The organism is Bacillus chungangensis, assembly GCF_030812995.1.
GTDB classification, from domain to species: Bacteria; Bacillota; Bacilli; order Bacillales; family Bacillaceae_C; genus Bacillus_CF; species Bacillus_CF chungangensis.
This window is the reverse complement of sequence record NZ_JAUSTT010000031.1, coordinates 1-51,047: the sequence shown is the minus strand read 5'-3', so window position 1 is coordinate 51,047 and position 51,047 is coordinate 1. Positions and strand designations below refer to the sequence as shown.

At 38.2% G+C, this 51,047-nt stretch carries 41 protein-coding genes and 3 pseudogenes; 20 read left to right on the top strand and 24 right to left on the bottom strand.

Features of this window, described 5'->3' with window-relative positions; translation table 11 throughout:
* Positions 1–180: hypothetical protein (locus tag J2S08_RS19415; protein ID WP_307232523.1), on the top strand; the 180-nt coding region annotated here is incomplete at its 5' end.
* 55 nt (positions 181–235) lie between these two features.
* Here the strand turns inward: J2S08_RS19415 and J2S08_RS19410 are convergent.
* The 6 genes from J2S08_RS19410 to rhaB all read right to left on the bottom strand — a co-directional run bounded on the left by J2S08_RS19410 (position 236) and on the right by rhaB (position 6,993).
* A complete protein-coding gene (locus J2S08_RS19410; RefSeq protein ID WP_307232521.1) occupies positions 236–1,378 on the bottom strand; it encodes an iron-containing alcohol dehydrogenase in 1,143 nt (380 codons plus the stop codon).
* A 68-nt stretch (positions 1,379–1,446) separates the two neighbouring features.
* Positions 1,447–2,727 (bottom strand): MFS transporter, encoded by a 1,281-nt coding sequence (locus tag J2S08_RS19405; RefSeq protein ID WP_307232519.1) that lies wholly within the window; start codon positions 2,725–2,727, stop codon positions 1,447–1,449.
* A gap of 401 nt (positions 2,728–3,128) precedes the next feature.
* The gene (rhaM, locus tag J2S08_RS19400) at positions 3,129–3,443 is read right to left on the bottom strand and encodes an L-rhamnose mutarotase (RefSeq protein ID WP_307232517.1); all 315 of its coding nucleotides are present in this window, start codon (positions 3,441–3,443) and stop codon (positions 3,129–3,131) included.
* 17 nt (positions 3,444–3,460) lie between these two features.
* Positions 3,461–4,282, bottom strand: a complete 822-nt coding sequence (rhaD, locus tag J2S08_RS19395; RefSeq protein ID WP_307232515.1) for a rhamnulose-1-phosphate aldolase — start codon at positions 4,280–4,282, stop codon at positions 3,461–3,463.
* A gap of 9 nt (positions 4,283–4,291) precedes the next feature.
* On the bottom strand, positions 4,292–5,551 hold the full coding sequence (gene rhaA, locus J2S08_RS19390) for an L-rhamnose isomerase (protein ID WP_307232513.1): 1,260 nt from the start codon (positions 5,549–5,551) through the stop codon (positions 4,292–4,294).
* A complete protein-coding gene (gene rhaB, locus J2S08_RS19385) occupies positions 5,551–6,993 on the bottom strand; it encodes a rhamnulokinase (protein ID WP_307232511.1) in 1,443 nt (480 codons plus the stop codon). The genes rhaA and rhaB overlap by 1 nt, the downstream gene beginning before the upstream one ends.
* A 250-nt stretch (positions 6,994–7,243) precedes the next feature.
* Between rhaB and J2S08_RS19380 the strand changes: the two genes are divergently transcribed.
* From J2S08_RS19380 to J2S08_RS19370, 3 genes are all read left to right on the top strand, one after another.
* The gene (locus J2S08_RS19380; RefSeq protein ID WP_307232509.1) at positions 7,244–8,002 is read left to right on the top strand and encodes a DeoR/GlpR family DNA-binding transcription regulator; all 759 of its coding nucleotides are present in this window, start codon (positions 7,244–7,246) and stop codon (positions 8,000–8,002) included.
* Between the two features lie 496 nt (positions 8,003–8,498).
* Positions 8,499–9,884, top strand: coding sequence for a S8 family serine peptidase (locus tag J2S08_RS19375; RefSeq protein ID WP_307232507.1), 1,386 nt, complete (start codon positions 8,499–8,501; stop codon positions 9,882–9,884).
* A 166-nt stretch (positions 9,885–10,050) separates the two neighbouring features.
* Positions 10,051–10,530: an NUDIX domain-containing protein gene (locus J2S08_RS19370; RefSeq protein ID WP_307232504.1), complete on the top strand. Its 480-nt coding sequence runs from the start codon at positions 10,051–10,053 to the stop codon at positions 10,528–10,530.
* 208 nt (positions 10,531–10,738) lie between these two features.
* Here J2S08_RS19370 and J2S08_RS19365 read toward each other — a convergent pair whose 3' ends face one another.
* The gene (locus J2S08_RS19365; protein ID WP_307232502.1) at positions 10,739–11,524 is read right to left on the bottom strand and encodes a carbon-nitrogen family hydrolase; all 786 of its coding nucleotides are present in this window, start codon (positions 11,522–11,524) and stop codon (positions 10,739–10,741) included.
* 701 nt (positions 11,525–12,225) lie between these two features.
* On the opposite strand from J2S08_RS19365, the pseudogene J2S08_RS19360 reads away from it, so the two are divergent.
* The 3 genes and pseudogenes from J2S08_RS19360 to J2S08_RS19350 all read left to right on the top strand — a co-directional run bounded on the left by J2S08_RS19360 (position 12,226) and on the right by J2S08_RS19350 (position 16,334).
* Positions 12,226–12,612, top strand: a pseudogene (locus tag J2S08_RS19360) (VOC family protein).
* 134 nt (positions 12,613–12,746) lie between these two features.
* Positions 12,747–14,027 carry an MFS transporter gene (locus J2S08_RS19355; RefSeq protein WP_307232500.1) on the top strand — a complete coding sequence of 427 codons (1,281 nt, stop codon included), beginning with the start codon at positions 12,747–12,749 and terminating at the stop codon, positions 14,025–14,027.
* 897 nt (positions 14,028–14,924) lie between these two features.
* Positions 14,925–16,334 carry a sigma-54 interaction domain-containing protein gene (locus J2S08_RS19350; protein ID WP_307232498.1) on the top strand — a complete coding sequence of 470 codons (1,410 nt, stop codon included), beginning with the start codon at positions 14,925–14,927 and terminating at the stop codon, positions 16,332–16,334.
* Between the two features lie 102 nt (positions 16,335–16,436).
* On the opposite strand, the gene J2S08_RS22650 is transcribed toward J2S08_RS19350, so the two are convergent.
* Together J2S08_RS22650 and J2S08_RS22645 are read right to left on the bottom strand one after the other, a co-directional pair.
* Positions 16,437–17,384, bottom strand: coding sequence for a methyl-accepting chemotaxis protein (locus J2S08_RS22650; protein ID WP_370875720.1), 948 nt, complete (start codon positions 17,382–17,384; stop codon positions 16,437–16,439).
* Positions 17,379–18,353, bottom strand: a pseudogene (locus J2S08_RS22645) (HAMP domain-containing protein); the annotation flags it as partial. The gene J2S08_RS22650 and the pseudogene J2S08_RS22645, both read right to left, overlap by 6 nt.
* Positions 18,354–18,813: 460 nt before the next feature.
* Here J2S08_RS22645 and J2S08_RS19340 point away from each other — a divergent pair.
* The 3 genes from J2S08_RS19340 to J2S08_RS19330 all read left to right on the top strand — a co-directional run bounded on the left by J2S08_RS19340 (position 18,814) and on the right by J2S08_RS19330 (position 21,875).
* Complete coding sequence (locus J2S08_RS19340; RefSeq protein ID WP_307232524.1) at positions 18,814–20,106, top strand: CitMHS family transporter; 1,293 nt, start codon at positions 18,814–18,816, stop codon at positions 20,104–20,106.
* A gap of 103 nt (positions 20,107–20,209) precedes the next feature.
* The gene (locus J2S08_RS19335; RefSeq protein WP_307232493.1) at positions 20,210–21,565 is read left to right on the top strand and encodes an acyclic terpene utilization AtuA family protein; all 1,356 of its coding nucleotides are present in this window, start codon (positions 20,210–20,212) and stop codon (positions 21,563–21,565) included.
* Positions 21,566–21,569: 4 nt separating this feature from the next.
* Positions 21,570–21,875: an AtuA-related protein gene (locus J2S08_RS19330; protein ID WP_307232491.1), complete on the top strand. Its 306-nt coding sequence runs from the start codon at positions 21,570–21,572 to the stop codon at positions 21,873–21,875.
* Positions 21,876–22,004: 129 nt separating this feature from the next.
* Here J2S08_RS19330 and J2S08_RS19325 read toward each other — a convergent pair whose 3' ends face one another.
* Positions 22,005–23,213, bottom strand: a complete 1,209-nt coding sequence (locus J2S08_RS19325; RefSeq protein ID WP_307232489.1) for an RtcB family protein — start codon at positions 23,211–23,213, stop codon at positions 22,005–22,007.
* 342 nt (positions 23,214–23,555) lie between these two features.
* Between J2S08_RS19325 and J2S08_RS19320 the strand changes: the two genes are divergently transcribed.
* On the top strand, positions 23,556–24,635 hold the full coding sequence (locus tag J2S08_RS19320; RefSeq protein ID WP_307232487.1) for an MFS transporter: 1,080 nt from the start codon (positions 23,556–23,558) through the stop codon (positions 24,633–24,635).
* 264 nt (positions 24,636–24,899) lie between these two features.
* Here J2S08_RS19320 and csaA read toward each other — a convergent pair whose 3' ends face one another.
* The gene (csaA, locus tag J2S08_RS19315) at positions 24,900–25,232 is read right to left on the bottom strand and encodes a chaperone CsaA (protein WP_307232485.1); all 333 of its coding nucleotides are present in this window, start codon (positions 25,230–25,232) and stop codon (positions 24,900–24,902) included.
* 140 nt (positions 25,233–25,372) lie between these two features.
* Positions 25,373–26,077 carry an AraC family transcriptional regulator gene (locus J2S08_RS19310; RefSeq protein ID WP_307232483.1) on the bottom strand — a complete coding sequence of 235 codons (705 nt, stop codon included), beginning with the start codon at positions 26,075–26,077 and terminating at the stop codon, positions 25,373–25,375.
* Between the two features lie 224 nt (positions 26,078–26,301).
* On the opposite strand from J2S08_RS19310, the gene J2S08_RS19305 reads away from it, so the two are divergent.
* Positions 26,302–27,204, top strand: coding sequence for a hypothetical protein (locus J2S08_RS19305; RefSeq protein WP_307232481.1), 903 nt, complete (start codon positions 26,302–26,304; stop codon positions 27,202–27,204).
* A 100-nt stretch (positions 27,205–27,304) separates the two neighbouring features.
* Here the strand turns inward: J2S08_RS19305 and J2S08_RS19300 are convergent, their stop codons facing one another.
* The gene (locus J2S08_RS19300) at positions 27,305–28,027 is read right to left on the bottom strand and encodes an amino acid ABC transporter ATP-binding protein (RefSeq protein WP_307232479.1); all 723 of its coding nucleotides are present in this window, start codon (positions 28,025–28,027) and stop codon (positions 27,305–27,307) included.
* Positions 28,028–28,505: 478 nt separating this feature from the next.
* On the opposite strand from J2S08_RS19300, the gene J2S08_RS19295 reads away from it, so the two are divergent.
* Together J2S08_RS19295 and J2S08_RS19290 are read left to right on the top strand one after the other, a co-directional pair.
* Complete coding sequence (locus tag J2S08_RS19295) at positions 28,506–29,180, top strand: kanamycin nucleotidyltransferase C-terminal domain-containing protein (RefSeq protein WP_307232477.1); 675 nt, start codon at positions 28,506–28,508, stop codon at positions 29,178–29,180.
* 260 nt (positions 29,181–29,440) lie between these two features.
* Positions 29,441–30,415: an Rpn family recombination-promoting nuclease/putative transposase gene (locus J2S08_RS19290; protein WP_307232475.1), complete on the top strand. Its 975-nt coding sequence runs from the start codon at positions 29,441–29,443 to the stop codon at positions 30,413–30,415.
* A gap of 166 nt (positions 30,416–30,581) precedes the next feature.
* Here the strand turns inward: J2S08_RS19290 and J2S08_RS19285 are convergent, their stop codons facing one another.
* From J2S08_RS19285 to J2S08_RS19270, 4 genes and pseudogenes are all read right to left on the bottom strand, one after another.
* Positions 30,582–31,928 carry an aspartate kinase gene (locus tag J2S08_RS19285; RefSeq protein ID WP_307232473.1) on the bottom strand — a complete coding sequence of 449 codons (1,347 nt, stop codon included), beginning with the start codon at positions 31,926–31,928 and terminating at the stop codon, positions 30,582–30,584.
* Positions 31,929–32,084: 156 nt separating this feature from the next.
* Positions 32,085–32,315 carry a helix-turn-helix domain-containing protein gene (locus J2S08_RS19280; RefSeq protein WP_307232471.1) on the bottom strand — a complete coding sequence of 77 codons (231 nt, stop codon included), beginning with the start codon at positions 32,313–32,315 and terminating at the stop codon, positions 32,085–32,087.
* Between the two features lie 211 nt (positions 32,316–32,526).
* On the bottom strand, positions 32,527–33,222 hold the full coding sequence (locus J2S08_RS19275; protein ID WP_307232469.1) for an HAD family hydrolase: 696 nt from the start codon (positions 33,220–33,222) through the stop codon (positions 32,527–32,529).
* A gap of 98 nt (positions 33,223–33,320) precedes the next feature.
* Positions 33,321–33,524, bottom strand: a pseudogene (locus J2S08_RS19270) (oligopeptide/dipeptide ABC transporter ATP-binding protein); the annotation flags it as partial.
* Positions 33,525–33,898: 374 nt separating this feature from the next.
* Between J2S08_RS19270 and J2S08_RS19260 the strand changes: the two are divergent.
* Positions 33,899–36,133: an alpha/beta hydrolase gene (locus tag J2S08_RS19260; protein WP_307232467.1), complete on the top strand. Its 2,235-nt coding sequence runs from the start codon at positions 33,899–33,901 to the stop codon at positions 36,131–36,133.
* Between the two features lie 525 nt (positions 36,134–36,658).
* On the opposite strand, the gene J2S08_RS19255 is transcribed toward J2S08_RS19260, so the two are convergent.
* On the bottom strand, positions 36,659–38,101 hold the full coding sequence (locus J2S08_RS19255; RefSeq protein WP_307232464.1) for a serine hydrolase: 1,443 nt from the start codon (positions 38,099–38,101) through the stop codon (positions 36,659–36,661).
* Between the two features lie 38 nt (positions 38,102–38,139).
* Positions 38,140–38,760, bottom strand: a complete 621-nt coding sequence (locus J2S08_RS19250) for a TetR/AcrR family transcriptional regulator (RefSeq protein WP_307232462.1) — start codon at positions 38,758–38,760, stop codon at positions 38,140–38,142.
* A 485-nt stretch (positions 38,761–39,245) separates the two neighbouring features.
* On the opposite strand from J2S08_RS19250, the gene J2S08_RS19245 reads away from it, so the two are divergent.
* The gene (locus tag J2S08_RS19245; protein ID WP_307232460.1) at positions 39,246–39,656 is read left to right on the top strand and encodes a VOC family protein; all 411 of its coding nucleotides are present in this window, start codon (positions 39,246–39,248) and stop codon (positions 39,654–39,656) included.
* Positions 39,657–40,136: 480 nt separating this feature from the next.
* On the top strand, positions 40,137–40,280 hold the full coding sequence (locus J2S08_RS19240) for a hypothetical protein (protein WP_307232458.1): 144 nt from the start codon (positions 40,137–40,139) through the stop codon (positions 40,278–40,280).
* Between the two features lie 66 nt (positions 40,281–40,346).
* Here the strand turns inward: J2S08_RS19240 and J2S08_RS19235 are convergent, their stop codons facing one another.
* The 5 genes from J2S08_RS19235 to J2S08_RS19215 form a co-directional block, all read right to left on the bottom strand.
* Positions 40,347–41,423, bottom strand: coding sequence for an alpha/beta fold hydrolase (locus tag J2S08_RS19235; protein WP_307232456.1), 1,077 nt, complete (start codon positions 41,421–41,423; stop codon positions 40,347–40,349).
* Positions 41,424–41,496: 73 nt separating this feature from the next.
* Positions 41,497–42,102, bottom strand: a complete 606-nt coding sequence (locus J2S08_RS19230) for a TetR/AcrR family transcriptional regulator (protein ID WP_307232454.1) — start codon at positions 42,100–42,102, stop codon at positions 41,497–41,499.
* 171 nt (positions 42,103–42,273) lie between these two features.
* Complete coding sequence (locus J2S08_RS19225) at positions 42,274–43,203, bottom strand: M23 family metallopeptidase (RefSeq protein ID WP_307232452.1); 930 nt, start codon at positions 43,201–43,203, stop codon at positions 42,274–42,276.
* 98 nt (positions 43,204–43,301) lie between these two features.
* On the bottom strand, positions 43,302–44,375 hold the full coding sequence (locus tag J2S08_RS19220; protein WP_307232450.1) for a sensor histidine kinase: 1,074 nt from the start codon (positions 44,373–44,375) through the stop codon (positions 43,302–43,304).
* Positions 44,365–45,063 (bottom strand): response regulator transcription factor, encoded by a 699-nt coding sequence (locus J2S08_RS19215; protein ID WP_307232447.1) that lies wholly within the window; start codon positions 45,061–45,063, stop codon positions 44,365–44,367. Before J2S08_RS19215 ends, J2S08_RS19220 begins: the two co-directional genes overlap by 11 nt.
* A 296-nt stretch (positions 45,064–45,359) precedes the next feature.
* Between J2S08_RS19215 and pepT the strand changes: the two genes are divergently transcribed.
* The 3 genes from pepT to J2S08_RS19200 all read left to right on the top strand — a co-directional run bounded on the left by pepT (position 45,360) and on the right by J2S08_RS19200 (position 50,952).
* Positions 45,360–46,598 (top strand): peptidase T, encoded by a 1,239-nt coding sequence (gene pepT / locus J2S08_RS19210; protein ID WP_307232446.1) that lies wholly within the window; start codon positions 45,360–45,362, stop codon positions 46,596–46,598.
* Positions 46,599–47,274: 676 nt separating this feature from the next.
* Positions 47,275–48,486, top strand: coding sequence for an MFS transporter (locus J2S08_RS19205; protein WP_307232444.1), 1,212 nt, complete (start codon positions 47,275–47,277; stop codon positions 48,484–48,486).
* Between the two features lie 663 nt (positions 48,487–49,149).
* The gene (locus J2S08_RS19200) at positions 49,150–50,952 is read left to right on the top strand and encodes a S9 family peptidase (protein ID WP_307232442.1); all 1,803 of its coding nucleotides are present in this window, start codon (positions 49,150–49,152) and stop codon (positions 50,950–50,952) included.
* Positions 50,953–51,047: the final 95 nt, after the last annotated feature.

The following is a 51,047-nucleotide window of genomic DNA, read 5'->3' as shown; positions in this document are numbered from 1 at the left end:
GAAATATTTACACGCAAAATAGAGAAAAGTGAATTTGAGGATCCTCAAATTCACTTTTCTCATTATTTAGAAGCTAGTTATGTCCCAGCCTCTTTAATTAGTTTCAATGACAGCATCCATATAAATACCGATTCATGGCAACCCTACCCCATCTGGAAATTCTCCGATTCCTTAAACTAGGTGTTTTAGCTGCCAGTTAGATGTGGGATAAATGAATATTAGTGAACAGACGTGACTATAGGATTACTTTGAACATTTCAATTGTTTGCTCTTTAGTTGGCATAAATGGGTTGCCAGGGGCACACGCATCTTTTAAAGCATTTTCAGCCAACAGCTCTAAATCTGGGTTTTCGACACCAAGTTCTTTTAAAGATTTTGGAATCCCAACCTCTTCAGAAAGCTCGATGATTTTTTCAAGAACAAATGTGCTGCACGCTTCGTCTGATTCAGTTTTTGCATTAAAACCTAGTTTTTCTGCAATGAGTCGAAATTTTTCCGGGGCGTGTTTTGCATTTTCCCTTTCTACGATTGGGAGAAGCATCGCGTTACACACACCGTGAGGCAAATCATACACACCTCCGAGCTGATGAGCCATCGCATGAACAAAGCCAAGTCCGGCATTGGAGAAAGCCATGCCAGCTAAGAAAGTGGCGTATACCATTTGTTCCCGTGCCTCAATATCTTTTCCGTCTTTAACAGCTTGCGGTAAATGAGTAAAAATAATTTTTATCGCTTCAAGTGCTGTAGCATCTGTCACTTGGTTAGCACCCGGTGTTACAATCGTTTCTATCGCATGTGTTAACGCATCCATTCCTGTTGCTGCTGTTAAATGAGCCGGCTTGTCTACCATCAGTTCTGGATCATTCACTGACATAAGAGCTAAGCTATTTTTGTCAACACAAACCATTTTTACTTTTCTATTTTCATCGGTTATCACGTAATTAATGGTTAACTCAGCAGAAGTACCAGCTGTCGTATTCACTGCAATTGTGGGAAAACCGGCTTTTTTTGATTGGTGTATACCTTCGTAGTCACGAATATCGCCGCCATTTGTTGCGATAATGCTAATGCCGCTAGCACAGTCCTGAGGTGAACCTCCACCAATAGAAAGGATAAAATCACAGTGCGCTTCTTTTAAGATTTTTATACCTTGATGAACTTGGCTGCATGTTGGATTTGGCTTTACTTCATCATAAATGACATATTCGACATTTACTTTATCCAATTGATCCGTTACTTTTTTAACGATTTTATTTTCATTTAAATATTTATCTGTAACGACAAGGGCCTTTTTAAAACCGTAGGATTCAATTTCTGGTCCTAACGCTTTGATACAATTACGTCCGAGTAAATTTTTGCTTGGTAAATAATACATCATCATGTTTCCCTCCTTAACTTGTTCATCATTTCACAGATAGATAAACGATCTTTCATTTATAGTATGTTTTATACGCTTTTACCATAGCGTTCTTCTTGAATTTGCTCTAATGTTTTCCCTCTTGTCTCCGGTGCCATTACAAGACCAATCAGCATATGGATCACTAAGAACCCTATCATAATGACACCAGCAATTTTGAATCCTAATGTCGTAATCATGATTGGTACAACAAGAGAGATTAAGCCAACTCCGACACGAGCGACGAAAAACATAAAACCTTGTGCTTGAGCACGATATTTCGTATGGAATAGTTCACCGGCCCATAACCCATAAAAAGATTGAGCTCCAAAACCAGCCGCAATTCCCCACAGGGCTACGAATAATAATAATTCCGTTTTGCCCATTCCACCAAATGAAAGGATGATCCAAGCAATAATCCCCATTCCAGCACCGACACCAAACAATGCTTTTCGGTTTACTTTATCACCCAATTTAATAAAGACAAAATAAGTTGCTAAAACGGTTAAAACCCAAAGGAATCCTTGTAATAGGTTAGCTTGTGCAGCCGTTAAACCACCTACTGTTTCATATATATAAGGCATGAAATAGCCCATGGTACCTGCAACTAAATTCCAAAAGAAATAAATCCCAATTAATAGTGTCAAAGCTTTACGATTCGCTTTTAATGAAAATAGTTCCTTAAGCGAGCTTTTTTCAATTTTACCTTTTGCTTTATTTTCAGCTTCTTTCTGTTTTTGTTCTTCCCAAATAGTTGATTCATTTATTTGTTGTTGTAGAATCCAAGTGATGAGCGCAACGACAAATAATTGAGCAAAAATAATTCTGCTTCCTAACAATCCTAATGGTGCTAAAGCGACCGAGAGGAACAAAGAAATAGCAGGTCCGACTGACCAAGCAAATTGTCCCCAACCGACGCGCGCTGCACGTTCATTTGCAGGAGCTTCCTCAGCAATATATGTCCATGCAGCTGGAATAGCAGCTCCTACAGCAACACCTGTAACAATATAACCTAATAACAACATTGGAAAGTTAAAAGAAAACGTGATTAATAAAACCCCTAGCATATAGACAAGCAAGTCATATTTATAGATAAATTTACGGCCATACTTATCAACTAAAAAACCACCAATTAGCGCACCTACTGCAGCCCCGAAACCGTTTGCACTAACAGCCCCTAGTAATCCAACCATTGAATCATTTAAACCTAAATACTCAACCCAAAGGGTTAGTCCGCCTGCTCCTGCAACGATAGAAGCTGCTTCTAAATAATTAGACATCGCGACAGTTATTGTTGCTTTTAAATTACCTTTTCCACCACTTTCAGCCATTTTCATTTCTCCTTTCAAAACCATTTGCTACGTACACCTATCTAAGATACGTGTAGGTTTTTGTCCCACATCTAACTGACAGTAAGCCCCCCACCTCGGGGAGTAAGAGGAATCAGAAGCGCTAGGTGGGGGATAACTGAAAGTCAAATGTCCGATTGGTTCGGACCTACAGGATATGGAAAGCTTCTTGAATCAACGTCGCACGAAGAAAAAGTGAACTTCTTTTTCAAGGACGTAGGTCACAAAGGCGTTGCAACAGGATAAGGAAAGCTTCGGCAGCGATACATCGCACGAAGAAAAGCGGTTTCCTTTTCGAGGACGCCTGCGATCTTAGCCTTTGTTCTACTTCTTGTCCAGTGGGCGATGAGAAGCCCCCCATTCATGGAAGTTCTCACTTTATCTCATTGCAAATAAAATACTTCCTTTAATTCGACTGATACTGGGCTGTTATCTTGATTCGTTTCCATTAAAGGTTCCATATAAGCCCACCATTTTTGACAAACCTCTGTCTTCGCCATATCTGCCCACTTTTTTTCATCTTCTATTTCTAAATAAGCATAGAGACGTCCTGTTTCTTCATCTAAAAAAATAGAATAGTTATGAGCTCCATGAGCTTTCAATGCAGCTGCCATTTCTGGCCAAAGTTCATCATGACGACGTTTGTATTCTTCATAGCATTCTTTGTAAACAAACATAACACTCGCTTTTCTAATCACTTTAAGTCCTCCTATTTTTATCGTTTTAAAACACCTGGCCTCGGCGTTACTCCGAATGCATCAGCTAATTCTTTTAACTCTTTATCTTTAATTGTTTGCTTCTTGCCTCCTTGTGCACAAACAATGGTATAAACTTGCGCTGCTTTTTCTGCTGTTTCAATAAGACCAAATGTATCATCCATTGTCGTTCCCGCACCGAAAATCCCGTGATGCGGCCAAAGAACGAGACGAACATTTTTCATTTTTTCCGCAGTTGCTCTGCCAATATCATCCGTCCCTGGAACCATCCAAGGAATGACCTCCACTCCATCTGGAAAGACAACAATACATTCTGTACACATTTCCCATAACGTTTTTGTTAATGCGACTGCATCTAAACGATGGGTGAAAGTCATTGCGATTAAATGGGTCGCATGACAATGTATAATAACACGATGCTGATCATCTACTTGCAAGCGTTGAATATGATTCATTAAATGGGTTGGAAGTTCACTTGTTGCTACCCCTCCATCTTCAAAACCCCACAATAATTCATAGCTTTTTCCATCTTCTGCAATCCGAATGATTCCAAGGTTTCCAGCAGGATCATCACTAACGTTTTTAAAGTACTTTCCAGAACCTGTTACAATGAAATATTTTCCTGCTAAAGGCGACGCATCAAAACTCATCGGAACGATACGTTTCACTTCTTGTACATTTAAGAAAGGTTCAATTTGTTCTTCTGTTATTAAGTAGCTAATGTTGCCGCCATTTCGCTCATCCCAGCCTAAGCGGTATAAATTAGCTGTTGTTTTCATCATTTCTTGGACAAACTTAGCTTGTAAAATATCTTGTTTCATACATTCCACCTAGTCTCTTTTTAATAAAACATTTGTTTCATAGTCTTTTACTTCTTTTAACCAATCTTCGCGAACTGGTACATTACTAGATTCACAGTAGTAATCCCAAACAGCTCCGAATGGATATGATTTCAATTCTTCCATTAATGCTAAGCGAGTTGTATAATCCCCTCTTAGTTCTGCTTCTTTTAATGATTCTGTTGGTTCTAACATAGCGCGAAGCAATGCTTTTAACATATTACGAGTACCGATTACCCATGCAGCTACTCGATTAATGCTAGCATCAAAGAAGTCTAAACCAATATGAGTCTTGCTGATTAAATTGTGTACAACTAATTCGCGGGCAATAGCAAGTGTTTCATCGTCCATCGTCACTACGTGGTCGCTATCCCAACGAACTGGACGACTTACATGAAGAAGCATCCCTTCACTGAACAATGAAAGCGCTGATAGTTTATTAGAAACGACTTCGGTTGGATGGAAATGTCCAGCATCTAAACAAATGAGTTTATTTCTTGTTAATCCGTATCCCATGTAAAACTCGTGAGAACCTACAACATAGCTTTCAGATCCAATTCCAAACAGCTTGCTTTCTATTGCATCTAAGTTGTAAGCTGGATTGATTTCTTCTTTAAACACTTCGTCTAGCGATGCTTGTAAACGTTCACGAGGCCCAAGCCGATCAACAGGTTGATCTTTAAAGCCATCTGGAATCCAAACATTTGTTACACAAGGTTGTCCTGTTTCTTTTCCGAAGTATTCTCCGACTTTTCGAGCGCGTTTACAATGCTCTATCCAGAAATCTCGAATTTCTTTATTTGGGTGGCTTAACGTAAAACCATCATCAGATTTGGGATGCGAAAAGCAAGTTGGATTAAAGTCAAGACCAAGTCCTTGTTTTTTTGCCCACTGAACCCATTTTTCATAGTGCCGAGGCTCAATTTCATCCAAGTCTATTTTTTCGTCTGTATCTGCATAAATGGCATGTAAATTTAATTTATGTTTACCTGGTATGAGTGAATAAGCTTTTTCTAAGTCTTGCCGAAGTTCTTCTGGAGTTCGAGCAGCTCCGGGATAATTGCCTGTAACTGAAATACCGCCGGTTAAATCCTGATCTTTGTTTAAAAAACCGCGAACATCGTCGCCTTGCCAGCAATGCATGGAAATTTTAATGTCTTTTAGCTTTACAATTGCTTTCTCTGTATCGATTCCAAGGTTTGCATATATTTGTTTGGCTGCCTCATAATTTCTTTGAATTTGTGTGTTCATCAACATACAACCTCCTTGAATTGTTGGATTATTTCTAAACCGTTTACTTTTTGTGGCCGATATTCCTTCATTTCAAATGAGTTTCGAATCATTTCCCGAGCACTTTCCAAACCATCAATGTCCTTAGCAGCAATCATCTGCATGGCTAAGTTGCCAATGGCTGTCGCCTCTGTTGGTCCAGCATATACAACTCGTCCGCTTACATCTGCGGTAAGCTGATTCAATAGCTCATTATGAGCACCACCGCCAACAACATGAAGGCGATCCATTTTTACGCCTGTAATGCCCTCTAAATCGTACAGAGCAATTGCATAAATAATTGCCAAATTACTGTAAATACAACTTGCTAGTTCTCCTGGCGTCTCTGGTACAACTTGATTCGTCGTTTGGCAATAATGTTGGATTTCTGCAATCATATTATTAGGGTTTAGGAAACGGTCATCGTTAAAGTTTATGAACTGCTGAAAATGGGCTACTTTTTTAGCTTCATCAACAAATTGAGGAAAGCTATAATCCTTTGGCAATAATCTCCTTACTTCCTGAATAAGCCACATTCCGATAATATTCTTTAAAAAGCGAACCGTTTTAAAAGCGCCCCATTCATTTGTATAGTTATTCTGGTAAGCCAAACGATTAACTACTGGCTTTACGATTTCCATCCCAATTAATGACCATGTCCCACTGCTTAAGAAAGCCCAATTGTCTCCAGAGCCGGGTGTTCCTAAAACAGCGGAGGCCGTGTCATGTGATGCCACAGTGATGACATTGCAATCAGGAAGATCGTAAGCTGGAAAATCAGCTTTTTTCAACTTTCCCAACATAACACCAGGTTCACAAAGAGGCGGAAACTGCTCCCTTTTGATAGATAAAAGATTCAATAGTTCTTCATCAAAAGTTCGGTTGTGGATATTTAAAAGCTGTGTCGTCGAAGCATTCGTTTCTTCCATTACGGCATTTCCAGTTAGGCAATAGCCTAAATAATCTGGAACCATTAAAATTTGCTTTGTTTTACTAAGTATTTCTTTATCTTCTTCAAATAATTGATAAATCGTATTAAAGTTCAAAAACTGAATCCCTGTTTTTTCATATAATTTCTCTTTTGAAAGTTGTTTTGTAACCTTTTCAATCGTATGCTGTGTCCGTTGATCACGATAAGCAATTACTTCTTGTAAGCGATTACCTTGTTCATCTAATAAAACATAATCAACAGCCCATGTATCAATTCCAACAGTACAGCTGTTATGCCCGAGAGATTTCACAACCTCCAATCCTTTTAAAATTTCGGTTAACAAGTGATCGATATCCCAGTAGCAAACACCATTTTTTTCCGTGATTCCGTTTGCAAATCTGTGAACGATTTTTGTCTTCAGCTTGTCGTTTTCGACTTCACCCAACACTAATCGCCCACTAGATGCGCCAATATCTACCGCTACATATGTCACTTTTTACCACTCTCCTTATGGACAAAAGAGAAATCTGTGTTTACAACATCATATTACGCCACAAACAAAAAATAATCAACATAAAATGTTGTTTTTTCTTTTGTTTATATATTTTTCGTTCACATTCATGTAACAAACAAAAAATAATAAAGATTTAATCTTATTATTCTTTGTTTCCTTACTTTTATTTCTTTTTTCTTTGAAAAAAAAAAGAAAATCGTTACAATGAAAAAGAGAAAGGAAGGATAACATGAAGCCGTTTGAAAGGAGAGAAAAGATACTTGAGTATCTTTATAAAGATAAAAGGGTATATGTTTCTCGTCTTGCAGCAACATTTAATGTAACCGAAGAAACCATTCGGCGTGACTTAGAAAAGTTGGAAAAAGAAGGGATCGCCACTCGGAATTACGGCGGTGCTGTCTTAAATGCTCATACAAATGAAGACTTGCCATACCAAACTAGGAATACAATTAATATTGAAGAAAAGATCAACATCGCTAATAAGCTTTTACCATTAATTAATGATGGAGATACGTTAATGACTGATACAAGCTCAACTGTTTTTGAAGCATTAAAAATATTGTGCAAGGAACGAGAAAACTTAACGATTATTACGAATTCTGTTATCGTCTTACAAGAATTCACTAACGTCAACCATACGATTATTTCAACAGGAGGAACATTAAGAAAAAAATCGCGATCTCTTGTCGGAACAGTTGCCCATAATACAGTCCAAAACTATAATGTCGACGTTGCTCTTTTTAGCTGTAAAGGCATTTCCTTAGCACATGGAATCACTGATTCAAATGAACCGGAAAGCGATTTAAAAAGACTCATGAATCAGCAAGCAACGAAAATTATTTTATTAATGGATTCGACGAAATTTGATAAAATTGGCTTTATTAAAATGTTTGATTTCGACCAGCTTGATTACTTAATCACGGACAAAAAACCACAAGAAGAATGGATCAGCTTTCTGGAGAAGTATGGTGTAACCGTATTGTATTAAAAATTTCAATAACTCTTCAGCTTTCATTAATAATCATTTGCTGCTTATCCCTTTAGAGATACAGTTCATTGAACGTTATCATCTAAACATACAATCTTCTCGTTTGAAGATCAAGAACCCGGTGAACCATTGGGTTCTTTGAACTTCTCCAATGGAACGTACCCCACCCCTCGCAACAATTTTACATGTTTTACATTTTTTACTTTAGCATTCTTGTGGCCATCTGCTTTAAAAAGAGATGAATATACTTACATAAAATCAAGCAACTATGTGGTTGAATCGAGAAAAATTTAATCCTTCCTCAACGACTATTTACAATTACTACCCATTGTTGTATATTTTAGGATAAGGAATCTATATTTTCGCTATATAGAAAATTTTTAATAAATTTTGAACGAGAGGTTTTTTTCTATTTTACTTTTTTTAGTAAACTAACTAAATCCTTTACAAATACATTACATACTAAATAACAAAATAGTGTTGGGAGAGATAACTATTGAATACACATTCTAGGAAAATAAAATACTGCTTTTTTTTAACCCTTATCTTCCTTAGCCTTTTCGCTGTTAATGTTAAGGCAGACAGTGATAAAAGAGTATTCGTTTTTAAAGATGGTATACATGTAAAAACAATGATTGCTGAAATTCTCCGACAATTTACTCATACAAAAGTGGAAGGCTTACCAACGATATCAGCAATTACTATTGAGACTGAAGAAAATATGGAAGAAATTGAACGTTTTATCAAGATAGCATATGAACACGATATTGAAAGTATTGGGACAGATTTACTTATTACTCATGAAAAGCTCCCTCTCCTTTCATTACCATTTCAGCATCATTTCAGTTTATTCATGACTGATAAATCTATTTATGACCGTTGGCGCTGGGATCTTGAGCAAGTGACAAATAACGGTGAAAGCTATTCCATTCAAACCGGCAATCACGATGTGAAGGTGGCGGTTATCGATAGTGGGCTTGATTTTCATCATCCTGATTTAAAAGACAATATTATTTCAAGGGGAAAATCTTTTATTAATGGTATCACTGATACCCAAGATTACATGGGGCATGGGACAATGGTGGCAGGTTCCATTGCAGCAAATGGGAGAATTAAAGGAGTCGCACCTCATATTGGAATAGTACCTTACAAAGTATTTCATACGTCCAATGCTTCTTCTATGGATATTATCGAGGCGATTATTGAGGCGGCTGACGATGGAATGGATGTTATTAATTTAAGTTTAGGGACTTACAAGTCGGTCAATTATGAAGAAGATCGAGCAGTATACATGGCTTTTAATCGTGCTTTGGCTTATACGAAAGAGAAAGGAAGTTTTGTCGTCGCATCTTCAGGGACAGAAGAGAAAGGATTTGATTTATCAGATCCATTTCAATTAGCTGAAGCAAGAGGGTTCCCAGGAGATGAGCAGTATTATATGCCAGGAGGATTAGAAGACGCCTTTACAGTAGCATCCACAAATAGAGATCGTCTATTGGCCTATAACTCTAATTTTGGTAGTAATGTAGATATTGGAGCACCTGGCGGCGATTTTGGACCTTCGTATCCTATCGATGGCATGATAGACATTCATTATTTGACACTAACGACGTACCCAACAAATTTAGAACAAACAGAAGTAAGTAAATACTTTGGTTTTGATAAAGGTTATGAATTCATGACCGGTACCAGTTTAGCCGCACCGAAAGTAGCTGCTGCGGCGGCATTAATTATTGCTGAGTATCAAGAGAAGCACGGACGAAAACCATCTGTTATGGAAATTAGAAATATACTTAATGAAGGTGCTGATCGTACTAGCACTAACAGCCAATTTGGAAGTGGTATTGTGAATGCATACAAGTCTTTACAACTCGTTCAATGATATGTGTTCACTACATTCATGGACATGGCGTGTTTATGAATGTCAAGAAATCCTGACACCTCCTTTATCATGAACAAATTGTGTTTTTACTACTTTAGATGAAGAAAGAACGATATCATCATATAGGATAGATGATATTCAAAGAAATGAATGGAAAGGAGTTTTCATGAAAGAAGTTACATATAAATTTTGGAATTTAGTAGTGGTTGTTAAGGATAAAGAGATTTTGTTGATTAATAGAAATAAAGGAGATTTTTATGGATTGGTTCCACCTGGAGGAAAAGTTGAATTTCCAGAAACATTTGAAGAATCAGCGAAGAGGGAAGTATTCGAAGAAACTGGGCTGATTTTAAATAATCTACAATTGGAAGGATTATCAGGGTATATAAATGAAATGAAAAGAGAACAATTCGTATATGTTGATTACTATTCAGATGACTTTACAGGAAGCATAAAAAATGGAGACGAAGGAGAATGTGGCTGGTACCCATTGTCAGAATTCGAAAATTTAGATATTCATCCAGATATTAAAACAAGAATGAGACAGATTCTAGAAAATAACTCTTATGAATATCAAATTTTTTGGGATGAGCACACAAATTCTTCATCTAGAAAAAAGTTATTTAAGAACAAAAAAATGAAATAATAAAACGTAATTTCATTTATTTCACTAGTTACCATTACTTCCGCCCCTTCCCCTCCTAACTATTTAATTAATCGAAAAAAATGCACTTTCAATGAGAAAACCGCTTTTTCAAGGCGGTTTTCTCAGGGTGATCAATAATCAAAAATACCTTGTCCTTTACTGATTTATTGTTTTTTTCCTCTGTTTCCTGCACCTCACACAAAATGTTTCACTTGTAAAAATCAGGACGACGATCGTCAAATACAGGAATACGCTGACGAATTGCTTGAATATCATTCAGATCTACTTCACCTGTCACAAGCGCTTCTCCTTCACTTCCTTCTGAAAGGATCGTTCCCCATGGATCAATGATCATTGAATGACCAGCAAAGTGGTTATGTGGGTCTTTGCCGCTCCGGTTGCAGGCAATGATATAGCATTGGTTTTCAATGGCACGAGCCTTTAACAATGTTTGCCAGTGTTCCAACCTTGGCAGCGGCCACTCCGCTACAACAAACAATACCTTCGCACCTTGCAATACAGACTTCCTGAGCCATTCTGGAAACCGAATATCATAGCAGATAAAGCTTGCTGCTTGCTCGCCATCGATCGAAAAAAGCGGCTCATCCTCCCCTGCCTGGAAGTATACATGCTCATCCATTAACTGAAATAGATGCAGTTTGCTATATTCGTGGATAAGCTCGCCATTCTTGTTGACAACATACATTGTATTTCGTACACCGTTCTGAGTGCGTTTCGCAATAGAACCGCCAATGATTTGAAGCTGGTGCTTTTTTGCTTGCATTTTGAGAAATGCAAGTACTGCTTTTCCTTCTTCATCAGCAATTTCGTTCAATCGTGTTAAATCGTACCCTGTCGTCCAAAGTTCGGGAAGAACAGCAATAGAACAATGTTCTGCTGCTGCTTTTGCTAGCCAAGCTTCTGCCTTTTCCATATTTTGTTTTGGATCTCCAAAAACGATATTTAATTGCACACATCCTACTTTCCATTTCAATTTTCTATTTCTCCCTTCTCTTCCATCCTCTTAATACAACCACATTATTTTCGTAATCATCATTTACATTTATAATAGGTGAAAAATAATGAAAATTCCAACATATGGTGTAGATCTTCCAAAATAATTTCTTTCCTACTTGTTCAAAATGTAAAGCGGTATTTTAGAATGGCATGTGTCCTTTAACTTTGGCCAAGAGAATTTTTGTCAATCGTCACCAACTCAATTGTTTCAAAAAAACATTTCAAAGTGAAAAAGATATAAAAAATATTATGAGTAGACATTGACTAAGAAGGAGACGAGAGCTTTTATTTGTTTGCAAAGCTTTCTTGCAATAAAGATGTTCTGTCTATTCTGATAACTGATTAGGACATTCTTAGCCATATCTTGCTGCCAATTGTAAAATTCTTTCGAATGAATACATTATTTCCGAGGAAATTTGGCAAAAAACGAACTCCTCGTTATACCTCAGTTATTACTTTTTAATAAAAGAAACTGTACGGAAAACGTATTACTTTAACGTCCAAATGGAGAAATATATAACCTATATATAGCGGAATTGTTTCATCGTTTATCATTTCTAGTCAATAATAATCACTATGTACAGGTTATTAACTTATCTATACGTTGCTTTTTCCCTACTCATTCCAACACCAAAATGATAATATATAAATGACAAAAATACGAAAGGAGGGATAAACATGAAAAACGGCGCAATCACAATTCGGAAAATTTCGCAAATAGGTATTCCTGTTCATGATTTAGAAAAAGCGATTCACTTTTATAAAGAACAACTAGGCCTCCCTTTTCTATTTTAAACAACTAATATGGCATTTTTTGAATGTCAAGGTACACGCCTGTTACTCAGCATTCCTGAACAGCCACAATTTGATCACCCTAGTTCTGTTATCTATTTTCAAGTGGATCATATTGAAACAGCCTATCAAGCGCTCACTTCAAAAGGCGTTCCTTTTGTGAGTGAACCGCATCTCGTTGCAAAAACAGATCAGATCGAGACTTGGATGGCATTCTTTACTGATCCTGATCACAACACACATGCATTGATGAGTGACATACATCGACAGTGATTTTTCTAAAAGTAAGGAGATAGAAAAGTAAGTTGATTTTTTTAACTTTCAAGTCCCAATTAAAAAAGACAGTCTTCTTATAAAATTGGGACAAGACAGACTTTAAATGACATATGAGATGAGGGGGATTTTTATTGCGGAAGAACGACAAGACAAAACAAGAGAAGAAAGCATTACTAGCGAGTTTGATTGGAAGTTCTATTGAGTGGTTTGATTTTTTCTTATACGGAACTTCCGCAGCAATCGTATTTAACAAATTGTTTTTTCCGAATGAAGATCCTTTTATTGCACTAATGTTATCTTATTTATCTTTTGGGATTCCATTTTTCATTCGCCCGCTTGGGGGCATTATTTTTAGCCATATAGGCGATAAAATTGGCCGAAAAAAGACGTTGGTTATTACGTTGACATTGATGGGTGCAGCAACGGTATGCATAGGACTGCTGCCAACCTATCAAACAATTGGATTATTGGCCCCTATTCTATTAATCATACTGCGTGTCATTCAAGGCCTTGGAATTGGCGGTGAATGGGGCGGTGCTCTATTGCTTGCCGTTGAATATGCACCGAAAGAGAAGAAAGGTTTTTTCGGAAGCATTCCCCAAATAGGCGTTACGATCGGAATGCTGCTTGGCACTTCTGCTGTTGCAGCGATGACTGTCATTTCAGGAGATGGTTTTATCGTTTGGGGATGGCGCGTACCTTTCATTTTAAGTGCAGTGCTTGTTTTGATTGGACTTTGGATTCGGAATGGCCTAGATGAGACACCGGATTTTAAAAAAGTGAAAGAAAGTGGGCACATTACAAAAGTGCCGCTTTTTGATACATTAAAATATCATTGGCGAGAAGTATTGATTGCTACCGGCGCGAAATTCGCTGAAACAGGGCCATTTTATATTTTCTCTACCTTTATTGTTTCATATGGGACATCCCAATTAGCACTGCCTAATACATCTGTCCTTAATGCAGTTACAATAGCGACTTTCGTTACAACAGGAATGATTCCATTAATGGGAATCCTTTCTGATAAAATTGGCCGTAAGCGAATGTACACGTGGGGAGTATTTTTGCTGCTTGTATACGCATTCCCATATTTCCTCCTTTTAAATAAAGGAACAATGGCAGCAGTCGTTGCTGCAACAATCATTGGCTTAGGAATCCTATGGGCTCCAGTGACAGCCGTTCTTGGAACTTTATTTTCGGAATTATTTTCTACTAATGTCAGATATACTGGCATTACACTTGGCTATCAACTTGGAGCTGCTCTTGCAGGTGGTACAGCGCCATTAATTGCAACGTATTTAATGAGAGAATTCCATGGTTCATGGATTCCAGTTGCTCTCTATATCGTTGTCACTTGCATCATTTCTTTGCTTTCTATTGCAACAGTTTCTTCAAAAAAAATGATGGCATGACCTCAAATCATTTCTAAATGTCTGAAGAAGTTAACATGTTGGCTATTGTTTTCAAAACAAATTGAAACCGCTAACAACAATAAAGTGAAACTTCCATCAGTGGGGGTTTTCTCTCATCCCCTACTGATAAGAAGTAGAACAAAGGCTAAGATCGCAACGTCCTCGAAAAAGAAAACCGCTTTTTCTTCGTGCGATGTGTTGCTGCCGAAGCTTTCCTTGTCCTGTTGCAACGTCTTTGTGACCGACATCCTCGAAAAAGGAGAGCACTTTTTCTTCGTGCGATGCTAATTCAAGAAGCTTTCCTTATCCTGTCGGCCCGAACCAATCGGACATTTGACTTTCAGTTATCCCCTACCTAGACTTCTCGATTACTCTAACTCCCCGAGATGGGGGTCTTACTGCCAGTTAGATGTGGGATAAAGGCTGCTTATCATTCTTTTCCTTTTACCTGATGGGCAGCCCCAGCTTTATACCGTATTATTGCCCCATCTATAAAACCCCTTAATGTTCTCTAAGAGAAAATAAGCATGATACAAGAAGAAAAAGCTTCTTTTTTGTATAATATAATCATTGAATACTAGTACAAAAGAAGGAAGATGATACAATAAATACAAAGGTGGTCAACAATTTCCGTTTGCATCTTCTATTGCATTTATTGTATTTTCATTCCAAGTTCGTAAAATTGTTAGATTTGTGAACAGAATGCATGGAAAATTTCTTACGGAGTTTCTTTCTTTAAAAATCATTAACTTCCATCAGCGGGTAAGCTTTTTTCATCTTCTGCTGATTGTTCGCCAATTAGACATTTCGTTGCTCCTACCAAATTTTTTTGATTCTTCTAACGTTTAGGTCGGGAGCTTTACTGTCAGTAAGATGTGGGGTAAAGGGGAGAGATCATTGTTCATAAATGGAATTGAGAATGCTCATTTGAAACAACGGTTAGAGTGGCTAAAAGGCATCTTGCATTCTATCCATGATGGCGTCTTAGTAGTTGACAATCAAGGAATTGTGCGATTGATTAATCCAGAATATACTTCTATTACTGGTGTTAGCGCTGATACGATTATCAACAAACACCTTCTTGAAGTACGACCGGGTGCACAACTTATCGAAACGCTTAAAAACGGCGAGAAAAGAGAAGGCATCTATCGGAAAGAAGGAAACAAAGAATATGTAGTCGATATGGCTCCCGTCATCGTAAATAATAAAATAATGGGAGCGGTATCAATATGTAAAGGAGTAGTCGAAGTTCATCGATTAACAACAAATTTAAAAAAAGATAGACAAGTTTTCCAAACGATAAAGAAAAAAGTGAACGATGTAAACAAAGCGAAATACACCTTTCAAGATATAATAGGGGCAAATGGTGATTTGCTAGAAGTAATCGAAAAATCGCGAAAAGTCGCTCATTCGCCTCTCACTGTGTTGATCAATGGTGAAAGCGGAACAGGGAAAGAATTGTTTGCCCAAGCAATTCACAACGAAAGTGACCGTTGTATGCAGCCGTTTATTCCGATAAATTGTGCTGCAATTCCCGCTGCTTTAATAGAAAGTGAATTATTTGGATATGAAGAAGGATCGTTTACTAATGCACGAAAAGGAGGAAAAGCAGGGTTATTTGAACTCGCCAATAAAGGAACAATCTTTCTCGATGAAGTTTGTGAACTTCCCTATGACCTTCAAGCAAAATTGCTGCGAGTGCTGCAGGAGCAAACAATCCGAAAAGTAGGCGGGGTTTTGGAAAAAGAAATCGATGTTCGAATCATCGCTGCGACAAATACAGATTTAAAAAAGCTAGTGGAGAAAAAACGATTCAGGGAAGACTTATTTTACAGACTAAATGTACTCTCAATCAATATTCCCCCACTTCGAGAAAGAAAAAACGATTTTCATGAAATGGTTCACTATATGCTGCATCCATTAAATAAAAAAGGAAATTATACACGGCTGGTAAAACCCAACTATACAATTGATCAAAAAGCACTTTGTCTACTTGAACATCATTATTGGCCAGGCAATATCCGAGAATTGAAAAACGTCATCAATTATGCAATTCATATGACAGAAACAATGAATATTGAAGTAAAACATTTGCCGGATTATCTTCAAAAAAACGATCTTATTTCTAATCAAGGCCACACGAAACAGACGCTAAAAGACATCGTCGAGAAAGCTGAGTCTGATTGGATTGCAAAAACGTTAAAAGACTTTGGAAACGATGTAGAAGAAAGAAAAAAAGCAGCGGAAGCTTTAGGAATCTCTTTAGCTACTTTATATAATAAAATGAATAAGTACAGAATTGGATAAATGCATTTTTTCTAGCATTGTTTTTGCATTTATAAATTATTTCTTACGTAAAAAGTACTCCTTTAAGCACTATTTGTCTTGAAGGAGTACTTTTGTTATCGGTTAGATTGAGAATTTCCTTACCAATGCTTGCAGCTCTTCCGTTATTTCCGTTAGAGATTCTGCCGAGTTGGACACCTCTTCCATCGAAGCCCCTTGCTCCTCCATTGTTGCCGACACATTTTGAATATTGGCAGAAGTTTCTTCTGATATGGCAGCTACTTCATTAAAGGTTGCTGCAACTTGATCGTTGCTTGCGACCATTTGCTCTACAGCTGCGGATACTTCTTGAATTTGGCCTGTCACTTCTCTAACAAATTGCTCAATTGTCATAAATGAGTTTTGTGCATTATTGACGACAGTAATTCCTTTTTCTACTTCATCTGTACCTGTTGCCATTGCCTGTACGGTCGTTTCTGTTTCTTGTTGAATCGTTTCAATTACTTTTCTTACTTGTTCTGTAGCCTGTGAAGATTCTTCCGCGAGTTTTCTTACTTCATCTGCTACAACAGCAAAGCCCTTTCCATGCTCTCCAGCACGCGCCGCTTCAATTGCCGCATTAAGAGCCAATAAGTTCGTCTGTTCAGCGATACCCGTAATAACATTAATCATTTGACCAATCTGATTAGAGTAATGGTGAAACATCCCTACCCGGCCAGCAATATCAACCGTTGTATTTTTAATATCATTCATTTGCTGAATGGCCGTTTCTATGTCTTGGCTTCCTTTATGAATAAATTCATTCGTTTTTACTGCATTTGTCGATACTTCGTTGGAATGAATTGCAATTTGTTGAATTCCTGTAGAAAGCTCTGATACTGTTTTCAAACTATCATTTATCTGCTCTGTTTGGCGACTGGCTCCGATCGATACATCCTCGACAGCCTCAGAAATCTGTTCAACTGCAACACTCGTTTGATTTGCATTTGCTGATAATTCCTCCGAAGAAGCAGCTAGAGTCGTCGTTTTATCCGCTATAGTAGAAATAATAGAACGAAGATCTTCTCTCATCCGATCAAAAGAATAAGCTAGCTTAGCAATTTCATCCTTTCCACGTGTATCGATCTGATAAGTTAAGTCACCCGTACTTACTTTTTCTGCTGCTAGCGTTAAATTGTTAATCGGACGGGTGATCGTTTTAAGAATGACAAATGATAAAGCAGTTCCCCCTACAAGAGAAATAATAATAACAATAATTGTCCGCCAATAAATATTGTAGGATGAATGGGCTACTTCCTCATTCATCATTACTGATGCGATCTTCCATCCCGTTATCTCATTTGTTGTAAATGCGATTTTTCTTTTATCGCTTCCTGAACCATTGTCAAACAAGCCAGTATCTTTATCGTACATTTTACCTACAATCCCCTGATCGGAAGCGTTTTCTCCTTGCTCTAAAAGAGGATGCGAAAGCACATTTTGATCTCTGTCAAAAATGGCCGCATACCCTTCTTTCCCAATTCTTATTTTTTCAGTTCTTTCAACAAACGTATCCAATGGCAGCGATAAGCCTACTACGCCTTTGCCATCCTCCGTTGTTTTTGCAACCGTTACAATCATTTTATTCGTTACTGATGAAGGATATGGCTTTGTGACAACGATCTGCCCTTTATTGGCCATTGCCTCCTTATACCAGGGACGTTCCCGAGGGTCGAAATCAGCATCTCGTTTCGTTACTGGGAAGTCAGCAAAATAACCTTTATCTGTACCAACGTATACAGTTGTGACCTCAGACGTAGATTCTAAAGATTGTTTTAATGAAGCAGTTACGTGAGGTTCGTTGTTGGCATTCATCTCTCCTGCTTTAATCATTTTTGAGAGCATTTCAGCATTTCTCATTCGCTCTCCAATAAAATCATCTAATATTTCATTTAACAGTTCTGTTTGTTTCTCCGCACTATCTACTAATAACTCTTCCACTGTGTTTTTTGAAGCATGATAAGCAAAAATACCAACGATGATACATGGAACAACGAGCATAAGTGTAAATGAAAGAATAAGCTTTTGTTTAAATCCAAATGCAAAACGAGCACTCTTTTTCATGACAACCTTCCTTTCTTTAACTGATACCATTGATATCGGTCTTTTTTCCTGAATATTTATTACTAATAAATATTCTATACATTTAGAATAAATTTCTAATATTGTAGAAATAACCTTTTCACCGCAATCATTTCATGTTTATATTGATTAATTATCTAAAAATATCCGATTATTTTTACATTTTTAGAATAAAAAAATTGGATTAGTTTACGAGATTTGTTCAATTGGCTTACTTTATCCGAAACTTACTCAATTCCTACAAAATGGCATGACATTTGCACTATAAGAGGTTGTTCAATCGATCTACCATTTCAAAAAATGAAGAAAGTCCCATTGTCTATTTAAAACGTATTAAAAATCATTCATTTTCTTACAGATGGAGGTATGCATAATGAATATGTTGTCACTGATGGGTTTCTTAACCATTGCTGTGTTCCTGTTTTTAATCATGACGAAACGGCTTTCGGTGATGGTTGCCTTGATCATTGTTCCGATTGTCTTTGGCTTGCTTAGCGGGGCAGGTGCAGAAATAGGCGATATGATGCTGAAAGGAATATTACAAGTTGCACCGACAGGCATTTTGCTGATCTTTGCCGTTTTATATTTTGGCACGATGTCTGATGCAGGTTTATTCGATCCTATTATTACGAGGCTTATTCGTTTTGTAAAAGGCGATCCCTTAAAAATCGTTGTAGGGACAGCTATTTTAGCAATGATCGCCCACTTAGATGGAGATGGCACAACGACATTTATGATTACGATTACAGCGATGCTTCCAATTTATAAAAAGCTCGGAATGAATCGCTTAATTTTAACATGCGTCACCGCTTTAAGCGCTGGAGCCATGCACCTTGTTCCATGGTCTGGCCCGCAAGCAAGAGCAATGACGACGCTTCAGACGGATTCTCTTCATATGTTTAATCCCTTGATTCCGTCACTTCTCGGTGGGATTCTATGGGTGCTATTTGTTGCTTACTATCTAGGAAAAAAAGAACGAAAGCGGCTTGGCGTCATGCATTTTGAATATGACCATGATAACCAGCTAACAGAGGGGCAATTGCAAGCTCGCAGGCCAAAATTATTTTGGTTTAACGCCCTCTTGACACTGCTCCTTATTATCGGACTTGTCAACAGTTTGCTGCCGTTAGCAGTATTATTTATGATTGCTTTTGCCGTTGCTTTATTAATCAATTATCCAAATCTAAAAGATCAGCAGCAGCGGTTAAACGATCATGCTAAAAGCGTCGTCTTTGTTTCAAATATGATTTTCGCAGCTGGGATTTTTTCAGGAATTCTTACTGGAACTGGCATGATTGAGGCGATGGCGACGACGATGGTCTCTGTCATCCCTGATGGATTGTCGGGGCATTTGTCATTGATCGTTGCTTTAATCAGTATGCCGCTTAGTTTGATTTTCACTCCAGATGCCTTCTATTTCGGTGTTCTTCCAATTCTTGCAGAAACGGCCTCACATTTCGGCCTGAATCCTGTTGAAGTCGGCAGGGCTGCTGTATTAGGGCAAATGACGACAGGCTTTCCACTTAGTCCGTTGACAGCTTCAACTTTTCTGCTTATCGGCCTAGCAGAAGTCGATCTCGGAGAACATCAACGTTTCACTTTTAAATGGGCTTATGGAACATCCATCGTATTTACGATTATCGCTGTATTAACAGGTGCAATTTCTATATAGATCATTTACGTCTAGGTAATATGCTGATTAGAAGCGAGGTGCAATGGCAGGGGGAAGATCTGAGATCAACACCTCTAATTAAATATGAATGGAGGAAAGCACCATGAAGAAAATTCGAATCGGATCAGGTGCCGGCTATGCTGGCGATCGTTTAGAACCGGCAATCGAATTAATGAAGAAAGGCAATCTTGATTATATCGTTTTTGAATGCTTAGCCGAGCGAACAATAGCCATCGCACAACAGCAAAAATTAAAAGACACGGCAAAAGGCTATAATCATCTTCTTGAACATCGGATGGAAAAAATCGTCCCTCTTTGCAAAGAAAAGCAGATCAAAGTGATTACAAATATGGGGGCAGCCAACCCAATTGCGGCTGCTAAAGCAATAAAAGCGATTGCGCGAAAGCAGAATATTAGCGGCTTGAAAATCGCTGTCGTACTCGGTGACGATATCCTTTCGCAAATCGATCAGTATGCGAATGTTGACATCATTGAAACTGGCGAGAAGCTTGAGACGTTAAAAGAACATATCGTATCTGCTAACGCATATATTGGCGCCCAAGGAATTGTTGAAGCATTGGAAAAGGGCGCTGATATCGTTATTACTGGGCGAGTTGCAGACCCTTCACTCGTTTTAGCGCCGTTCATTTTTGAATTTGGCTGGGATTGGAATAATTTCGATATGCTTGGCAAGGGGACCCTTGCCGGCCACCTGTTAGAGTGTGGTGCCCAAGTATCAGGCGGTTATTATGCAGATCCAGGCTGGAAAGATGTTCCTGATTTGTGGAATGTCGGTTTTCCGATTGCAGAAATAGGCGAAAACGGAACAATTACAATCGAAAAATTAGCAGATGCGGGCGGAATTGTTAACACTAAAACGGTAAAAGAGCAGCTTCTTTATGAACTTCATGACCCTTCCAATTATTTGACGCCAGATGTCACTGCTGATTTTTCAAACGTTATGATTGAGGAAGTAGAAACAAATAAAGTGTTAGCAACTGGTGCAACCGGCAAAGAGAGAAATGGTTTTTATAAGACGAGCATTGGCTACAAAGATTGCTATATTGCTGAAGGAGAGATCAGCTATGGCGGTTCAGGGGCTTTTGCGAGGGCACAATTAGCCGGTGACATTATAAAAAAAAGACTAGCGTATACAAAAGTGCCTATTCAGGAACTGCGGATTGATTATCTCGGAGTCAATTCTCTATATCAAGACGACATTTCCAATAAGATACACAATCACAAACATGATTTTACAGAAGTGCGGCTTCGCGTCGCTGCACGTACGCGGCAAAAAAATGAGGCAGCGGCAGTATGCAATGAAGTGGAAGCACTCTATACAAACGGCCCAGCCGGCGGCGGTGGTGCAACCGTTCGTGTAAAAGAAGTGATCTCTATTGCTTCGATTTTAGTACCCAGCGAAAACATTCATATTCAAACCATTATCGAGGAGGTGTAGCAGCATGAAGCTAAGAGAAATTGCCCATTCCAGATCAGGAGACAAAGGAAATATCTCTAATATCTCGCTCATTGTTTATGATCTAGCTGATTATGAAAAAGTAAAGGAACAAGTGACAGCGGAAAAAGTAAAGGATTGGTTTAAACAGATCGTACATGGTGAAGTGGAAAGGTATGAACTTCCGGTTCTAGGCGCTTTCAACTTTGTCATGCATGGAGCGCTCGGCGGAGGTGTCACGAGATCTTTGGCTATCGATACGCATGGGAAAAGCTTAAGCTCTGCTTTATTAGATATGGAGATTGAAGTATAAGTGTTGAGAAAGGGGCAGCAATGTCCCCTTTCTATTAATCATCTAAGTACATCCAATCAACTACATAAAAATCGGTTAACAGACGAACAATTTCATCAGCCTTTTCATTTTAGTTCCATCAATCAACTGTTAGTCTTTGTATGGATCAAATTCGTTTGCGCCTGCCATACATACACCAATCGGTTTTAATCGATGGACGATCTCTAGCGTTTGTGCATGTGCATCAAGTACTTCCTGAAGCTTGCGATAGACAAAAGGACTCTCATCAGTGCCAGCGCCACGAAGTTCGACGCCATATGCTTTGACAGCTTGTGCCATTTGCTTTGGTGTTATTTTACCGCCTAAGCGCTTTCTCGTTTTCCAATTCATTTTTCCTGCTGCCTCTGTCCGGCTCATGATTCTGCCAGCACCGTGGACCGTACTATAAAATGCACGCTCATTTTCATCATTTGCAAGGCCACGAACAATAACTGCCTGATCACACATACTGCCGCCGACAAAACCGAGTTGGCCAGGAGCTAACGGTGTTGCACCTTTACGAACGACAACTCGTTCTTTGCCACCATGGACTTCTTTCCAAGCAAAATTATGATGATTATGGACTTCAACTAATGCATCAGCCTGAAGAATCGCAAGTACTTGATCAATGACATAATCACGCCCTGCATAAGCATAACGTCCCGCTAGTTCCATTGCGCTCATATACATATCGCCAAGTTCTTCGTTAAGATTCATTAATGTTGGAGGCTGTTCCATTTTTTCTCCGGGTGCTTTGTCTGAGAAGGCACGCCCTTGCGCCAAGTTAAGAAAGCCGCTTGCTGTTTTATGACCAAATCCGCGGCTGCCAAAATGATTGGCAATCCAGATCGCATCTGTTTTTTCCTCAACGAGCAAGTCAACGTAGTGATTGCCTGAGCCAACAGTCCCCAGCTGACTACGGGCAAGTGCCTTTAACCGATCATGCTCCTGAGTGCCAATCTCTCGAAAAACAGACCAATCTGGATCATCAAACAAAGCATGATCGACTGCCTCTTTATTTTTTCTCCCTACCCCAAACGAAATGCGCTCATAAATGTCATCCATGATTTGCGGCAAGTTTGTCTGAATGTCTTGTAAAGTCAAATTTGTCTTTACCGCCTTATTTCCACAAGCAATGTCATAGCCAACACCAGACGGAGATACTTGTTGATCATAGACAATTACACCGCCGACAGGCTGGCTATACCCATAATGCCCATCTGCACATAAGACGCCGCCAACGACATTGCCAGTTTTCAAACACGTGTTAAATTGTGCAAGCGTATGTGCTTGATGGGTTCCAAAAATGGTTGTATTCATCACGTTATTTCCTTTCTGTATCACAATATTGATATTTTCTTATGTCCTTTATCTCCATATTGGTATAAGAGTTAAGATAAATACAGTTTGATAGACTCTCCTATTATACTATCGGAAGAAGAGCTAGATGTCTTTATGTGAAAGAAACAGCATTTATAGGCGATTAAAAATGCCTAACCAGTTTTTTAAAAGAGTAAAAACCCTCATTATTCCATTTATGTGATAAACATTAATAAGAGCCATTATATAGTTGAATAGACAAGACCGAGTTGATATTATATAGGTAATTGAAAGTGGGAGAATTCTTTTCGGAAACTCAGTAATAGTGAATGGAGCCCATTTATGAAACCGTTAGCTTCTCATGCACATCCTGATACAATATGGAAAAATAAACATTTTGTTTTCTTGTGCTCTGGTACTACGATCGTTGATCTTACTTTTCATCTTTATAATTTAGCTTTGCCAATTATTATCTATGAGCTGTCAAAGTCGCCGCTTGCAATGAGTACGATGAGAGCGATCGATTTAGTACCTCATATTTTCTTAGGTATCTTTATAGGTATTGTTGTAGACCGAGTGAATCGCAAAAAAATGATGGTGCTATCGATTTGGATGCAAATCATGATATTGCTAGTATTAGCGCTATTATTAAAATTCAACGTCATTTCGATTTGGAGTTTGTATATATGTGGCTTTACTCTTACCACATTTAACTATCTTTTTTGGAATACGTTTCATACAGTCCTTCCTTTAATTGTTCATAAAGATCAATTAATCTCAGCAAATGCGTCGATTTCATTTTTATATACGTTTGTTAATATGATTGGACCAGGTCTTGCTGGTTTCATATTAATTTCACTTGGCTACACTTCTAGCTTAGTTGCAACGGCTGCTAGTCTCTTCTTGTTATTCATTTTTGTTTTTCGAGTAAAGATACCAAACAATGAAAGTCCGAAGCTCCACAAGTCAAAAAGTAGTATATCGAATGATATGAAAGCTGGCTTTTATCAACTTCGACAAACCCAGCTTTTATGGAATATTACGATAGTCAACCTTTTTATCAATATCGCCTCTTCTTTATCGGGAGCAGTGCTTATCTTTTATGCATTGGATCGTTTAGATGCTTCCAAATCAAATATAGGGTTTATTTTATCAGCATCAGGGGTAGGTGGAATTTTAGCCGCAACTGTTATAAAACGACTGACGAAACGTTTTAATCGACAACGCTTGGTTTTATTTGGAATTGGCCTAGCTGCTTTTGGCCAATTTATTTTGTTCACAACTTATCACTGGTATGTTTTAATGGCAGGGATGTTTTTTATTGGCTTTAGCAGCACCTTTATGAATATTAATTTTCTAACACTTAAGCAAGAGCTGACACCTCCACATATACTTGGGAGGGTGAATGCATTTCGTCTATGATAATGAAAGCAGCCGCACCAATCTCTTTTCTTAGTGCAGGTTGGTTAGGAGAGCTTATAAAAATTAATTATATTTTTCTTGGTTCGTCTTTCATGCTGCTAGCACTGTTCATTATCTTTTCATTTTTACTTTTTAAGAATAGCAATATACATATGAGTGGGGAGAATTTTTAAACTTGATCGAATGATAAAGGGGTTTAAAAACCGATTAACCAAAAGAGGTGGAGAAAACTAATTATTTTCTCCACCTCTTTTTTTAAAGGAATTAGCCGATCACTGTTCCATTTGGTACTGCCTCATCAGGTCTCAACAGCACGACATCTCCTGCTCCTGGGATGCCGCCAAGAACCAATACTTCAGATTGAAAGCCAGCAATTTTTCTTGGCGGAAAATTCACAATAGCTACCACTTGTCGTCCAATCAATCGTTCAGGAGAATACCGTTTCGTTATTTGTGCACTAGAATGTTTGATTCCAAGCTCATCGCCAAAATCGATTTCCAACTTTATCGCTGGGACTCTTGCTCCTGAAAGCGGCTCGGCATTTTTTACGGTGCCAATCCGTACATCTAGTTTTTGAAAGTCTTCAATCACTGCCAACAGTCTCGCTCCTCTATTTTTGATATTTTTTATAAATTACTTCTGATTTCTTATCATCATTAGCCTAATATCATAACGAACCGTTGTTTCAATTTTAACCTGCTTCATAAGAAAAACCTTGTCCAAATAAAAGGTTCTTCTTATCCTAAATGAAGTTTCTGCGGTACATTTGTGGAGATATCCCTTTCTGTACGAACAAACCATTTCGTAAAGGAAGATGGATGGTTAAAGTCAACCTCTTGACTAATATGAGCAATAGAAAAATCCGTATCCCTCAGCAGTCGTTTTGCTGCGTCCAAACGAACAGCCGAAATATAAGCCTTAGGACTCTTTCCTGTCATTTGTTTAAACCACGATGAGAAGTAAATTGGATGATAATGTTCTAGCTTTGCCAATTCGGATACTTTCATGTGCTGATGATAGTGATTGTGAATATACTCAATAGAAGGATGGAGCGAATGTTGAAGTTTTTGGCTTACATAGCGTGTTAAATCATTTAGGGCAACAGTCGAGCCATTCGAATGATGTGCTTCTTCTAAAAGTAAAAACCGTATCGCTTCCCATTGTTGATCCATTTGCAAATACAATCCATTTGCTCGATAAGATACATACCGCATCGGCATATCTAACACTAAAAACTCATTCCGATCGATAGAACGAAAAGTATGCAGACAGCCAGGAGGCAAATAGAAACAATGATCTGTTTTCAAATGAAGATGCTGCTTCTCTGTTTGTATCTCCATAGAACCTTGCAGCGGAAATAAAAATTGACCGTAATCATGTTGATGAGAAGCAAACGCTCGCGAATAGGTTCTCTTTTCACAAATAACTCTATTCAGAGTCAAAGCAATCCCTCCTTCTTTATAGCTTTATTTTTTATTACTATCTGCAAACAGTTAATGTCGAAAGTAACGATTGTGAAAAGTGTATCATCTCAGACATAAAAAGCAATGTCTTATCCTAGACAGCACCTGAACACCTCGCTACAACTTAAGTTGTATCTTTAAAGGGTTTAGCTATTTGTAGTAGAAGTAGATCACGAGAATACATTTTGGGGGTGTTGAAAAATATGCGAAAGTTGGATTCTTACTTGGAGATAGGCGTCATTGGAATGGCACGTGGAGGACAGTTATCATGGTTTAACGGTCATTTTGGGGCAGCATTATTGGCAGGTTATTATATGGATCGGGAACATGAATTGCCGGATCATGTGAAAGATGGTATTGAAAGAACTTGTAAGCGTTATCGCCATGAACATGCTGAATGGTTTGCACCGCTTGAACAAGAAGAAGCAAATCCGATGCTGCTTGAACAGATCATTGATGGGCTAAGGAAAAATACAGAGAAGTTAAGTACATCTGGACATGGTTTGGCATTAGGTGTATTAGCGCTAAAGGCTTTGCGAGATTGCCCGTCCCTCATTACACCAACCGTCGTAAATGGGCTTGTGAAAATGCTCGAACGAACAACGGAAGACGGGCCCAACCGATATTGGGATATAGATAACTATTTCACAACAATAGTTGACGATACAGCAAATCTTCCAGAATATCGACATACATTTGATATGACCTCACAGTCATTTAAGGAACTGCATACAATCGTACCAAATCGCATGATAGATGGGAAAATGTACTTCTTTAGCGGAGAGCTGGAGCATGGAATCACACATGCACAGGCGTTGACAGAACTAGAGAGACTCGGGTATAACGAGCTTGTTTTAGCAGGCATGAAAAATCATCGTCATCAAATGTATTTAAACCGGCAGCGTCCTGATTTCATGTTAGAAAATGAAGTAAAGAAACCATCTTTCACTTCTATATTGGCACCAGAATACTGGGAAAAAACATTTGACGACCCGCACGCATTAAAATTCCCTTATGCTGTACTAGATCTCCTCAAACGGCTGCCAACATCAGAACAACCCGAAGCCGAATACAATACATGCAAATTGCTTACGATAATGAAATAGGATAAGGCTGCTTTCCTGCCGTTTTCATATGTTAACAAGCAATGATCCACCCTTTAGGCAACAGTTCAATGGGTGGGCTTTTCTCTTTCTATCATTCTTTTTACAACACCTTGCTTAAAAATGCCTGCGTTCGTTCATGTTTCGGATTAGAGAAAAATGCTTCTGGAGGGTCTTCTTCCAATATCATGCCATTATCCATAAAAAAGATTCGATCTGCTGCTTCACGAGCAAACCCCATCTCATGTGTAACGACAACCATCGTCATGCCTTCTTTTGCTAAATCTTTCATAACAGACAGCACCTCTCCTACTATTTCGGGATCGAGCGCTGACGTTGGTTCATCAAACAACATGACTGTTGGATTCATTGCTAATGCACGAGCAATTGCGACACGCTGCTTCTGGCCACCGGATAACTGACTTGGATACGCCTCTGCTTTTTCAGCCAATCCTACCTTCTCTAATAAGTGCATTGCATTTATTCGCGTTTCCTCTTTGTTTGCTTTATGCACCTTTATCGGAGCAAGCATGATGTTATCAATGACTTTCAAATGCGGGAATAGATTAAAAGACTGAAACACCATTCCTACTTCTTTCCGAATCTCTCTTATTTTTAATTTTTTATCAGACAGATCATGCCCATTAATCATTACCTTCCCACTTGTAAACGACTCTAGTAAGTTTAAACAACGTAAAAAAGTACTTTTCCCTGCACCAGAAGGGCCGATTACGCAAATGACTTCATTCTTTTCGATTTCACAGTTGATTCCTTTCAATATCTCTATTTCACCATAATTTTTGCGTAAATTTTCAACTTTTATCATGTAACTTCCTCCGCCCATCGGTTTACCTACTAATAAAATAACATAGCAATGCAACTAAAAGCGATGATACAAGTTTGTTGTATTCAAAAAAAACATCTCACCCATTGGAATCTGTCTAATAAATGAAGTGTTCTCGTGGTGCCTTCAGCAGCTTGGGCAAATACGTCTCCTGTTGCCGGGTTGATGATACTGCGCTTTTTTTTGTTGCTTGTGTCTTTCTATTCGCCATTGATATACATGTTAAATCTAACACTTATCATTATCCTTTCTTTGTTGCTTTTTCAATCATCTATAATGCAATTCCTGTGCGAATTCAAAAGTTCACGCTGATCCGCTATAATCGAAACATGACTGCCATATGCAAGTATGCATTGTTTTACCAATATTTGTATCATTACAAGAGTAGAGAGACCAATCCTAAATGAATTTGGTTTACAAATAGTTACTATTTTGCAAAAAGTTTGATGGAGAAGAGAATATGTTACCATATCCGACAGCTTCAAGAGATGAAAAAATAGAGATTATTAATAAAATAAAAGAAAGACTATTAAACGTATATAGAGACAATATATTAGCTATTGGTGTGTACGGATCAATTAGCCAAGAAAATGATGGCCCATATTCTGATATTAAAATGCATGTTGTAACAACGGATGGAACTTCTATCGAAAGCTATGAGTTTATTTATGACAAATTTAAAATAGAAATAAGCACAAAACAAAGACGTGAATTGATTGAACTAGCTAAAACTGTTGATGACTCGTGGGCGATTAAGGCAAGCATGTTTATCAATGTATTACAAATTTATGATCCACATGACTTATTCAAAGAAATAAAAACATTGCCGCTTCAAGTTTCAAATGAAGCGATAAGAGAAACAATGAGAGAGTGTATGATTTGGGAACCATACGAAACCATTGCCAAAATACGAAATAATTATCACTCCGCTAATTTTGATTATCTTCCTTTAGGAGCGAAAGACTTTGTTTGGCAAACAGCTAAACTAATAGGATTAGCGAATAAACAATATTATAGTACAAGAGCAAGAACTTTTGAGGAATCTTTAAAAATGGCATCAAAGCCATCAGGATATGAAGAACTAGTACTTCAAGTGATGGAAGGTCAGTTGCATGATAAACAGCATGTATATTAACTTTATGAAAAATTGTGGGTTGGGCTAAACAATTGGTACAAGGAGCTCAAGATAGATTATAAAAAGGAACAGCTTCCATTTGGAGAGTAGGGAAAAATCATCATCTTCTTCCTCCTCATTTATTTTGTTCGATATTAAAAACCTCAACAGGAACACTTGTTCTTTATCTTTTTATATGGTATATTCTTAGTTAAGATGACCTTCAGCTAAGAGTCTCCTTCTTCCCCTGCATCTACATACTTCAATAAGGATGTGATAGAATGTTGTCAACCATTGTTATTCGTGAGGATCAACGCAAATACACGGATCACGATCGGTTGTTTAAAGAGTTGATCCGTACTTTTTTCGCAGAATTTTTGGAAGTTTTTTTCCCGCATATTCATGAGCAAATTGACTTTTCTTACATGAAACTGCTTTCTGAAGAAGTATTTACTGATGTCACTATCGGTGAAAAAAGGCGGGTAGATATCCTCATGGAAACAAAACTGCGTGGAAAAAATACGATCATCATTATTCACGTTGAGCCTCAATCCTATTCACAAACAAAATTCCACGAACGAATGTTTATTTATTTCAGCAGATTGTACGAAACACATCGAAAACCAATATTGCCAATTGCTGTCTTTAGCTACGATGAAAATCGTAAGGAGCCATCGACTTTTTCTATTTCTTTTCCTTTTCAGCATGTGCTTACGTTCCAATTTTTAAAGCTACAGCTCCGGCAAATGAATTGGCGCACCTTCATTTATTCGAACAATCCAGTTGCTGCCGCCCTGCTAAGTAAAATGGATTATACCGCCAAAGAACGAATTCAAGTGAAAATGGAATTTTTACGTATGCTTGTACGTATGGAATTAAATCCAGCAAAAATGGCATTGATCAACGGTTTTTTTGAAACTTATCTACAACTCGATCACAAGGAGGAGAAAATATTAATGGAAGAAATTAAACAACTTCAGCCAGTGGAAACAGAAGGCATCTTGCAACTGCCAAATTCATGGATAGAAAAAGGGTTCAATAAAGGGCTGCAAGAGGGAAGGAAAAAAGGAATGAAAGAAGGAAGGAAAGAAGGAAAACGAGAGGGGATACAGGAAGGGATACGCGAAGGAATGGAAAATAGCAGCAAGCGCATTGCCTACAATATGTTAAAGAAAGGATTTCCCGAAGAGGTTATTGTGAACATCACTGAATTAAGCATCGAAAAAGTCAAAAAAATCAAAAAAGAATTAGATTGAAGCCTTATGGAAACAATCATATAACTTTCTCGTTTTCTTCGGACGAATGATGCATTTTCAGTTGGAAAAATTCGTGATGATTTAACTGTTTAGACAGTTCCAATTTTTCCAACTGAATGATATTTAACACGAACTTTTGTTTTTTCCTCTTTCTGCTTGATACTGTTTAAAAGTACGCCTTGTACAAACAATTTACCGCTTTATGCACGTCGTTTACCTCGACGCCAAACATCATACTTACTTCAGAGGAACCTTGGTTAATCATCTTTAAGTTAACCCCTGCTTCTGCTAATGCCTTTGTGGCTTTGGCGGCGATCCCTACTGCACGATTCATTCCCTCACCTACGACCATAATCATTGCCAAATCGCGCTCAATATGAATTTGATCTACTTCTAATTCGGTTCGAATCCGCTGCATAATCCGTTCCTCTTTCCCATTCATAAACCGCTCACAGCGAATAATAACAGACATATTGTCAATGCCAGAAGGGGTATGTTCATATGAAATTCCTTCATCCTCTAAAATTGCTAACAATCGACGGCCAAATCCAAGCTCCCGATTCATTAAATACTTAGAAACATTTAAACTGCAAAACCCATTATCACTAGCAATGCCAATAACAGGCTGGCCGTTTAATTTGCGCTCTGCTACGATGCAAGTGCCTGGCGCCTCAGGACGATTTGTATTTTTCACACAAACAGGGATGCCTTTCTCAACAACTGGCTGTAATGCTTCATCATGAAATACAGAAAACCCGGAATATGCGAGCTCTCTCATTTCTCGGTATGTCAGCTCCTTTAGTTCACAAGGGTTATTTACCATCAATGGATTAACACAATAAATAGAGTCAACATCTGTAAAGTTTTCATACTCATCGGCATCGACTCCAGCTGCCACAATCGAACCTGTAATATCCGAGCCTCCACGTGGAAATGTAACAATATGTCCTTCATGAGAGTAGCCAAAAAACCCTGGGATAACAAGAATACCACTGCGTTCTTTAAGTTTGGCAAGCAGTTCATACGATTCTGGCAGGATTTGTGCATTGCCAGGCTCATCTGTTACCATCATGCCAGCCTCTTGCGGCGATACGTAAGATACTTCATAGCCTAATGAAGCAAGATAAGCCGCCATGAGCTTCGCATTATTATTTTCCCCGCTTGATTTTAGAACATCCAACAAGCGTGCTTGTTGATGGCGATAACGATCAATCGCATCCTCTAATGACATACGCACTTCATCAATCAACTCAGTATGTAAAGAAAGGTCACGAACAATCTCTTCATAGCGTTTAATTATAGCATTGAATATTTCTTGATCATACCCATCTGTTGTTACACTTTCGGCAAGAGTAATCAGTAAATCCGTTGTTTTCACATCGTCGTTATATCGCTTCCCTGGAGCCGACACAATGACTATTTTTCGCTGTGAATCTCGTTCAATGATATTCGCAACTTTCCTAAATTGTTCCCCGCTTGCCACCGAACTACCGCCAAACTTTACTACCTTCATCCCAACATTACTCCCCTTCATTTTTAATTGTCCTTTATATAAGGACAATTGTATTTACTAGAAAGAATATAGTAGCAAGTATACTAGATCAAAAGATTTTTGTCATCACATAAATGTACATTTTTTAGCATAAACCAAAATATAGATCAAGTTATACTAATCCTCATCCTTTACATCCGGGTCCTCTGGCAGCGGTTCATTTCTCCATTCTTCTAATTGTTTTCTCGCTTTTTCCAACTGTTCAAGATGCTGATTAAATTGCTCTTTATTTACCAAATACTGCTTGCCATCATGAACAGCTCTAATTCGATTAAGCTGAATCATTTTTTTAATGTACGATTCTGGCAGCGATAAATATTCTGCTATTTCTTCTATTGTCATATACATACTAAAAGTTCCTCCAAACGGCAGTCTGTTAGGATTTTTTTAATTTTGAAAAGCGAGCTGATATAAGCGTTTTTCGCTCCTCTACCTACTTACATCACACTTCTAAATCAGCTTCACACAAGTTCCTTCTACTTCGGCTTAGGGGGAATTTTTTCACCCAAACTTTTTATTGCTATTCATTCAAACTTTCCTTGAATAATAGTGAATCATTTCAGATAGAGCGTTCGTCCCTTTCAAGGTTTATTTTTTTCTGAAACCTTTGCAACGTCATCTTTATTTCTATTAAATCATCTATTACTGCATCCGCAGCTACGTCATTCCATTGGTCGTTTCTTTTCCAAATCGTTTTCATCCCAACATGATGTGCTGCTTTTATATCATTTTCGACATGATCACCAATAAAAATACTTTCCTGAGCCGGTACCCCTAGTTCGCATAATGCTTTCGTAAAAATAGTAGGATCTGGTTTTTTTACTCCAGCCCATTCGGAAATGACAATGATATGAAAAAACGTTTCGATATTGAGTGCTCTAATTGTCGCCATTTGAAAATCGCCTTTGCCATTCGTAACGATACCAAGGAAATAGCCTGCTTTTTTTAGTTCCTCTAACATCTCGGTTAAGTGAGGAAAGGCAGTGCAATGTTGATGAAAACTAGTTTGATAATCGTTAAAGAGCTGTTCCCATGCAACTCCACTAATTGAAAACTCCTTGACAAGCTGTTGATACACTTGATCTTTCCACACGTACCCATGGCACTCAAATGTAATGAAACGAATCATAAAGGCTTGTTTTGATACATGTGGAAAAAAACTCGATAAGCGCTTATACTGATCATCGATAAATGAGCGGATTGATGTTTCCCGATCTAACAAAGTTCCGTCTAAATCAAAAAGAACAGCTTTCATTATCTATCAATCTCCCATTAATCGGATTCCCACCCCCAACTCGAATTGGTTTAACGAGTGGTACAAAATGAGGGGCAACCATCCCTCATATACATATTTTACACGAAATGGCACGCCACAAAGTGGTTATTCCTAACATTTCTAAATGTAGGTACGACTCTGGAGCATTTTTCCACTGTAAGGGGGAAGCGTTTATGAAATTTACATCCAGATGGCGGGTTAGCTGGGTTTGGAATATCTCCTTTTAGCAGGATGCGCTCTCTTTTGATTGTCGGGTTTGGAATCGCAATCGGAATTAAAATATCAGTCAGCGCTCCTTTTGTGCTAATATAATGGACAACAAGCTTTTTGCCATCCTTCTCATGGATACCGTCATCCCTACTTTCCAACCAGCTTTATCAAGCAATTCTTTTGCTTTTTATGGATGATACTCAAATTGATTCACGTCATCTGTATATACCCATGGTGATGGCGATACAACCACATTCGCCAATTGCGCATACCGTGAGAGAATACAATGAACGAATCATTCAATTGGGGAAAACTTACCGCAACATGTTTGAAACCTTGTAATTGTAAGACTACTGAAAGGAAGATGACAGCACAGAGAAAGAATAGACTTATAACATGAACTAGAGTGGATAACTTTACATGTCATAAGGAGGATATTTGTTACATGGAGAGGATTACCAATAAAGCCAGTAAATTAAAAAAGATTCGTATAAAAATAAACCCTTTATCAGCTGGATGGAAGGGAGCAACCATTGTACTTACTGCAGTAGCCTTTATCCTCGTTATCTTGCAGGCCAATTATATGTTGGGGGCTCGAGGATTTATCGATTTTTCAGTGGGTACCATTGTAGCAATCGCTGCCGCTGCACTTATCGGCGGAGTAATTACAATCATTTTTCATTTAATAAAGAAAGTCCCAAGCCGGTTTCTATGGCTTGTTTTCAGTTCGTTTATATTGCTTTTTATCTGTTTTATGGTACCAATGACCGTTACGATCTTTATTATCCTCGCGATCATCACGGTTTTTTCTATTTGGGGCGCCGTCATCTATCAAATGACAACTGGGAGCTATAAAAATGCGAATAAGTCGAAAAAGATTACAATGATTGTCTTATCCGCAACGACAACGGCAGCTATCGGAATAGGGAGCTACTGGATGATTCGAGACGGTGATGCACCAATTCAAGGCGCAACGCTGAAAGAACTTAAAAATTCAGAGCGCTATACAGACAGTCAACTTCAAAACCCGGCTGAACAGGGGCACTATAAAGTGAAAACATTAACATATGGAAGTGAAGACAGCTACCGGCCGGAGTTTAATCAGAGCGATTCTCTCACGACAAGTACAGTAGATGGATCAGCTTATGTAGAGAAATGGTCATCTTTGCGAACAAAAACGATAGGTTTAGGACCGAATGAAATGCCTTTAAATGGACTGATCTGGTACCCCGAAGGTGAAGGCCCATTTCCTTTAGTAGTTGCTGCTCATGGAAATCATCTCATGACTGATTATTCGGATCCAGGCTATGATTATCTTGGCAAGCTTCTAGCAAGTCGCGGCTATATCTTTGTTTCTATTGATGAGAACTTTCTGAACATTTCTCCATATGATGATATGTTTATAGTAAGTGCATTGGAGAAAGAGAATCCTGCAAGAGGGTTGTTAATGCTAGAACATCTCAAAACTTGGAAAGAGTGGAATAACAACAAGAACACGCCATTCTATCAAAAGGTAGATATGGATCAAATCGCCCTAATTGGCCATTCCAGAGGAGCGGAAGCAATTGCAATTGCCGCAGCTTATAACCAACTGAATGCACATCCCGATAATGGCAATATCAAATTCGACTACAATTTTCAAATTCGTTCTATCATCGCAATTGCTGGTACAGATCGACAATACGACCCTTCTGGCAAACCGATGCCTATACAACATGTTAATTATTTAACTTTGCACGGAGCACAAGATATGGACGTTAATAGCTTCCGCGGCTCGAGCCAATACCAGCGCTTAAGCTTTACCCCTGATGAAGATTTAATGAAAGCTTCCGTTTATATTTATGGAGCCAATCATGGACAGTTCAATCGTACTTGGGGTCGCGGCGATGGCGTAGGTTTGGGAAACAAACTATTTAATTTGAAGCAATTAATGTCGCGAGAAGAACAAGAAATGATCGCAAAAGTATTTATTTCTTCTTTTTTAGATGCGACATTGAAAGATAAAAAAGAGTACAGAGAAGTGTTCGGAGATATCGGCTTCGCAAAAGAATGGCTTCCAGATACGATGTATATTAGCAACTATTTTGATTCACACTCTACTATCATTGCTTCCTTCGATGAAGATATCGATCTACAAAGCACGACAATGCCTGGAGGCAAGCTGATAGGAGAAAATTTACAAGAGTGGAAAGAAGAAAGGGTAAAAAAGAAATTTGGGGAAGATTTATTCAGTGCTGTACGTTTAGGATGGGATCAAAGTAAACATGCAAGTGCTGCTTCCTATACGGTCATCCTTCCTAATGAAGGTTTAGAAATACAGAATGATAGTTCATTCGTCTTTTCGATGGCAGATGGCGATGAAAAACGAAACATTTCATATTCAGAAGGTTTGATTGATTTAACAATACAAGTAGAAGACAAAGACGGGAACCAAGCAAGTCTTCCGTTGAGCCACATTTCCGAATTAGTGCCGATGATCGAAGGGAGATTGCTGAAAAAGCCTTTTTCAACTCTTGGGAAAATAAAGGAACCAATATTTCAAAATTATCGTTTTCAGTTTAACGATTTTAAACAAGCAAATGAGCAATTTAATCCACTATTAGTAAGCAAGGTCAGTTTTGTATTCGATAAAACGAAGAAAGGTACTGTACTGATCACTGACATCGGAATTAGAAAATAACTGTCGCTCATACATCCAACTAAAAAGGCTGCTAACCTTATCATAGGTTGGCAGCCTTTATCATTTGTGATTAGTCTGAAGTGTTCAATTTGACGTAGCTAGGATGTTTAAATACATTTGATTCTGTGCTTTTCCACGATCATTTGCGAAAAAAATGTTGTTCCTTCATTCATTACATCGAATATAGATGCGCATATAGAAATGCGATATTAACCATCATAAAGTGAAACTTCCATGAGTGGGGGTTTTCTCCCATCCCCCACTGATAAGTAGTAGAACAAAGGCTAAGATCGCAACGTCCTGTTGCAACGCCTTTGTAACCGACATCCTGTCGGCCCCAACCAATCGGACATTTGACTTTCAGTTATCCTCCACCTAGCGCTTCTGGTTCCTCTTACTCTTGAGGTGGAGGTCTTACTGCCAGTTAGATGTGGGATAAAAAATAATAAAAATGATTAATCTGAAAAGAAAGGTTCCCTTCGGAAATCAGCTATTATCTGGTTTCTTCTCTTTTTATTCCAATGATTATAATTGCTTGCTAAATACAATTGGCTGAACACTCGGTTCTAATGGCAGCTGCACTCCCACAATTTTCCCCTGCTCATCTACAGTAAATGTGAACGGAAGTCCTACCTCTTCAGCAAGAAACTGAAGGGAATTTAATCCAGTGAGGTCCGATATCAACGTTCGAAAATCAAAGACTAGCTTGCCATCAAGCTGTTTAATAGTGATGTCTCCATAGGCAGGATGATTGTAAAGACCGGTATAGCTATCAAACGGCAGTAAATCCTTTTGTGCGTTTGGAACGTCTACACGATCAGCTGCAGGATTCATTGCAGCAATCATTTCATAGATTTTCTTTTCATGCTGCTGAAACTTGCTTGTCCAATCAACCGCCTCCATTGCAAGCAATTGATCATAAAGCGTATAAGCGAGGCTATCTGGCAAGAACGACATATTTTGATTTGCTAATACAACAATGCCCACATCTTCCGCTGGCATAAAAGAAACATGAGCGGTAAATCCATCTATTCTTCCGGAATGATGAACAAGGTTATGACCACGATAACAATCTATAAACCATCCAAGTCCATATGCTGTATGAGGCATTTCAGGAAATTCCGGCAGTGCCCCTCCTTGCTTCACTATAACTTGCGGTATATATAGTTCCTGCATGACATCTTCGTCAATATGTCTTTGTCCTTTCACGACTCCTCTATTAAGCTGAAAAGAAACCCATGCCGCTAGTTGGTCAACACTGCTATTTATTGCCCCGGCTGCTCCCGGTTGATCGGCTGTAAATGGAAGTTCAACAATGCCATTCTCTGTCATCACATAAGGCTTAGAAAAATTTGAACCCGCAGTAGTCTGTTCGATAGAAAAGTTGCTATTCCTCATATTTAATGGTGTAAAAATGCGTTCTCTTACCCATTCTTCATAGGCAATTCCTGTGAGGCACTCAATCAAGTAGCCTGCTTCCGCATACATCAGGCTGGAATATTGAAAAGCATGGCGGAATGACAAATTGGGCTCTAAATATGGAAGGGCGTCAACCCACTGCTGAGCCGATAACATTGGCTTGTGGCACATGAAGTTATGGTCTGGCATTCCGGAACGATGGCAAGCGATATCTCGAAAGGTCAGCATTTCCGTAGCTGCAGCATCATACATGCGAAAGTTCGGCAAATATTCCTTTATTGGTGTATCCCATTGTATTTTCCCTTCTTGTACAAGCATGGCAAGAATCATGGTAGTAAAAGGTTTGGTGGACGAACCAATCCCAAATAATGTTTCCGAATCTACTGGCAATTGCTTATGAACATCTCTGTATCCAAATCCGGAGCAGTACAAGACCTCTTCCTTATGTATAACGGCTACAGCTGCCCCAGGAACACTCCACTCATCCATCTTTTTTTCGATTTGAGCCTCAATCCCTGTCAAACGTTTTAAAGCTACTGACTCTTTCATATTCTTCACTCCTCGTATGATATATTTAAGAACTAAATTCATATGTCTTTCTTTTTTACTACACCATGCAAAAATACAGAGACCGCTTTATGATGCAAAGCTTTAAGTTCATCAAATTCCATACTATTGTATAAGGAGCCAAGCCCTGCAATAAGTGCAAATAAAATAAAGGTTAATTGCTCCTCGTCATGTTTTTCAATTTCCCCATGAGCAATGCCTTCCCTCAAAATCCTTTGAAAAATATCACGCTGCTTATTCAACGCCTCTACCACTTTTTTCAATACGATAGGATCAGCTGTTTGACTGCCGCCAAACTCCTCGGCCGCTTTAATAAGTGGATTTTTCAAATCCTCTAAACTATGATCTGCCAAACCATATAACTTCTCTGAAAAATGCTTGTATGTCTGTTCTTTTTCAGTCCATTGCTCAATCCATTCGTTCACTTGTTCATTGATTAAATAAAGGAACAATCCCTCTTTGCTTTTAAAATGATGATATAAATTTCCCTTGCTGCTTTGAGATGCAGAGACAATGTCTTCAATTGAAGTAGCTAGATAACCTTTTTGCGAAAACAGTTCTTTAGCAACTGCCGCAATACGCTTTTTGTTTTCCGATGCGTCTCGTTGATTTGTTTTCTTAATGATAGCTTCCTCCTTCACTTTAAACAGACCGACCGTTCGGTCTATTTAAATTTAACACACTCAATATGGAAGTGCAACCACTTTGTTGCTTACCTTTGTCTTACAATCGCTTGAACGTGCACGAAATTCATTTGTACAGTGTTTCGTTCCAAGGAAGAAGTCTCCATATCAATTCATTTTTCCAATCATTACTATTAATTAGTTCGAAATAAATATCGAGGTAATCATTACAAAGAGTTCTAAATATATTGGATCTTATCTCATTTCATACCTTCCCTTTTGCCAGTTAGATGTGGGATAAAAGCAATCTCTCATGATAGATTACGGCAATAATAATAAGGCCTCTTCATATCGAAAGTAAAAGTATATTTAACACTCATTAATAGAACAATAGTAGAGCTACCTATAAAAACGATCATCATGATGAGTGCAATAAATCTGTCTCCACATATCTTGTGTTGTGATGTTGCCATTCACAGAGTATTTAAAAGGAGTTGATTTCCATGAAAGTGTTTAATCAAAAAATTACGACGTTTTTCATGTTCGAAGGACAGGCCGAAGAAGCAATGAATTTTTATATTTCTTTATTTGACGAATCTGAAATTATCAATATTCAACGTTATGGAGCGAATGAAGCTGGCGCTGAAGGAAGTGTCATGCATGCTATATTTTCACTGCATGGTCAAATCTTTATGTGCATTGACAGCAGCATTAAGCATGAATTTACATTTACACCATCAATCTCTTTATATGTAACGTGCGACACTGTTGAAGAAATTGACCGTGTTTTTGAACAACTCTCTCAAGATGGTTCTGTTTTAATGCCGTTAGCCGCTTACCCATTTAGTGAAAAGTTTGGTTGGGTTGCAGATAAATACGGAGTCACATGGCAACTAAACCTTACAAAAAACTAGTGTTAAGCTAGCTCCATTAGGTAGCTGTCATGAATATTGAATAAAACAAACGATGTTGCCAACGAATTGTCATTCCGTTGGCTTTTTTTATAGTTTGTATTTCGTCGTTTTTCTAACTGTTGAAATTTTACAACTTTTCATATGTATGATTTATCCTAAAACAATATACAGACAAGGATTTCTCGATTTTTGTTAGAAATGGAATATTTGCAGACCGCAGGGGCATTAAAGTAGACTATTGGCCATTTTGCAGGTGGATTTATTATTTATAAACTCGGTGAAAGACGCACACCTGTACTATTCTCACTATTTGCATTCGTTTCATTAATTGTCGGCCGTATGTTCATGACTGAATTCAGTTACTTAATGATGTTGTTCGGCCTTGCTATGTCTGTCTTATTTCCAACTGAACAAGGGATTGCAGCAAAACTCACGAAATAGGCCGGTTCTTTACAAGGTGTTATTTACGTCGCATCAGGATTGGGTGGAGCAGTTGTCGGTATTCTCATTGGACAAGTTTCCGCAGCCTTTGGGATTCAACAAGGATTCAATCTGCTTATTGTCTTTACAGCACTCATCAGTGTGTTAGCGTTTTTAATCCGAACACCAGAACAAGCTAACTAAGGATGTGATGCCCACCTAAAAAACTGATTCACATGAATCTTTTTAGGTGGGCAGCTTATTCTCCCACTATATCTTTTTTAAAATATCATATAACGCATTATTAAATGCTTCTTTCTGATCAAGCATCGTAGCATGCCCCGCATCTGGTATTGAATAAAATAGCTTCTGCGGTGCTGTTATTTTTGGAAAAAATTCTTTTGCCAGTGAATAGGGTGTTTGCCAATCTTTTTCACCTTGTATATAAAAGACAGGTAGTTCATATGTGGTGCCCAAAGATAGCAGATCAAACGTTTCAACTAAATATTTCCAAATATGACGTTGTCCATCGTTAACTGCCCCCGCTTTGAAAAAGCAGCTCACATCTTTAAAAGTATAAAATGGGGAACAAAAAACATTTATGATAAGTTCTAATGTAGGACCGGTCGCTAACTTATATTTGCTTTGCAGCTTTCGAACCTTCATCAGTTTCTTTAGCATATCATCATTAAATTCAGGAGGAGGATATGGTTTTAAGCGTAGCAGAGCTTGATAATCTTTGTTATTCCCTGCTTCTTTCACCAATTCCAGTGCTTTTTCATAACCAACACGCTCATTATCCATTATATTCACAACCTGCCCAACACCGATATAGCATTGTACAAGTTCCGGATATTTTTTCGCAAATAGGCTGCCTAACACCGAACCCCATGAATGTCCCAAAATGATGATTTTCTTTTTGTTATATTTAGCTTTCAAATATTCCACAACTTCATAAGTATCCTGAATGACTTGGTCAACGGTCGTTGTTGGGGTAACTTGTTGTGGATCATTTTTCAAAAATGTTTTACCGCTGTTCCTTTGCTCCCAATGCACGACTGTCACATGTTTCTCCCATGGAATCTGAAATGCTTGAGCAAACGGCAGCATAGGAGATCCTGGGCCGCCGTGTAGAAACAACAGCACAGGATTATCCATATCCTCGCCTCGATGATGAAGATATTGTGAGATGCCGCCAATATGTACAAATTCTCTACAATCAATGCCTTTGTCCATTGACGTCATTCGAATCTTATTTGACAGCTTCTTTTTCTTGTATTGTACAGAAAGTACGAGGAAAACGATTAACAGTAACATTCCACCTAGCATCATTAATAGAATCGTCATTTGTACCTCCAAATATCGGTAAAACAGAGGCAGCTGTCATCTGAATCAATTATATGTATGGAAGTATTTATCTTTAAACATCTCCACATTGCTCTTTACCTCCTGCCATGTAATCGGCAATAGAATGGACGAGAATATCTAAAGCCTTCTTTCTTCCCTGCTCCTCTAAAGGCGCATCAACCGAACCAATAAAATGAAGAGCATTCATTAAATAGGAAAGCACGTCAAAATCACACTCAGATTTATCAATACCGCAAAGCGACAGCGTCTTACTAAAATAGTCTTTTGATTTTGCTGCTTCCCAGTCCCCTGCTTCAGCAGGAAGTTTACGAAGCAAATACTCAATATCCGATGGTGAAACATAAAAAACAATACTGTCCTCTGCTAAATAGATTTCCTTTAATGCCTTTATCAACTTTTCCTTTACTTCTATGTTTTCGGACATGATCGCTTCTACTCTCTCAAACATGTTACTCTCACATTTTTTTATAATCTGATAGAGAAGCTCTTCTTTACAACGATAGTAAGAGTAAAAGGAACCTTTACCAATCTGGACAGCATTTGTGATATCCTCGACAGTAACCCTTTTTAGCCCTTTTTTACGAATCAGCTCCGTTCCTTTTACATACATCGCTTTTCTTACCATCTCTCTTTCGTGATCACTAACAATCTTAGGCATTTTCTTTCTCCTTTTTTATTGACCAAAAAAACATTTTATAGTCATTATAAATATATTAATCTTTTTTAAATATTTGTCAAAACAATTCTTCTGATTGATTCAGACTTGGACTAAAAAGGAATAAAGCGACAATCTGAAACACGAAATCATGTTCAGACTGTCGCTTATATGTTACTGTTTTTCTTGTTTATCAAGCGGAGCAATAATATCGCCTATTGGTTTCTGCATCCCGTCTTCAACATGTATGCCTCCTTCTGGCATCGAAGGGCCATCGATGTCGCGGAAGTAGAGAGGCAGTCCTTCCGAAAGAAACATACTCGTCTTTGAGGGATCTTGACGTTGATGATGAATATGAATGTGAGGCTCGCTCGTACTGCCTGAGTTCCCTGCTTGGCCAATAGGCGCTCCCTCTTCCACATGCTGTCCTTCTTTCACCAATATTGAACCTTGCTTTAAATGAGCAATGACAAGATAGGTACCTGTGTCATCCATCCGTAGATAAACATGGTTGCCTGCTAATGATTCAAAATCATCTGTTCCTGGCTCCATATCTGCTTCACCATCATATGCAGAAACAACTGTGCCTGAAGCGGGAGCGACTACTTCAACCCCATATATGCCATAATCCTCTAATCGGGTGCTTTTCGTTGCAGCTGGCGGCACTAATAAATCATATGCCCAACGTTGATTTGGAGCCATTGCATGATAGTTTGTTTCTACTCGATTGCCTCCCCAGCCCACTAATGCTGGTTGATTGATCGGCAAACGGATCGCAGCTGCCGGCGTGGTAGTTTGTATATCTGCAGGATATGCCATCTGCCAAATTCCAAAAAACCATCCAAACGGCCAAGCTGCAAGCAGCGCAAAAATGAGAAGTAAAAAAAGGGATGTCTTTATTTTACGATGACGACTAAAATGAACGAGAATGCATACAGTTGTCGCCACGAACGTCACCATACCGATGAAACTAAAACCCTGAATCACCCACCAACTAATGACTCCTATTACACCGCCAAAGAGATAAACGGCTCCCCAGCAAACGATCACTACAATAAAATGCAGCGCTAATGCGATCGATTTTATTGGCAGCTTCTGAAGCATGTCCGTCCCTCCTTTAGATAGTTTTCGATTACTATACTAAAGAGGAGAACTTACTATATAGAAAAGAAAAACTTACAACTTTCTTACAAAAAGGAAGGCTATTTTTCTATATTTTTCACGGCAGGCAGCGCAATGAGAAAAACTGTTTCTTTATCATCACTTTCGACTGTTATCGTTCCTTTATGCAGTTCGGCAATACTTTTTGCAATCGCGAGCCCCATTCCTTTTCCTCCTGTATGCTCATTTCTTGATTTTTCACCCCGATAGAATCGTTCAAATAAATATGGGATATCCTCTTTAGCAATCTGATTGCCATTATTTTTTATTTCTATCATTGCTTTCGAATCCTTTAATCGAATGTGAATCATTAATTTCTTTCCTGCTTTCCCATAAAAAATACTATTGCTTATCATATTTTGCAAAAGTCTTTTCATTAAACTTACATCTACATCTATAGATACTTCCGATTCACATTCAATCTCAAAACGCATTCCCGCCTCTTCTAATTGGGGAATAAAATCAATCATGAGTTGTTGAATCAATGCTTTTACACCTACTACTTCTGTATAAATAGTGAGGCTTTTATCTTTTACGATGCAATACTCGATCAAGTCATTTATTTGGGTCTTCAGCTGTTCGCATTTTCTCTGGGAAATATCTACATACTTTTCACATGCCTCTAAATCTTCATGCATATGTGCTTTTATTAGGTCAATATATCCCATTAATGATGTTAACGGTGTTCGCAAATCATGGGAAATATTGCTGATCATCTCATCCTTTATCTGCTTTGCTTCGTGTTCTCTTTCCATTGATGATTGAAGGTTTTTTGCCATCAAATTAATATTAGCTGTTAACTGGCCAATTTCATCATGAACATCTACTGGAATATAAGTCTGCAAATTTCCTTCCTTTATTTTATCTACACCTTTGCTAATCGTTTCTATTCTCGTAATCGTATTTTTTGAAAACAAATAGAAAAAGATAGTTGTGAGGATTAGAAAGACAGCCAAATATATAACGGAATATGATTCTTCTAACTGCGCAGCATCGCCAAATTGTTTTGCAGCAAAAAGTTGAAAGAAAATAATCCCGAAAACAGCTAAAGCAACACTGGTAATGCATATCGTTAATAACTTAAATCTAATGCCATAGAAGAAATTAAATTTCAATTTTATACCCTACTCCCCATACATTTTTAACTATGTTTGCGTTTCTCGGATCGTCTTCTATTTTTTGTCTTAATCTAGCGATATGAACCATTACAGTATTGTTGATATCAAAGGATTTTTCCTTCCACACAGTTTCAAAAATTTCTTCTAACGTATAAACTCTATTTGGATGTTTAGCCAATAGCAGCAGAATGTCGTACTCTGTTTTTGTCAATTTTACAGGCTTGCCATACAAGACAACATTTCTTGATGTTTGATCTATTTGCAACCCATTTACCGATATCATCTTTTCATCCTTAACAGAAACATGATGATTTAAATAGTTATATCTTCTTAGCTGAGCCTTCACTCTTGCTGTAAACTCCAAAGGACTAAATGGTTTGACCATATAATCATCGGCCCCTGTGCTCAGTCCAACTACTTTATCTACCTCCGTTGCTTTCGCACTTAATATCATGATCGGAATGTTATTTTTTTCTCTTATTCTTCGACAAACCTCAATTCCATCAAGCTGTGGCATCATAATATCAAGAATGACTAAATCCACATTATGTGCATCGAGCAGTGTTAAAGCTTCGTTCCCATGATAAGCCTTTAGTACTTTATATCCTTCATCACTTAAAAAAACTTCTATGAAGTCAACAATGTCTTTATCATCATCCACTAATAAAATCATTTCCTGTTTCATAAATGTACCTCTTTTCTAAGAAGTGAACTGCATTTGCAAAAGTATTGCTTAGAACATCGATCGTCTTTTTTACTTGTATTTTATTATACAATGACCTTCCTAAAGCAGAAAACATCCTAAAAGACTGTATTCTGTGTCATCCTAAAAAATGAGGGTGGGAAAGAAGCTCACTTATCACCTCTCTCTATTAGTGATCTTGAATTTCTTAGAGCAAACGAAAAACGCCATTGGTTTCACAAATCGAACAGTGCTAAACTATACACATAAACAAGTTTTGCTAAGGAGATGAAAGAACGTTGAAAGAAGAGATTATTACAAGATTTACCTCTTATGCCAAGGTTGACACGCAGTCCAACGAGGATAGCAATACTTGTCCGTCAACAGCAGGGCAATGGACACTTGCCAACGTGCTAGTAGAAGAATTAAAGGAAATCGGCATGGAAGAAGTATCAATTGATGAAAACGGCTACGTCATGGCCACTCTTCCAGCTAATACAAACAAGCAAGTTCCAACAATTGGGTTTTTGGCTCATATGGATACAGCAACTGATTTTACTGGCACAAATGTGAAGCCGCAAATTGTTGACAATTATGACGGAAAAGAAATTGTATTAAACGAAGCGTTGCAAGTTGTACTCTCTCCAAAGGACTTCCCGGAGCTTGGCCAATATAAAGGCCATACATTGATCACAACGGACGGTACAACTCTTCTTGGTGCTGACAACAAAGCAGGAATAGCTGAAATCATGACTGCTATGACATATTTAATCAAACACCCAGAGGTAAAACACGGTAAAATTAGGGTTGCTTTCACTCCTGATGAAGAGATTGGAAGAGGACCTCATCGATTCGATGTCGCTCAATTTAATGCCAAGTATGCCTATACAGTCGACGGCGGACCTCTTGGTGAATTAGAGTATGAAAGCTTCAACGCAGCTTCCGCCAAAATAACAATTAAGGGAAACAACGTTCATCCAGGAACCGCAAAAGGAAAAATGATCAATTCTGCGAAAATTGCGATGGAATTACATAGCAAACTCCCAGTAGAAGAAGCGCCAGAATATACAGAAGGCTATGAAGGGTTCTACCACCTCATTTCTATACAAGGCGATGTGGAAAAAACAAAGTTGTACTACATTATTCGCGACTTTGACCGCGATCTATTTCATGCGAAAAAAACGAACTTGGAAAACATTGTCGCTGAACTACAAGAGAAATACGGAAAAGATCAAATTATTCTAGATATGAACGACCAATATTACAACATGAGAGAAAAAATCGAACCGGTGAAAGAAATTGTCGATATTGCTTACGATGCGATGAAAAATTTAAACATTGAACCGAAAATCTCACCAATTCGCGGCGGCACAGACGGCTCCCAACTTTCCTTTATGGGACTGCCGACTCCGAATATTTTCACTGGTGGAGAAAACTTCCATAGTAAATTCGAATATATCTCTGTCAATAATATGATCAAAGCGACAAACGTTATTATTGAAATCATCAAGCTTTTTGAAGAAAGAGCAAAAGGGTAAACTACTCCCATTCACGCTTCGTTAAAGCGGGACTTTCCTAGAAACAGAACATGCTCTACAATCAGCGATGTCTTTCTTGTAGATTTTGGTTTAGGCTGTTGTTTTTCGTTCAACTGCTCGCCAATGACGTAAAAAGTGCTCGTATTGTTCATTCAGTGAAGCGACAGTCTCCCACTGAATGAACGTTTTTACTTGATAGGATCATGATAAGTGCTACGCTGTTCCTACTAGAAAACCAGCATGTCCCCCAATCGATAGAAGAAAGTGTACTGCTATGATAATTGCACCAAACAATTTTAGCTTGCCAATCGCTAATATCTTCAGTTCTTCTTCCTCTAGATCATCATTGGCATAGTAGTCTTTGTTTATAAATGCAAGTCAAATCAAAGGCCACTATTAGGCTCAAGTTTTCCACTCCATGAGAATGCTTCTATTTTATGGCCTTCTGGCCACGGGTTTCCATGAAAATAAATACGATTTCCCAAAATTTTCACTCCTTAACCTATTTTATTTTGCCACATACTAAGAACGAACGTTCTATATTTTAGATAAATTCGCTGTTATTATAAAGAATCCGCTTCCATCGCGAATACTAGGCGGGAGAAGCAAAATAGTTATCATTAAATGCCCTTCTCATGTATAATTTATTTCGAGTACCGAAGAAAGGAAGACTTGCATGAATGTTAAAGCAAATGTTAAGCCATCAACAGCACCGAAACAAGATAAAATTTGGACAAGAGATTTTATTCTTATCTGTTTAGCTAACTTTTTTATTTTCCTCGGTTTTCAAATGACATTGCCGACCATTCCTTTATTTGTTGAACATTTAGGGGGAAGCAACCAATTTATCGGCATTATCACGGGTATTTTCACCTTTTCTGCTTTGCTTTTCCGTCCTTATGCTGGACATGCGTTGGAATCGAAGGGCAGACGCTTCGTTTATATGATCGGTCTTGCTATTTTCGTCGTTTCCGTCGGTTCTTTTGCATTTATTTATAGTCTCGCTTTTTTAGTGATAATGCGGATTATTCAAGGAATTGGCTGGGGCTTTTCCACCACAGCTACAGGAACAATTGCAACCGACCTCATTCCACAAAGCAGGCGTGGGGAAGGGATGGGCTATTTCGGATTGTCCGGGAACTTAGCACTGGCATTAGGCCCTTCATTAGGATTAACCTTAACAAAACATTTAACCTTTACGCAGCTGTTCCTTATATGCGGCGCTCTTGGAATCATTGCACTCGCGTTGTCAACAACCGTTAAATACAAAAAAGTTGAACAGCCTCAGCAGCAGCGTATGCACATAAAACACGATATCTATGAAAAAAGCGCCTTGCAGCCTTCGTTTCTATTATTCTTTATCACTATCACCTTTGGCGGCATCGCATCTTTTCTGCCTCTGTATACGACGGAAAAAGGAATTAGCGGAATCGAATGGTATTTCATGATCTACGCTTTATTTTTATTAATTTCCCGCACATTTTCTGGACGATTATACGATCGGAAAGGTCATATCGTCGTCTTTCTTCCAGGAACATCGTTTATTTTTACAGCGATGCTTTTACTATCTTGGCTGCCAAACACCTCTACACTCTTTACGGCAGCAGCATTATACGGAATGGGCTTTGGCATGATCCAGCCAGCACTCCAAGCATGGGCAGTAGAAAAAGCACCAGCTAATCGGAAAGGAATGGCAACCGCAACATTCTTCTCCTTTTTCGATTTAGGTGTTGGAGTCGGCGCCATGGCGTTTGGCCAAATCGCTCACCTCTTTAGCTACGGCAGCATCTACATCACATCTGCCGGATCAATTATTTTATCGATGATGTTGTATATTTTCTTTCTTCTAAAAGACCGGAAAAATGTTAAACAAATGAGAAGCGTTTAGAAAAAAGCGAATCGATTGCTAGTTTCCAAGAAACGACGATAAAGGAAATTCTCAAAGGGCTATAGAAGATCTCAAGCTAAGAACACAGAAATTGTGTTACAGTGCTTGAGTGACTTTTTGTCCTTGAAAACCAACTAGCAGAGGAAAACGTTATCGTTTTTTTGATTATCGTCATTTATATCCTTTCAAGATCGCCTATTACTTTAAAAGACAAGAAAATACGTTAAAACAAATCAATAATAAATGAGACATCCTCATTGACAAGAAAATAGACAATTCAAAGAAAGCGGAGTAGAACGAAAATGAGTTCATGTCCTATGATGCCCCCTTCTTCTATGCAAAAGAATGTATTTTTTTGTAGACATCCCTTCTTACTAAAAAGATCTAAGTAATAATATAATATGATAAGTTTGTCCTAGATCGAATTCCAGAATTCATACATACAAACGGGAATAAATCTAAAACGAGAATCCTTTCTGATAAATAGGCAGCATAAGAGCTTTCCGATGTGATAGAAATAATTTACGCCCTTGCTCATGATCACCGCACTTCTCTACCGAAATGGAAACAATTCGTATCAAAGAAGACAGAGAACGAGGAGAATTTGAGAAGCGAATATTATGATAGATGTAGAAAACGAATGAATATATGAGAGGTGGAAAAATGGAAGAACAATTATCAAAGTATTTACATGTCATTGCTGCTTATAGCCCAAGCGCGATGACAAGAAAAAACAAGTTTACGTTTTTAAGTAAGAAAACAGGGATTCCACAAGCTTATCTTTGGGATGGCAATACAGCAAAAATACAACCTTTCGGAGAGTTTAACGATCGGGTAATGTCTGTTTATCATTCGCCAACTGGAGACAAGACAGTTGTAGGAATAGATCATAACGGAAATGAAAAACAGCAATTCTATCTTGTAAGTCAAAACGGAAAAAAAAAGGAACCATTGATTATTTCTCCTGAGCATTTTCATCATTTCGGCGGCTGGTCAACAGATGAACATCACATTGTGTTTTCGAGCAACCGCAGGAATAGCGGCTATTTTGATCTGTTTGTATTAAATATGCAAACAAGACAAGAACAAATGGTGTTTGAATACGATGGCAATTGTGTTCCTATCTGTTGGTTAAAAGACAGCAAGAAGATTGTCATCCGCATTCAAGAAACAAACATCGATCATTCCTTATATATTTTAGATATCGAAACAAAGGAACTCGTTAAAATAGGCCCGAAAGATGTTACTGCGAGATTTACATCTCTTGTTCTATCAGAGGATGGACAGACAGCATTTGTGTTATCTGATTTTGAAAATGATACATTAACAATCTACCATTTTTCGCTTGAGCAGCCAGAAAAGCTTTATAAAGTAATCGAGCCATGCATGTGGGATATCGAAGAATTGGCATTATCTCCAGATGAAGCCTTTCTTTTATATACAATAAATGAAGGTGGAACATCGAAACTGCATATATTTGAATTTTCTACAAATAAGATCACCCACCTTTCTAATGTACGCAGCGGAGTAATCGATTCACTTTCTTGGCTGGATCAAAGTCATTTCGTGTTCGCACTTAAAAGTCCGATTATGCCTGGTGATATCTGGATGTACGATCTCCGTCATAAGGAAGGAAAAAGAATCACACATGATGGCGCTTCTCCTGATATTGAACACCTTTGGGTGGAACCGGAGCTATGTACGTTTACATCGTTTGATGGTCTCAAAGTTCCATATTTTTATTATTCGAAAGAAAAGATTCCAAAAGCAGCAGTTGTCTACGTTCATGGAGGGCCAGAACATCAAATTAGAGCAGAATTCCATCCCGTTATTCAATACTTAGTATCGAAAGGATTTGCCGTGGCTGCTCCAAATGTGAGAGGAAGCATGGGCTACGGCAGAAAATATGTACAATTAGACGATAGAAGAAAAAGAATGGACGCGGTCGCCGACCTTGCAAATCTAGCCGAAGCGCTTGCAACAACAAAGCAGATTAAACCAAATAAAATTGGCATTATGGGAAGAAGTTACGGCGGCTTCATGGTGCTTGCTTCCTTAACGCATTATCCAACATATTGGGCGGCAGGCATTGATATTGTCGGAATCTCTCATTTTAAGACCTTTTTAGAAAATACCGGCCCTTGGCGAAGACGGCTGCGTGAATATGAATACGGTTTTCTTGAAGAGGACGCTGATTTTTTTGAAGAGATTGCACCTTTGAACCATCTAGAACATATCAAGGCTCCTTTACTCGTTTTTCATGGACGAAATGATACGAGGGTTCCTGTTAGTGAAGCAGAGCAATTGACTAATAAAATGTTTGAAATGGGAAAAGAAGTGGAGTTGGTCATTTTTGAAAACGAAGGGCACCAAACGGAAAAAATAGAAAATCATCTGACAATGAACAGAAAGATTGTTGCGTTTTTTAACTGGATTTCCGAAAAGAATTCTCCCACTTCTAAATGAGAAGGGCATAGCCCAATGAAAGTGGGAGATGAATTTTCGGTTGGCGTAAGCCAAAAGATTGTTCTATGATTAGTCTATACAATATGGAGTTTGAT

Bases quoted from the DNA above. Each gene is read 5' to 3' on its own strand.
- J2S08_RS19205 (WP_307232444.1), top strand. From the start codon at position 47,275: ATGAATGTTAAAGCAAATGTTAAGCCATCAACAGCACCGAAACAAGAT.
- J2S08_RS19235 (WP_307232456.1), bottom strand. From the start codon at position 41,423: ATGACGATTCTATTAATGATGCTAGGTGGAATGTTACTGTTAATCGTT.
- J2S08_RS19230 (WP_307232454.1), bottom strand. From the start codon at position 42,102: ATGCCTAAGATTGTTAGTGATCACGAAAGAGAGATGGTAAGAAAAGCG.
- J2S08_RS19245 (WP_307232460.1), top strand. From the start codon at position 39,246: ATGAAAGTGTTTAATCAAAAAATTACGACGTTTTTCATGTTCGAAGGA.
- J2S08_RS19200 (WP_307232442.1), top strand. From the start codon at position 49,150: ATGGAAGAACAATTATCAAAGTATTTACATGTCATTGCTGCTTATAGC.
- J2S08_RS19275 (WP_307232469.1), bottom strand. From the start codon at position 33,222: ATGAAAGCTGTTCTTTTTGATTTAGACGGAACTTTGTTAGATCGGGAA.
- J2S08_RS22650 (WP_370875720.1), bottom strand. From the start codon at position 17,384: ATGAGAGAAGATCTTCGTTCTATTATTTCTACTATAGCGGATAAAACG.
- J2S08_RS19340 (WP_307232524.1), top strand. From the start codon at position 18,814: ATGTTGTCACTGATGGGTTTCTTAACCATTGCTGTGTTCCTGTTTTTA.
- J2S08_RS19380 (WP_307232509.1), top strand. From the start codon at position 7,244: ATGAAGCCGTTTGAAAGGAGAGAAAAGATACTTGAGTATCTTTATAAA.
- J2S08_RS19215 (WP_307232447.1), bottom strand. From the start codon at position 45,063: ATGAAACAGGAAATGATTTTATTAGTGGATGATGATAAAGACATTGTT.
- J2S08_RS19320 (WP_307232487.1), top strand. From the start codon at position 23,556: ATGAAACCGTTAGCTTCTCATGCACATCCTGATACAATATGGAAAAAT.
- rhaD (WP_307232515.1), bottom strand. From the start codon at position 4,282: ATGAAACAAGATATTTTACAAGCTAAGTTTGTCCAAGAAATGATGAAA.
- J2S08_RS19260 (WP_307232467.1), top strand. From the start codon at position 33,899: ATGGAGAGGATTACCAATAAAGCCAGTAAATTAAAAAAGATTCGTATA.
- J2S08_RS19305 (WP_307232481.1), top strand. From the start codon at position 26,302: ATGCGAAAGTTGGATTCTTACTTGGAGATAGGCGTCATTGGAATGGCA.
- J2S08_RS19225 (WP_307232452.1), bottom strand. From the start codon at position 43,203: ATGCTTCAGAAGCTGCCAATAAAATCGATCGCATTAGCGCTGCATTTT.
- J2S08_RS19280 (WP_307232471.1), bottom strand. From the start codon at position 32,315: ATGTATATGACAATAGAAGAAATAGCAGAATATTTATCGCTGCCAGAA.
- J2S08_RS19300 (WP_307232479.1), bottom strand. From the start codon at position 28,027: ATGATAAAAGTTGAAAATTTACGCAAAAATTATGGTGAAATAGAGATA.
- J2S08_RS19370 (WP_307232504.1), top strand. From the start codon at position 10,051: ATGAAAGAAGTTACATATAAATTTTGGAATTTAGTAGTGGTTGTTAAG.
- J2S08_RS19325 (WP_307232489.1), bottom strand. From the start codon at position 23,213: ATGAATACAACCATTTTTGGAACCCATCAAGCACATACGCTTGCACAA.
- J2S08_RS19330 (WP_307232491.1), top strand. From the start codon at position 21,570: ATGAAGCTAAGAGAAATTGCCCATTCCAGATCAGGAGACAAAGGAAAT.
- J2S08_RS19410 (WP_307232521.1), bottom strand. From the start codon at position 1,378: ATGATGTATTATTTACCAAGCAAAAATTTACTCGGACGTAATTGTATC.
- J2S08_RS19255 (WP_307232464.1), bottom strand. From the start codon at position 38,101: ATGAAAGAGTCAGTAGCTTTAAAACGTTTGACAGGGATTGAGGCTCAA.
- rhaA (WP_307232513.1), bottom strand. From the start codon at position 5,551: ATGAACACACAAATTCAAAGAAATTATGAGGCAGCCAAACAAATATAT.
- J2S08_RS19285 (WP_307232473.1), bottom strand. From the start codon at position 31,928: ATGAAGGTAGTAAAGTTTGGCGGTAGTTCGGTGGCAAGCGGGGAACAA.
- J2S08_RS19405 (WP_307232519.1), bottom strand. From the start codon at position 2,727: ATGGCTGAAAGTGGTGGAAAAGGTAATTTAAAAGCAACAATAACTGTC.
- J2S08_RS19335 (WP_307232493.1), top strand. From the start codon at position 20,210: ATGAAGAAAATTCGAATCGGATCAGGTGCCGGCTATGCTGGCGATCGT.
- J2S08_RS19295 (WP_307232477.1), top strand. From the start codon at position 28,506: ATGTTACCATATCCGACAGCTTCAAGAGATGAAAAAATAGAGATTATT.
- J2S08_RS19290 (WP_307232475.1), top strand. From the start codon at position 29,441: ATGTTGTCAACCATTGTTATTCGTGAGGATCAACGCAAATACACGGAT.